Here is a 55,551-nt window from a genome sequence, read left to right on the forward strand (position 1 = left end):
GTGCCTTCCTCGGCGCGGTTCGGGGTGTCGGCACCCGCGTCTAGGCTTGGAGGGTGACGGACTCCGCAAAGCCTACCCTCCTGGTCGTCGACGGACATTCGCTCGCGTATCGCGCGTTCTACGCCCTCCCGGTCGACAATTTCTCCACCCGCGACGGGCAGCACACCAACGGCGTGTACGGATTCCTGGCGATGCTGGTCAACCTGATCAAGGCGGAGAAGCCCTCGCACATCGCGGTCGCCTTCGACACGTCGCGCCAGTCTTTCCGGACACGCGAGTACACCGAGTACAAGGCCAACCGCTCCGAGACCCCTCCGGAGTTCAAGGGCCAGATCCCGCTGTTGAAAGAATGCCTCGCCGCCATGAGCATCACGGTGCTCGAGAAGGAGGACATCGAGGCCGACGACATTCTCGCGACCCTCGCGACAGCAGGCGCAGCGGAGGGATACGACGTCCTCGTCTGCTCGGGAGACCGTGACACGATCCAGCTCGTCGACGACGACGTGACCCTCCTCTACCCGAACGTGCAGGGCGTTTCGCAGCTCAAGCGCTACGACCGCGAAGCCGTCATCGAGCGGTACAAGGTCCCGCCCGAGCAGTACCCCGACGTCGCCGCGCTGGTGGGAGAGACCAGCGACAACCTGCCCGGCGTTCCGAAGGTGGGGGAGAAGACCGCCGTCAAGTGGCTCACCCAGTTCGGCACCCTCGACGACCTGCTCGCCCAGGCCGACACGATCAAGGGCGTCGTGGGCAACAACCTACGCGAGCACATCGAGGACGTCCGGCGCAACCGGTCCCTGAACCGCCTCCTCCGGGACGTGGAGCTTCCGGTGGTGCCCGCAGATCTGGCCGTGCGGCCGATCGACGCCCAAGCGGTGCGAGACATCTTCGCGCGTCTGGAATTCCGGACCCTTCTGCCGCGGGTCTTCGACGCCGTCGGCGCGGACGCGGATGACGCGGCAAGCGCACCCGTCGCCGAGGCGCCCTCGCCCCTGGAGCCGAACGCGTCGGCACTGTCGGCCTGGCTCGATGCCGCCGCAGGCGACATCGGCGTGACCGTCGTCGTGCAGGGCGGACTTCCCAGCCGCATCGGCCTCGCCACGGCGGACGAAGCCGTCGAGGTGACGTGGGACGAACAGATCGCCGAGGTGGTCGGGCCCTGGCTCGCCTCCTCCGCGCCGAAGATCTTCTGCGACGCCAAGGCGCAGGTGAAGGCACTGCGCCGGGCCGGTGCGGTCGTGGACGCACTGGTGTTCGACGTCCTCATCGCCGGCTGGCTCCTGCGTCCGAGCCTTCCGGACAAGACGCTGGGCGACCTCGTCGAAAGCTACCTCGATGAGAGACTTCCCGAATCGGACCCCCGCCAGCTGGTGCCCGAGGAGGAGGGCGCGACTCCCGGCCAGCTGTCCTGGTACGTTCTGCGCGTGGCCGACTCGCTTCGGGGGAAGCTCCCGCCCCGTGTCGATGCGGTGCTCACCGATATCGAACTGCCCACTCTGATCACCCTGGCCGATATGGAGCTCGCAGGTGTCGCGGTCTCGCACGCGAAGCTCTCCGCGTTCTCGACCGATCTGGCCGCCCGGGCGGAAGGGATCGCCGCCGAGGCGTACGCGACGATCGGGCACGAGGTCAACCTCGGCTCACCCAAGCAGCTCCAGCAGGTGCTGTTCGAGGAGCTGGAGCTTCCGAAGACGCGCAAGACCAAGACCGGCTACTCGACGGATGCGGCGGTGCTGGCCGATCTGCAGGAATCCCACCCCCATCCGTTCCTGAGCCTGCTGCTGCAGCACCGAGAAGTCACCAAGCTCCGGCAGATCGTCGAGTCGCTCGACGCGGCGATCGGGCACGACGAGCGCATCCACACGACCTACGTCCAGACCGGCAGCCAGACGGGGCGCCTGTCGAGCACCGACCCGAACCTGCAGAACATTCCGATTCGTACCGAGGAGAGCCGGCTGATCCGAGCCGCTTTCGAGGTCGGGCAGGGGTATGAAACCCTGCTGACCGCCGACTACTCGCAGATCGAGATGCGGATCATGGCGCATCTGTCGGGAGACGAAGGACTCATCGAGGCCTTCAACACCGGCGAGGATCTCCACCGGTTCGTCGGAGCTCGGGTGTTCGGCGTCCAGCCCGAAGAGGTCACGCCGGCCATGCGCACGAAGGTCAAAGCGATGTCCTACGGTCTCGTCTACGGGCTCTCGGCGTTCGGGCTGTCCAAGCAGCTGCGCATCGAGCAGTCCGAAGCGAAGGCGTTGATGCTCGAGTACTTCGCGCGTTTCGGTGCGGTTCGCGACTACCTGCGTTCTTCGGTCGAGCAGGCCCGCATCGACGGCTACACCGAGACCATCTTCGGCCGCCGTCGGCCCTTCCCCGATCTCTCGAGCCCGAACCGCGTCCTGCGGGAGAACGCGGAGCGGGCTGCCCTCAATGCCCCGATCCAAGGCAGCGCCGCCGACATCATGAAGATCGCGTTGCTGAACATCCACGCCGAGCTGGGCGATGCGGGGTTGGCCTCGCGCGTGCTGCTGCAGATCCACGACGAGTTGGTCGTCGAAGTGGCGCCGGGGGAGTGGGATGCCGTCGAGCGGATCGTGACCGCTCGCATGGGCGACGCAGCCGTGCTCACTGTTCCGCTGGATGTCCAGATCGGGCGCGGAACGGACTGGAACCAGGCCGGTCACTGACCCGCGCGATCTTCTAGGCTCGGAACATGACAACCCCTGAACGCACCCCTACGCCGATCGACACGATCGCCGAGGCGTGGGTCGACACCGTCGCCGAGATCGACCCGATGGTCGCGACGTACATCGGTCGATTCGAGCACAACGACCGCTACGCGGATTACTCTCCCGAGGGACTCGCCGCGGGAGCCGAAGCCGCGCGCGGAACGCTTGCGCGGCTTCGCGCGACAGAGCCCGTCGACGCCATCGACGCTGTGACCAAGGAGGACCTCGAGCGCACCCTGGAGCTCGAGATCGATCTGCATGAGGCCGAGTGGCCGCTGCGCGATCTCAACGTGATCGCCTCGCCCGCGCAGGACATCCGATCGGTCTTCGACCTGATGCCCACCGACTCGGTCGAGGACTGGGCGGTCGTGTCGAAACGGATGGCCGCGCTCCCGGACGCGATCGAGGGGTACACCCGCACACTCCGCGAGGGTATCGATCGCGGTGTCGTGCCCGCCCGCCGTCAGGTGAATGAAGTCGCCGGTCAGATCGCGCGCTACACCGCCGACAACGGTTTCTTCGCGTCCTTCGTCGCCGACGCCGCACCGTCCGAGGGCCACCTCCCGGCGACCCTCACCCGCGAACTGACGGACCGTGCCAACGCGGCCCGTGTCGCCTACGACCGGCTGGCGACCTTCCTCACGCGAGAAATCGCACCGGTGGCGGGCGAGAAAGACGCCGTCGGGCGGGATCTGTACGCGTTGCACTCGCGTCGCTTCCTCGGCGCCACGATCGACCTGGACGAAACCTACGAGTGGGGCGTGGAAGAACTCGCTCGCATGGTCGCTGAGCAGGAGGAGATCGCCCGGGAGATCCTGCCCGGAGCCTCCGTCGAGGAGGCGGTCGCCTTTCTCGAGCAGGACGAGTCGCGCAAACTCCACGGCACCGATGCGTTGCAGCGCTGGATGCAGGAAACCAGCGATCGCGCCGTCGAAGAGCTCGGGCGGACCCATTTCGACATCGCCGACCCGATCCGCCGGCTGCAGTGCATGATCGCGCCGACCAAGGAAGGCGGCATCTACTACACCGGGCCCACCGACGACTTCTCGCGCCCCGGGCGCATGTGGTGGTCCGTGCCCGAGGGGGTGGAGTCCTTCGACACCTGGCGCGAGCTGACCACGGTCTACCACGAGGGCATTCCCGGCCATCACCTGCAGATCGCGCAGGCGGTGTACAACCGGGGCTCGCTCAACTCCTGGCGGCGGCTCTTGGCCGGCACGTCCGGACACGCTGAAGGATGGGCGCTATATGCCGAGCGCCTCATGGAGCAACTGGGATATCTCGACGACCCCGCCGACCGCCTCGGCATGCTGGACGGTCAGCGCATGCGCGCCGCCCGCGTCGTCCTCGACATCGGCGTGCACCTGGACAAGCCGCGGCCCGACGGACAGGGCAGGTGGGACGCGGACTACGCGCTCGAGTTCATGATGCGCAATGTGAATATGCCGGCGGAGTTCGTTCGCTTCGAGGTGAACCGCTACCTCGGATGGCCCGGCCAGGCGCCGTCCTACAAGGTCGGCCAGCGCATCTGGGAGAACCTGCGGGACGACTACGCGGCAGCCCGAGGCGCGGAATTCTCGATCAAGGACTTCCATCGGCGCGCGCTCGACATCGGCGGGGTCGGTCTCGACACGCTCCGCTCCGCACTGGCCTGACGAACGGGCGGGGTCATCGTCGTCGCGGCGTCGGCCCCGCCCCACCGGGAATACCCGGAACACGGCGGAGGTTCTCATGCAGGTGAATGAAATGCACCCCTCCGGTCTGCAGCTCGGTCTCGATACGTTCGGCGATATCACCGTCGACGCCGCGGGCGCCCCTCTGACCCCGGCGCAGACCATCCGCAACGTCGTCGAGCAAGCCGTCCTCGCCGATGAGGTGGGGTTGTCCTTCTTCGGGGTGGGAGAGCACCATCGTCCCGAGTTCGCCGTGTCGAGCCCCGAGATCGTCCTCGCGGCCGCAGCGGCCCGCACGCGCGACATCCACCTCGGCACCGCGGTCACCGTGCTGTCCTCGGACGACCCCGTGCGGGTCTTCGAGCGGTTCGCGACATTGGACGCGGTGTCCGGCGGGCGAGCGGAGGTCATCCTGGGACGCGGTTCCTTCATCGAGTCCTTCCCGTTGTTCGGGTACGAGCTGAGCGACTACGAGGTGCTCTTCGAGGAGAAGCTCGATCTGTTCTCGCGGCTTCGGCAAGAGCGTCCGGTCACGTGGCAGGGAACGACCCGGGCACCGCTGGTCGACGCGGATGTGCACCCGAAGACCGAGTCCGGCCGGCTGGCGGCATGGGTGGGAGTCGGAGGGTCGCCCGAGTCCGTCGTCCGGGCCGCGCGGTACGGATACGGGCTGATGCTCGCGATCATCGGCGGTCCCGCCGGGCGGTTCCGCCCATTCGCCGACCTGTATCGGCGGTCGCTGGATCAGCTCGGCGCACCACAGCTGCCCATCGGCGTCCACTCGCCGGGCCACATCGCCGACACCGACGAGCAAGCATGGGACGAGGCGTACGCCGGCTTCCAGGCGATGCACGACACCATCGGACGCGAACGGGGGTGGCCGCCGTACAGCCGCCTGGCGTTCCAGCGGGATATCGGCCCGGACGGGTCGACCTACGCCGGCTCGCCGGAGACGGTCGCGCGCAAGATCGCTGAGACGGTGCGCACGCTCGGAGTGGACCGCTTCGACATGAAGTTCTCCACGGGCACCCTTTCCCACGACAACCTCATGCGCAGCATCGAACTGTACGGAACCCGCGTCGCGCCCCGCGTGCGAGAGTTGCTGGCCTCGTGACCGCCGTAGCATGGGGCGCATGACAGACGCCGCCCGCCCGCGCGCGTCGGACGCGGGCCGTCGCCTCGACCGCTTGCCCTTCACGCGGGCGCATGCTCGGGTCCTCACCGGTTCGGGGATCGGGTGGGCGCTCGATGCCATGGACGTCGGGCTGATCTCCTTCATCATCGCCGCACTCGCCCTGCAATGGGATCTCGCGCCCGGGGAGACGGCGTGGATCGCGTCGATCGGGTTCATCGGCATGGCCATCGGCGCGAGCCTCGGCGGCCTCCTCGCCGACCGCATCGGCCGTCGGCAGGTGTTCGCCCTCACTCTGCTGATCTATGGGCTGGCCACCGGCGCCAGCGCCCTGGTCGGCGGCGTCGTCGCGCTGTTGATCCTGCGCTTCCTGGTCGGTCTGGGGCTGGGAGCGGAGCTGCCCGTCGCCTCGACCTACGTCAGCGAGTTCGCGCCGGCGCGGATCCGGGGTCGCCTGATCGTCATCCTCGAGGCGTTCTGGGCCCTCGGCTGGACTGCCGCGGCGTTGATCGGCTACCTCGTCATCCCGTCCTCGGACGACGGATGGCGATGGGCGTTCCTTCTCGGAGCGGTCCCAGCCGCGTACGCGCTCGTGGTTCGGTGGGGACTACCCGAGTCCGCCCGATGGCTCGAGCGTCGAGGACGTCATGCGGACGCCGACCTCGTGGTCAGCGAGTTCGAGGCGGCCGCCGGACGCAGACCGAGCACCGCTCCCGAACCGACGCCTCCGATCGCTCCTCCCGCCGCACCCACCAAAGCGCGCGTCCGCGCGCTGTGGTCGGGGGAGTTCCGAGGACGCACGACGGCGTTGTGGCTGGTGTGGTTCTGTGTGAACTTCTCCTACTACGGGGCCTTCATCTGGATCCCCACGCTTCTGGTCGCTCAGGGATTCGACCTGGTCCGCTCCTTCGAATACACCCTGTGGATCACCCTCGCGCAGCTTCCCGGATATGCCGTCGCGGCCTGGCTCATCGAGGTCTGGGGCAGGCGTGCCACCCTGTCGGTCTTCCTCGTCGGCAGCGCTGTCTCCGCGCTGCTGTTCGGCACCGCGACCTCGGAGGGGACGATCCTCGCAACGGGGATGGCGCTGTCCTTCTTCAACCTCGGCGCCTGGGGCGCCCTGTACGCCGTCACGCCCGAGATGTACCCGACGTCCCTCCGCGCCACCGGCGCGGGGTGGGCGGCCGGAGCGGGCCGCATCGCGTCGATCGTGGCACCGTTGTCCGTGCCGGTGCTGCTGGGCCTCGGCGGCGCCGCCACCCTCTTCGCCGTCTTCGGCGGGTTCTTCGCCGTGGCGGCCGTCGCGACATGGGGACTCGTCGATCGGCGTGGAGCAGCTCTGGATGAAAGGTGAAGCGATGACCGTCATCCGCTACGTCGCCATCGGCGATTCGTTCAGCGAAGGCGTCGGAGACGAGTTGCCCGACGGTTCGGTGCGCGGCTGGGCTGACCTCGTCGCGCAAGGCTGGGCCGATGGGACCCGACGACCGGTCGAGTACGCCAATCTCGCCATTCGCGGCAAGCTCGTCTGGCCGATCGTCGAGGAGCAACTCGAACAGGCCCTGGCGCTGCGTCCGACCCATCTGTCGTTCAACGGCGGCGGCAACGACATGCTGCGACCGCGCATCCCCCTGTCTCGTGTCGTCGATGCATTCCGCCGCGTCCTGCGCCGCTGCGACGAGCAGGGAGTCACCCTGATCCTGCTCTCCGGCGCTAATCCGTCGTCGCAGCTTCCGCTGTCTCGTCTGATCCAGTCCCGCGGGGACGCGCTTTCGCGGCAGGTGGTCGAGCTGGTCGACGATCGGAGCGACGTCGTGCGGGCTTTGAACTGGCCCGACCGGGAGCTGTCCACGCCGGGGTACTGGTCCCAGGACCGACTGCACATGAACTCCCGCGGACACCATCGCGTCGCCGCCCGCGTCCTCGCCGCGCTCGGGGTCGAGGCGCCGGGGGAGTGGTGGTCGATGCCACCCCTGGACCTGCCGCGGCTGGGCGCGGGGACATACGCGCGCGATCATCTCGGACCATGGGTGCGGCGAAGACTGACGGGGACCTCGTCCGGCGACGGGCGCGCAGCGAAGCACCCGGCGTTCATCACGGTGGCACCCGGGACGGACGGGGCTGCGGCGGCCTGAGCTTCGGGCGCCGGCGTTGTCAACCCCGCGCGCGGTCGGCCGTCGCTTCGGCAGGATCGGATCCGGAGAAAAGCCGGAAGCGAAAGAGTGTCGCTTTCCGGCGGAAAGGACTCGGCACATGAGTATCGGAGGCGGAATCGCCCTGTTCGTGATCGGCGCGATCCTCGCGTTCGCGGTGAACGTGGATGTGCAGTGGGTGAACCTGGATCTGATCGGCTACATCCTCATGGGTGCCGGCGTGCTGGTCTTCCTGATCGGCATCGTGCTCGTCGCGCGTCGACGTCGCAGCGACACCGTCACTCGGACCACGACCGACGGCGGGGAGCGCGTGACTCGCCGCTCGACGAGCACTCGGGACGACGTGGAGGGCGTCTGACATCGTCCTTGTGACCGCGTGTGTCGCGGCATGACGACACACGCGGTCACGCCGCGTCACTGTGATTGACGGCGGTCGCCACCTATCGGATCGTGGCTCCCATGACCGATCTCCGCACCGCATCCACCGCGCATGAGCCGTTGCGCTTCGCCTATTGGGTTCCGAACGTCAGCGGGGGTCTGGTCGTGTCGAACATCGAGCAGCGCACCTCCTGGCGCTACGAGGACAACGTCCGCCTGGCCCGCACGGCGGAGAGTGTCGGATTCGAGTACGCCCTCAGCCAGGTTCGATACCTGTCCAGCTACGGCGCCGCCCAACAGCACGAGTCCACCTCGATCAGCCTCGCTCTGCTCCTGGCGACCGAGAAGTTGAGAGTCATCGCCGCGGTGCATCCGGGGCTGTGGGAGCCGGCGGTGCTGGCGAAGTACATCCTCAGCGCCGACCAGTTCTCGCAGGGGCGGGCGGCGGTGAACGTGGTCAGCGGGTGGTTCAAGGATGAGTACACGAAGCTGGGGCTGCCGTGGCTGGAGCACGACGAGCGCTACCGACGGTCGGCGGAGTTCATCGAGGTTCTCCGCAGTCTGTGGACGCAGGAGCACGTCGACTTCGCCGGTGACTTCTACCGGGTCAATGACTTCACCCTCCGACCGGGGCCCCACCCGGTGCCTGGTCGGGCGCACCCGGAGATCTTCCAGGGCGGGAACTCGACGGCCGCGCGGTTCAACGGGGGAGCGCACGCGGACTGGTACTTCTCCAACGGCAAGGACTTCGACGGCTTCACCGAGCAGTACGACGACGTCACACGTATCGCGGCCGAGCACGGTCGCACCGTGCGATTCGGCCTCAACGCCTTCACGATCATCCGCGACACCGAAGCTGAGGCGCGCGCGCAGCTTCGGGAGATCATCGCGCAGGCGGATCACGCCGCCGTGGAGGGCTTCCGACGCTCCGTCCAGCAGGCCGGCGCGGCGACCCCCGATGGGAAGGGGATGTGGGCCGATTCTTCGTTCGACGACCTCGTGCAGTACAACGACGGATTCCGGACGCAGCTGTTCGGGCCGCCGGAGCAGGTGGCCGAGCGGATCATCGCGTACAAGAAGCGTGGCGTGAACCTGTTCCTCCTCGGTTTCCTGCACTTCGAAGACGAGCTGGAGGACTTCGGTCGACGTGTGATCCCTCTGGTCCGCGAGATGGAGGCGGATCTGCTCCGCACCGGTGACCCGATCGCCGTCGCCCGCTGAGCGCGGTCAGGAAGAGACGGCGTACACGAGGTCGACGAACGCCCCCGCGCGCTCGACGCTCCGCAGAGTCAGCCGGTCGGATTCGATCCGCCGGGGGAGGAGGGGTGCGCCGCCGCCGAGTGTGACCGGGGCGATCGACAGCCGCACCTCATCGAGCAGACCGGCGTCGGCGAATTGACCGGCGAGGTCGCCCCCGCCGGTGATCCACACGTCACGGCCGGCCGCCGACGCGATGATCGCATCGATGTGGTCGGCGACCGAACCGGCGACGAAGCGGAGATCCGCTCCGTCGACCCCGGCACGCTCCCGGCCCGTGAACACCCACGTCGCGCGGTCGCCGAACGCGTCGCGCCACGCCTCGGGTCGTTCGCGCAGCCGTTCCTGGGCGCAGACCCACTCGAACGTCGAGGAGCCCATGACCTGGGCGCCCACCGTCTCCAGGAACCGACCGAACCCTGCCAGGGTCTCTTCGGCGGGGACGGCGAAGAGCCAGTCGAGGGAGTGGTGGTCGTCGGCGAGGAAGCCGTCGAGGGTGGTGGCGGTGGCGTAGACGACCCGGCTGCTCATGGGCGCAGGCTACAGCCGACCTTCGACATCGCGCCGGCGTCGGAGGCGCCACTCGCGCCAGGCCGCGGTCGACCAGAGCGCCCAGAGCACCAGCAGCGGTTGGAAGAGGAGTCGGATGCCGCGGGCGAGGTCGGAGTCGAGTCCGAAGGCATCGACGCCATCGACGAACTGCGCCACGTTGCCGGGGAAGACCGCGATGAAGAACGCGGCCGCCATCCACCCGACCGCGGTACGTCTCCGAGTCCACAGCGCCAGCGCGGCCCCCAGCGCGATCTCAACGATTCCGGACGCCACGACCACGACGTCGGTGGGCAAGGGAACCCAGCCGGGCACCTGGGCGGAGAACTCGGCGCGGGCGAAGGTCAGGTGCGCGGCGCCGGCGAACACCAGCAAGATCGCGAGTGCGATGCGGGCGACGGTGCGAGCGATCTCCATGCATCCTCCGATTCCCGGGCCGACCCGATCTTCTGCGCCGGCCCGGCCAGCCTACGGCTGGGCGGGCTGACAGGCGGTCCCACCCGTGGAGGAGGGAGCCGCCGATGCACAAGTTGACATAATGTGCATTATCGGTTAATAAACTGCCTGAACAGCGCCGAGATGACTAGAACAGCTCTCACGAGCGACTCCTGACCACAGGCCCGAACCGCCCAACGCGACTGGCGCAGTCCCGATATTCGTTCACGTAAGCCTCGATCTTCGAAGATATTTCGTTGTCAGCACAAGTGACACGGCCGTAACCGCCAGTCCAGCGGACATGGCGACGATGATGGCGAGAAAGACCCCGCTGCTCATCTCGATGATGGCTCCCGTGGCGACGGCGATCATCAGCACTAGTACCGCGATCGAGAAGGCGAAGCTCGCCGCCCACAGAACCATGCTCCACCTACGAAGCTGCGTGATCGACATAGTGGCGCTCCTCCAACAGTTCTATAGCGTCATAACGACGCGGGCGTGAAGGTCGAATCGGTGACAACTCGACCTGATCTGTCACCCATTCGTTCTCCACGGCCCGTCGTCGTACGTGTAGGTGACAGTGCCGGCGCTGTCGGTGAAGGTGAGCATGTTGCCCAATCAAGTTGTCACGGATCAGTTCCTCACGCCCCTTCTCCCTTGCGAGGTGGTTCGACTTCTGGAGGGGTTGGTTCTTCGCGTTCGTGTTCGGCTGACTGCCGGTGAGGCATCCATGCCAGTACAAGCGCAAGGAGCAGTGCAGCGAAGCCTGCCGTCCTCAGGCACCAGATGAATAGCGGTGCCACCTCGGAGTTAAGGGCAAGCAACACCGAGGTGAGTATCGCGAGAATACCCGTGATCAGCGTTCCGAATCGCCACTTGCGAGATGTCATCAAAGGCCCCACATGCTGCCGGCGCTGTACTCGCGTCCCCAAAGGATGGATGCAGAAGCGTCCCCGAGCATTCCGCCGCCTACAGCTGCGAGCAGTTCGACACCGATGCAGGCCACGACAGTCACGCACAGCGGCGCGGCGGCAACACCAAGAAGGCCCGAGAATACAAGTCCGAAGGCCACCGCAGTCGTCTGATACCCCACCTCCTGCCAATCAATAGCTAAGCCGGTGGGATCACTCCAGTTTGTCGGATTGCCTTCAGCGTAGAGGAAGGGGTTGGCTTCCTGGCCGCTCGGGTCCATCTGTGTGAATCGACCGATGGTCGGATCGTAGTAGCGCTCCCCGAACTTGTAGAGCCCCGTGGGGTCCTGGTGCTGTCCGATGTAACGGAGCGTATTGGATTCAAGCTGTGTGCTGGCGCCCGTGTGGCGTTCTTCGCCGTATGGGCTATACGAATATCCGCCGATGGTGTTGCCGGTCTCGTCGAACAGACCAACGTGTCGTTTCGTCATGATCCATTCCGGTCGCCCAACTTTACGTTACAGGTGTAACGTTATTGGGCATCGGAGCGGAAACGACCAGTGCTCATGGAACTCTCATCCATGCCGGCCGCACGACCGTTGAGCGCGAAGAAGGGAGGCGGCATGAACGCTTGGTGGGGTGTCCTCGTCTTCATCGGCATAGCGAGCGTCCTGCTCGCGATCGTGGGGTCCTCTCTTCCTGAGAGTCTCGACCACCTGATTCCCGTTGCGGCCGTCACGATCGTCGTGGTCTCCGGCTTGTGGGCAATGGCGCTCAACCGTCGCCGACGGGGCCGCTGAGACGCCTACTCCCCCGCCTCTAGCGTGTTCGCGAAAGCGGTGGACACCGCTTCGTCAAAGGCACGGTTCTCGCGCTCGCTGCAGCGGTCATCCGTCGAGATCGAGCTGGACGGCGAGTGACAGGAAGCGTCGGCGCTCCGGGCATCCTGCGGATCGGCACCAGCAACGATCTCCGCGTCACTCCCCATTGCGGTGTTTCCGGTCGCGAGAAGTTCTGTGGCGACACGACTGATGCCCGGAGTCAGGCGAACCGATACCCGGGAGAAATCGCGCGGTGCACCGCGGGCCTAGGGTGGGACGGTGCTCGATTCACTCACCGGCTTCGTCGTCGTGGGTGTCGCGATCACCGTGGGGTACCTCATCGCGCGCATCGATCTGCTGGGCGAACACGCACGGCCCGTCCTGGCGCGCTTGACGTTCTTCGTTCTCTCGCCTTTCCTCCTGTTCGTCGTCTTGGCCGAGGCCGATGTGCGCACGTTGTTCTCTGCGCTGCTCCCGGTCTCGGCCATCGCCGCCGCCGTCGTGATCGCCATCCATGCACTCGCGGCACGACTTCTCTGGCGCCGCGGTGTCGGTGAGACCACGATCGGCGCCCTCAGCGCCGGGCAGGTCAACTCCAACAACATCGGCATCCCGCTGTCCGTGTACCTGTTGGGCAGCGCCGCCTACCCCGCCCCGGTGATTCTTCTTCAGTTGCTGATCCTCACGCCGATCACGATGGCCATCTTCGAGTCGGTCACCTCGCATCGTCGCTCGGTCGGCCGCATCATGGCGCGGACGGTGACCAACCCTCTGGTGATCGGGTCGATGCTCGGCACGCTGGTCGCCGTGAGTGGGATCGACATGCCGGCCATCGCGATGGAGCCGCTCCGCCTGATTGCCGACGCCTGCGTACCGGTGCTGCTCATCAGCTACGGCATGTCATTGTTCGGCCAACGCGTCCTCAGCGCCTCGGGGCGCCGGCGCGACGTGGTGCTGGCCACCACCCTCAAACTCGTGGTCATGCCCGTGACGGCATGGATTTTCGCCCGGTTCGTGTTCGGGATGTCCTCCGAGGAAGTCCTCGTCGTGGTTGTACTGGCAGCGCTTCCGACCGCGCAGAACGTGTTCAACTACTCCCAGCGGTTCGGCATCGGTGAGACGATCTCGCGCGACACGGTCTTCCTGACGACGGTTGGATGCGTACCGGTTCTCTTCGCCGCAACCTGGCTCCTGGGATAGCCGCTCCCCCTGGCGCCGCGTGTGCGCGTACAGTGGGAACGAGCCATTCCCAGGGAACATTCAGAAAGGCCGCTCATGTCTCTCGAATCCGCGGAGAAGTCCGCCGTCAACGGCATCCGCACCGCACTCGGTATCGGCGGCGTGCTCGCCGTCATCGTCGGCATCCTGATCCTCGTGTGGCCCGGCCGCACCGCCGCGGTGGTGACGGCGATCATCGCGATCTACGCCATCGCCGCCGGCCTCGTCTACGCGGGTCTCGGTATCTTCTCCAAGTCCAAGGGCGGGTGGTCGCGCGTCGGACACATCGTCCTCGGCATGCTGTTCGTCATCGCGGGCATCGTCGCGTTCTTCAACCTCGCGCAGACCACCGAATTCCTCGCGCTCTTCCTCGGCATCCTCGTCGGCGTGATGTGGATCATCGAGGGTGTCGTCTCCCTGTCGACCCTCAGTGAGTCGCGCTCGAAGGGATGGACCATCTTCTTCGCCATCCTGAGCATCATCGCCGGTGTCGTGCTGCTGTTCAGCCCGCTGTGGGGCGCGCTGGTGCTGTGGTGGGTCCTCGGGATCTCGCTGGTGATCCTCGGGATCGTTCAGATCGTCCGGGCCTTCACGTTCAGCCCGCTGGACGCCTGAGGCTCATCGATCTGCCGAGGGCATCGCACGCAACGGCGTGCGGTGCCCTCGTACCGTCTCAGGACGGGGTCACTCCCCCGCGAACGATCCGGTGTCGCCGACCAGACGGGTGTTGTCCGCCGGGATCGGATCGACGGCGGCCGCGGCGACCTCGGCTGCGAACTCGGAGACGTTGTACAAGCGACCGGCGGATTCGCGCCGCGAGGAGATCGCGCCGGGATTGGCCCGCTCCAACAGGGTCGCGGTGATGGTGCCCTCGATCATGTCCCCCGACACGACCACGAACCCCACACCGCGCTCATTGAGCGCAGGGATCCGCTCTCGCAACGCGTCTTCCCCCGCCCGCTTGGACAATGCGACAGGCTCGTACTCGGGCATCGTCGGGGTCGTGCGGATGAAGTGAGCCTGGTGACTGGTGACGAACACGACCCGTCCCCCCGTGGCCAGCAACGGCAGCGCGGTCTCGAGCGCACCCACCTGCGCGTCCCGGTTGAGCGAGAGCGCGTAGTCGGCCGCCATCCCGGACTCCATGCCGCCGGATGCGTTCAAGACGAGGATGTCCAGGCGACCGAACTCGCGCTCGACCTCGGCGAACATCTCGGCGACCGAAGCATGGTCCGTCAGGTCCGCTCCGACCACCAGCACCCGCACGCCGAACTCGCGCAGTTCGGTGGCGAGCTTCTCGGCTCGTGGGGCCTTATTGCGGAAGTTGATCACGACGTCGGCCCCGGCCTGCGCGAGATAGCGCGCGGTGTCGGCACCGATGCCTCGCGAGGAGCCGGTGACGAGGGCGGTCTTGCCGGACAGCGAACCGGCGGGGAGGGGCTGGGACATGGGCTTCGCTCCTGGGTCGTGACGGTGCGCGTGGGCACGCGAACCGTCACGACCCTATCAATCACCCACTTCTCGCCTGGAGCCCGTGTCGCGGTGCGAACGGCCCCGCCGCCCGTAGCCGTTGGTAGTGTTCGATCAAGCGAAGGAGGGACCGATGATGCCCGATCTGACGGAATATCTCTGGATCGTCTGGCTCGTTCTCGCCCTGCTGTTCGTCATCGTCGAACTCCTCACCCTGGAGTTCACCTTCCTGATGCTCGCCGCCGGAACCCTCGTCGGCGGGCTGGGCGTGAATCTGCTCGGCGGCCCCTGGTGGCTGCAAGTGGGTGCCGCAGCGGCGATCTCCGCATTGCTGCTGTTCACGATCCGGCCCCTGCTTCTGCGCGCCCTGCGCAGATCCACGGGGAACGCCAAGACGAATGTCGACGCACTCTTCGGCATCGGCGGCCGTGTGCTCGCGCCCTTCGTCGACGGCGCAGGTTCGGTCAAGCTCGACAACGGGGAGACGTGGACGGCCCGCCCGGCCGCGGGGGTCGCCGACGCATCACTGGGCCCGGGTGACCGGGTGACCGTCGCGGCGGTACGGGGAGCGACCGTGGAGGTCGCCCCCGCGACGGCGCAACACGAGGAGGAAGCTGAACATGGTTGACGTCGGTTCGTTCATCGGACAGATTTTCGTGATCGTCCTGCTCCTGGTCATCGCGATCTTCGTCGTTGTGGTGATCTTCCGCTCCATCCGGATCATCCCTCAGGCGTACGCCGGGATCGTGGAAAGGCTCGGGCGATATCAGCGCACCTTGAGCCCCGGCCTGAACCTCCTGGTTCCCTTCATCGACCGGCTACGGCCGCTGGTGGACATGCGCGAGCAGGTCGTCTCCTTCCCGCCCCAGCCGGTCATCACCGAAGACAACCTCGTCGTGTCGATCGACACGGTCGTGTACTTCCAGGTCACCGACGCGCGCGCGGCGACCTACGAGATCGCGAACTACCTCAGCGCCGTCGAGCAGCTGACCACCACCACCCTTCGCAATGTCGTGGGCGGACTGAACCTCGAGGAGGCGCTCACCAGCCGCGACAACATCAACGGTCAGTTGCGCGTCGTGCTCGACGAGGCCACCGGCAAGTGGGGGCTGCGCGTGTCCCGCGTCGAGCTCAAAGCCATCGACCCGCCGGTGTCGATCCAGGATTCGATGGAGAAGCAGATGCGCGCCGAACGCGATCGCCGCGCTGCGATCCTGACCGCCGAGGGGTCCAAACAGTCTCAGATCCTCGAGGCCGAAGGGCGTCGGCAGTCCGAGATTCTGCGCGCCGAGGGCGACAAGCAGGCCGCGGTGCTGCGTGCGCAGGGTGAGGCGGAGGCGATCGAGATGGTGTTCGATGCGATCCACGCCGGCGAACCCGACGACAAGCTGCTGGCATATCAGTACTTGCAGACGCTCCCCAAGATCGCCGACAGCGCCTCGAGCAAACTGTGGGTGATCCCGAGTGAGATGACAGAAGCGCTCAAGGGCATCGGTGCGGCCTTCGGCGGGCGGGCGGAGGAGACCGCGCGCAAGGAGACCACCCCGCGTCAGAAGCCCACCGGCCCGAAGAACGCCGCGGCCGATGCGGCCCTCGCCGCCGCGCGCGAGGCGGCATCGGCCGCGGATGACATCGCCACGGAGGCACGCAAGACCACGCCCGGTGCCGCCGGGGGCGCCGGTGAGGCACGCTAGAGCTCGTGCACCCTTGGTTCGACGGTTCCCCCCTGCCCCGCGTCCTCGCCCACCGCGGTCTGGTGACCGCCTCCGATGAGGCGGAGGGAATCGTCGAGAACTCCTTCGCAGCGGTGACCGCCGCGCACGCGGCCGGCGTCGTCTACATCGAGTCGGACTGCCATCTCACGGCAGACGGTGAGGTCGTGCTCTTCCACGATGCGGACCTGCGAAGAGTGACCGGCGACCCTCGCACCGTCGCCCAGGTGCGTCTGCGGGAACTGGATGGTCTGATGTCCTCGCGCGGTGGATTGATCACCCTCCGCCAAGCGCTCGAGACCTTCCCCGACGTACGCTTCAACATCGATGTGAAATCCGCGGAGGCCGCTGTGCCGGCGGGCCGGATCGTCGCAGCGCACGCCGAGCGTGTGTTGCTCACGAGCTTCGACGACGAGCGTCGCCGTGCCGCCCTCGCCGCCGCGACGGTCGGGTCCTCACGACCGGCGACTTCCGCGGGGTCCGGGACGGTCGCACGGTTCGCGGCAGCGGCAGCGGTGCGGTCCCGAGCGTGGGCGGCGCGGGCGTTGGCCGGCATCGACGCCCTGCAGATTCCCGAGCGCCAGGGACCGCTGCGCCTCGTCTCCCCTCGCAGTGTCGCCCTCGCCCACGAGGTCGGCGTCGAGGTCCATGTCTGGACGGTGAACGAGCCTGAGACGATGCATCAGCTCCTCTCCTGGGGTGTCGACGGCATCGTCACCGATGTCGCGGACATCGCGCTGGAGGTCGTCGCCGGTCGATGACCGCCACCCGCCACGCGCGGAGGTCGAGCGGCGCTGTGCATCGACTGTGAATGGGTCGCCTCAGGTGCCCGTTCGGATGATTCGCACAGCTGTCAGCGTTATACCTGAGGACCGACGAGAGGACCACCCCCTATGGCAGACCGCAGTCTGCGCGGCATCCGACTCGGCGCCCAGAGCCTACAAAGCGAAGAGGGCGTCGTTTTCCACGACCGCGCGCAGCACACGTACTCGTGTTCGTCCTGTGGACGAGACACGGTGATCACCTTCGCCGCCGATGCGGAGGTCCCCGAGGCCTGGGAGTGCCGCACCTGCGGCGCCGAGGCCCTTCTGCGCATCGGCGAGGGCACGGCGACGGTGGACCACAGCGGTGACAAGGCGGCACGTACCCATTGGGACATGCTGCTCGAGCGTCGTACCATCCCCGAACTCGAAGAGCTCCTCGAGGAGCGGCTCGCCTACATCCGCGAACGGCGCGGTGCGGCGGCGGCCACCGACAAGCTCAGCGCCTGACGCGCCCTCACCGACCGGCGTCGGCTCCCTCGGGAGCCGGCGCCGTTGTCGTGTCCGCTCGCCGACGTGAGCGGACACGGACGAACGCACCCAGACCGACCAGGACCGCGAGACTCCCCCAGCCCAGGATCGCCTGCACCGCGGGACCGATCAGCACGGCCGGCGTGAGTCCGCTGCGCAGCGGCACGTCGGCCACCATCGCCCCGGCCACGTCGGTGGGCAGCGACTCGATGGTCGCTCCGGTCGGATCGATGATCTGGCTGGTGCCGACGGTCGACAGGTTCACGACCGAGCGCCCCGTCTCGATCGCCCGCATCCGAGCGAAGGCGAGCTGCTGGAAGTTCTCGTCGGTGTCGCGGAAGTCGGCGTTGTTCGTCTGGAACACGTACAGCTCCGCACCGTCTCGCGCGCCGTCCCAGATCACCTCGTCGTAGATGACGTCGAAGCAGATCGCGAGGCCCACCCCCACGCCGTCGACGTCGAAGAACGGCGCGTTCGTCCCGGGTGTGTACTCGCGTTGGATGAGCCCGATCAGATCCGGCACGATCGCTTCGAAGAACCAGCGGTCGGGGACGTACTCCCCCATCGGAACCGGGTTGGCCTTGTCGTGCAGCTGCTCTGCGCCGTTCTCCGCCGTCCACAGCAGCGACGTGTTGAAGATGTCGTCGCCGCGTTCGGTGGCCGCGTTGACGATGAGGGGCGCATCTGCACGGACGCTCAGACCGTCCAGCGCGGCGGCGGTCGCCGGATCCTGCAACGGGTCGTAGCCGATGCCGCCTTCCGGCCACACGAGCACGTCGACGTCGTCGTCGAGGATGGGCTCCGACGCGTCCAGCTGCGCGTTCAGCACCTCGTACGGTTCGCGCTGATCGAAGTAGGCGGACGGGCCGTTGCCCTGGACCGCGCCGACACGCCACGTCCCCGCGTCGGAGGTCGGGAAGGCCGGAACCGCGACCAGCAGCACGGCCGCCGCGGCCGCCGGCGCGGCCGTCCGCGCGTCGCGCAGCCGTCCCGCTCGCAGCCACTCGATGACGGCCGCCGTGAAGAGCACCATCACGAAGGTCAGCCCGCTCACCCCGAGCCAAGACGCCACGTGCGCCAGCGGGCTCTCCGACTGGCTCATCCCGAGCCTGCCCCACGGGAACCCCGTGTACGGCCACGACCCCATGAACTGCTCTCGGAGCGTCCAGACGCCGCCGACCAGCGCGGGAAGCCCGATCAGGCGTGCCCATCGTCCCGGCCAGACCCGGGGGAACCAGCGATAGGCCAGCGCCAACAGGATCGATCCCAGCCCCATGAAGAGCGTCTCGATGCCGGCCAGGGCGAACCACGGAATGACGCCCAGGTATCGGGTGATCCAGAGGATGTGGATGAGGTAGAAGGACGCGCCGAAGACGACCCCCACCAGCAGTGCTCCGCCGACGCTGCGCCCGATGAGGGAGACCAGCGCGAACGCCACCCCCACGAACGCCAGCGGCCACCATCCGATGTCGGGGTAGGCCGCATCGAGCACCGCTCCCCCCACGGCGGAGGCGAGGACCGCGGCCCACAGCGGCAGGAGGGGCCGTGGGGCCGGGGCGAGAGTCACCGCTCCAGCCTAATCCGCGTCGTCCGGGCGGGAACCGAGAGGCATCAGACCGAGCTGTACGCGACGATCCCGCGGCGCACCGACTCCAGGGCGCGACGCGCCGTGCGCGCCAGGTCGGGCGGGGCCACCAGGGACAGCTGATCGAGCAGGTCGATGGTCTGCTTGGTCCAGCGGACGAAGTCGCCGGCGGCCATGTCGGCCTCGGCCAGCACCGCGTCGAGGGGAAGACCCCTCGCCCATCCGTGCATCGCGGCGGAGAGGTTCGCCGAGGGCGGCTCGGATCCGGGAAGCCGATGATCGGTCTCGAGGTCGTCGAGTCGCTGCCACAGATCGGTGGTCTTCTCCAGCGCGATTCGGAAGGCGCCGCGAGGGAGGCGCCGATCACCGTATCCGCCGTCGTCGCGTCGAGGCTCGTAGACCAGGGCGCACGCGATCGCCGCGAGCGAGGGCGCGTCCAACGCGCTCCACAGCCGCAGCCGGAGGCTCTCCGCCACGAGGAGGTCGCGTTCGCCGTAGATGCGCTTCATCGTGAGGCCATCGGCGGTCAGCACCGTCGATCCGTCCTCCTCGACACGGACGTAACCCACCTCGTCGAGCACGTCGACCACCCGGTCGAAGACCCGCGCGACGGTGCCGGTGCGCGACTCGATCTGGCCCCGGAGCTTCCGGACGGTGCGGTCGAGCTTGTTGTACCGCTCAGCCCACCGGGCGTGATGCTCCCGGTCCGGGCATTCGTGACTCGGGTGCCGGCGCATCCGGGTCCGGAGGGACTGGATCTCGCGTTGGCGGGCGTCGCGGGTGGCCCGCCCCGCCGTGACGTCCTTGCGATTGATCTTCTCGATGTCGCTGAGCTCTCGGCGAATGCCGGCGTACTCCGCGAAGTCCCCTCGATCGCACGCCATGGCATCGGCGTACCCGGCCAGCGACTCTTCGGCGTCCTTCACCTGTCGGGCGAGTCCCACCACGGCCCTATCGGCCTGGAACTGGGCGAACGAGGACTGCAGGATCTCGCGGGCCCGATCGCGCCCGAACCGGTCGATGAGGTTCACGGCCATGTTGTACGTCGGGCGGAAGCTCGAGTTGAGCGGGTACGTGCGCCGCGATGCGAGGGCGGCGACCGCCTGCGGGTCGACGCCCTCGGTCCACTGGACGACCGCATGCCCCTCGACGTCGATGCCGCGGCGACCGGCACGACCGGTCAGCTGCGTGTACTCCCCCGATGTGATCGCGACGCGCGCCTCGCCGTTGAACTTCTGGAGCTTCTCCAGCACGACCGTGCGCGCGGGCATGTTGATGCCGAGGGCGAGTGTCTCGGTGGCGAAGACGGCCTTGACCAGCTTCCGCTGGAACAGCTCCTCGACGATCTCTTTGAAAGCCGGCAGCAGACCCGCGTGATGGGCGGCGACGCCCCGCTCGAGGTTGTCCTTCCACTCCCAGTAGCCGAGCACGCCGAGGTCCTCCTCGACGAGGTTGCGAGTGCGTTCCTCGACGATCTCCCGGATGAGACTCCGCTCCTCGGGAGAGGTGAGCCGGACGCCGGAGCGGCGCACCTGGATGACGGCCTGGTCGCAGCCGGCGCGACTGAAGATGAAGAAGATCGCGGGGAGGAGGTTCGCGCGACGCAGCAGCTCCACGACCTCCGGGCGGTCGATCCGCTCCACCCGCTGCGGGTTCCCGGCGCGCTGCGGCCGTCTGCCGCCGCGGTGGGGCCGTCGGCCTCCCCCGCCGTGCCGACCGCTCTCGTACCCGCTGCCGCGGGCGGATCTGATGCGCAGCAGCTCCTGGTTGACCTGGGCCGTCGCGACGCCCGCGCGGTCGTCGAACAACGGGAGGAGGTCGCCCCGCACGAGGACGTGCTGCTCCAGCGGCACCGGGCGGGTCTCGGAGACGATGATCTCCGTGTCGCCGCGCACCGCGTCGAGCCATTCCCCGAACTCCTCCGCGTTCGACACCGTCGCCGACAGGGCGATCAACCGCACCGAGGCGGGGAGGTGGATGATGACCTCCTCCCACACCGCGCCCCGGAAGCGGTCGGCGAGGTAGTGCACCTCGTCCATCACGACGAAGCGCAGTCCCTGGAGGGCCGGCGAGTCGGCGTACAGCATGTTCCGGAGCACCTCGGTGGTCATCACGACGATGCGCGCGGAGGCGTTGATGTTCGTGTCGCCGGTGAGAAGGCCGACGTCGTCGGGTCCGTAGACGTCGACCAGCTCGCGGAACTTCTGGTTCGACAACGCCTTCATGGGTGTCGTGTAGAACGCTTTGTCGCCCGGAGCCGACATCGCCAGGTGGATGCCGAATTCGCCCACGATGGTCTTCCCCGCGCCGGTGGGTGCCGCCACGAGAACACTTCGGCCGGCCTCCAAGGCGTGGCACCCGGCGACCTGGAACGGATCCAGGTCGAAGCGCTGCGCATCCGCGAACTCCCGCGTCCGGGGGTGCTCCCGCTCCTCGTTGGCGCGAGCGAAGCGCTCGGCCGGCGACAGGGTCACGGAGCGGTCCCGTCGGCGAGAAGCTTCTCCTCGCGTTTGCGGCGTCGACGGTCGAAGAACAGCGACACCAGCGCCGCGGCGAAGAACAACAACGAGAGGATGCCGGCGAGCAGGATCATCGAGACCACGTCGGCACCCGGGGTGGCGACCGCGGCGAAGATCGTCGCCACGAGCACCGCGACCCGCCAGCCCTTCAGGATGTCGCGACCGGTCATGACCCCCGCAAGGTTCAGCGCCACCAGGAAGACCGGGAGCACGAAGGCGACACCGACGACGATGACGAGCTTGAAGACGAAGTCGTAGTAGAACTTCGCATCGTAGAAGGATGCACCACCTTCGGGGACGAAGGTGGCCATGATCTCGACGATGTGGGGCATCACCGCGAGACCCGTCCAGCAGCCGGCGAAGAACAGCGGGATCGCCGCGGCCACGAAGCCGATCGTGTACTGCACCTCTTTGCGGGTCAGGCCCGGCATCACGAACGCCCAGATCTGCCACAGCCACACCGGCGCGGACAGAAGGAGGCCGATGGCGAAGGCCATCCGAATACGAAGGTCGAAAGCGGAGGTCACGGTGCTGAACATCAGCTCGACTTCGATCTCGTCACCGCGCTGCTCCGCGATGACGCGGATGGGCTCCGTGATGAGATGGATGACGCCGTCGGTGATGAAGAACGACACGACCATGCCGATCAGCAGGGCCGCCGCAGCGATCATCAGTCGTTTGCGCAGCTCGACCAGATGCTGGCCGAGAGACATCCGGCGCTCACCGCGCGAAGGCTTCGTGCCCTTCGCCGCGGGCGTGTCGGTCACCACCGATCAGGGCTTCGGGTCGGATGCCCCGCCCGCATTCGGCGACGACGAAGACTCCGTGGTCGACGAGGTCGTGTCAGCACGATCGGCCGCCTGCGGCGCATCCTCGTCCTTCATCGCCTTCATCTCGCCTCGGAAGACCCGGGCCGACTGGCCCACGCTCTTGGCGAGTGCGGGCAGCTTCGCGGCACCGAACAGCAGCAGGATGACCGCGAGGATCAGCAGCAGGTGCCAGGGGCTGAATGCGTTAGCCATGAGGAAGACTCCAGATCGTTGACCTCGTGACAGTCTAACTGCGCGGACGCGTGCTGGAGCGGTCGGGGCCCGGCGAATCTCCGTCGCCGTACAGCTCCAGACCGGCCTGCGCCCAGGCTGCGGCCGCGTGCCGCGCGCCCGCAGGCTCCAGGATCTCCAGATCGCCACCGAGCCGTGCCGCCAGACGGCGGAGGCTGTTCTCGTCGGCGACTCGCATCGTCGCCGTGGTGATGCCTCTCTCGGTCTCCGTGTCGGCACGTCGCAGGTAATCGCCGAGCAGTGGCGCCGAGGCGGCCGGGAAGCGGAGGCGAACGGTCAACTCGTCCGCCCCCTCGGCGAACCAGTCGGGAACCGGCTCCGCCGCGTGCGACACCGGCAGGTCCGTCACGCGCAGGTCGCTGACGCGGTCCAGGTGGAAGGTGCGCATCGCCTCGCGGAGGTGACACCATCCCTGCAGGTACCACTGCCCGTCGGCGATGCTGACTTTCACCGGGTCGACCGTGCGGGTCGTCGCCGCGGCGTCGGGAGCCTTGTAGGTGAACGCGACCGCGTGACCCGTGCGGAGTGCTTCCGCGACGCGCTCACGGACATCGTCGACGGGAGCCGACGCGACGATGAGGCCGTCCGGGACACCGGAGGCCCCGTGGGCGAGCTTGGCGAGGAGCCCGGAGAACACGTCGCTGTCCCCGACGCCCGGGATGCTGCGCACCAATTGGAGGCCGGCGAGGAGGGCGGCAGCTTCGCGTGCCGTCAGACGGGGTGTGCGCTCGAGCGCGACGGAATGGGTGATCACGATGCGATCGTCGCGGTCGAGGAGGTCCCAGTCGATGTCGAAGAGGTCATTGGCCATCTGCCAGAATCCGCCGTCGCCCGGCAGACCGATCACAGTCAGCTTCTCGACCATCGAGCGCATCTGATCGGGGGTGACGTCGAACTCCTCGGCCGCTTCGGCGACCGACACCTCGCCCTTGCCGATCAGATACGGCACGAGCTGCAGGAGCAATGCGGCGCGGTCGGTCGCGACCAGGGCTCGACGCGGCGTGCTCACGATGCACCCCCGTGGCGGTCCCGGGCACCGCGGAGCCGCGCGATCACCGCATCCCGCAACGACGACGGCTCGACCACGCGCACCTCCGGTCCGTACGAGGCCAGTTCATCGGCGAAGATGTGCACGTCGACGTAGGGAACACGAAGCCCCTGCCCGGCGGGACTCGCGCGGCGCGACAGCCGCAATGCCGCCTCGGTGCCCGGTTCGACTTCGAGCAGGGCCACGGTCCGGGCGGCGACGTCCTGCAGGCCCGACAACGCCCGCTCCCCCGCGCCGCGCCGCAACGCCGGATCGAAGTGCTCGCGCGTCGCGGTCACCGCGCCGACGATCCGGGACAGCAGGAACGTCCGCTCTTGGTCGACACCGAGATCGTGCGCCAAGACATGCCAGCGCCCTTCGTACTCCGCCAGTGCCAGCGGACGCACCCGTCGCGTACGCGCAGCCGACTCGCCCGGTTTCAGGTACGGGAAGGTGACGACGCGGCTGTGCTCGATGGCCTGTTGCAACGGCGCGAAGGCGGCGTCGCCGGTGCGCAGCCGTGGCGCGAAGCCCTGGATATGCGCATCCATAGGGATGCCGAGCGCGCGGATCTTGCGGAGACCCGCCCGCGCCTCCACCGACATCGAGCTCTCACTCCATGCGCTCCCCGCGAGAGTCAGCAGAGCCAGCTCGGCGGGCGAGAACTCCAGGTCGTGCGGAAGGGTGTACTCCGCCGCCGGGACCCGATACCGCGCCTCCCGCAGGTCGTCCGGATCGGCCCAGTCGCCGATGGTCTCGATGGGGACGCCCAGGGCGCGAAGGTTCTCTTTGTCGCGCTCGAACATCTTCTCGAGCGCGTCCTTCGAAGCGCCCGCTTCGCGCTGCTCGCGGTAGCCGGTGACCCCGGCGAGGATGGTGTCCTTGGTCAGGCCCTGATCGGTCGCCGTGAGGGCGACCACGAGATTGACCAGCCGCTCTTCGGGCGGGGTCTTCACAGATGCGGTGGCCACGTCGCCAAGTCTAGGCAGACGCGGAGCGCAGAGGCGTTCAGGACGTCTCGTCGACGCCGAGGATGTCGATGACGAAGACGAGCGTGGAGCCGGCCGGAATCGCACCGCTGGCCTGATCACCGTAGCCCTGATCGGGCGGGATGACGGCGAGCACCTGGGAACCGACCGTCTGCCCCTCGAGGGCTGCGGCGAAGCCGGGCACGACCTGATCGGGTGACAGCGCAGCAGGTGCCCTGACTTCTCCGTCCTCAACGTCCCAGGTCGAGTCGAAGACCTCCCGCTCAGCCCACGTCAGACCGGTGTAGTGCACACGCACCGTGTCACCCGGCTCGACGACGTCACCATCCCCTTCGATGAGGGTCTGGACGACGAGCTCCTCCGGAGCGGTCGCATCGGGGATGATCACGCCGGGCCGGCCGTCGGGCGCCCGGACGACGGTCGGCATGCCCAGACTCGAGTTGTACCGCAGCTCGCCTTCCGCCTGCGGCAGATACACCTTGCGCACATCGACGACAGCGAGCATCGACTCGTCTTCCGCGAGGCCTGCCTGTGCGGCGTAGTCGGGATTGATCCCGTCCGCCGGAAGGCCGACGACGACACGCGAACCCGCTTGCGCGCACCGCAGCGCTTCAGACAGTCCCGGGAGCGCACTGACGACGTTCTCCATGGAGAAGACGTTCGACAGGTCTCCGTCGTACGCCGTGGTCGCGAAGAGCTCACCGCTGTCGCCCGCGTAGAAGGAGTAGTCCATGACCAGCAGCTGGGAGTCGGTGGCGAGCTCCGGCCCGTCACCGTCCGCGAGGCGCTCGACCAGCACGTCATCGACATGGAACGGCGAGTACATCTCCACGCGCGGCTCGGAGTCCGGCGATCCCTCGACGGTGACCAGCGACGCCATCGCGTCGGAGTCGCCCTCCACGCAGGTGGGAGCGGCGGCTTCCACCGAGCAGCCGACGAGGCCGACGGAGGTCAGTCCGACAAGGGCGAGGGCAGCGGAGATCTTGCGCACCGGTTCATCCTAGGTGGTCGAGGCGTGCGGGTCCTCGCCCGCCGAGGCGAGTCGGGCCGCGGCGGCGGCCTTCTCGGCCTCCCGCACGCGCTTGCGGAGGTTCTTGTCGGTGATCTCACGGTCACCGACCGCGCCAGGCGTCCACGTCTCCACGTCCTCGTCGGTGTAGCTCGACTTCGACGCCCGGCGCTTCTGCTCGGGGGCGATCGTGCCCGGAGCCAAGCGTCGCGCCCAGAGGAGGAAACCGGTGTGCGCCACCATCCGGTGGTCGGGGCGAACCGCGAGACCCTCGACGTGCCAACCGCGCACCATCGTCTCGTTCGCGTCGGGTTCGGTGAACAGTCCCGTCCCCCGGATGTACTCCGCGACACGGCTGAGCTGAGTCGCCGTCGCGACGTAGCAGACGACGACACCGCCCGGGGTGAGGGCGTCGGCGACGGCATCGAGGCATTCCCACGGGGCGAGCATGTCGAGGACGACACGGTCGATCGATCCGGGTTCCACGGCCGAAGGCAGCACCTCAGCCAGGTCACCCAGCTCGATACGCCAGTTCGCCGGCACCTCGCCGAGGAACGTCTCCACATTCGCACGGGCGACATCGGCGAACTCCTCGCGCCGCTCGAAGGACACCAGCGAGCCGCGCTCTCCGATCGCCCGCAGCAGCCACAGCGAGAGCGCACCCGAGCCGACGCCGGCCTCGACGACCCGTGCCCCCGGGAACACGTCGGCCTCGGCGAGGATCTGCGCGGCGTCCTTCGGATAGACGATCGCCGCCCCGCGGGGCATGGACATGACGAAGTCGCGCAGCAGCGGACGCAGCGCGAGGTACTCGTGGCCGCCGCTGCCGGCGACCACCGACCCATCGGGCTGACCGATCAGCGACGTGTGCCGCAGCACCCCGTGGTGCGTGTGCAACTCGCCGTCCTGGCGAAGGGTGATGGTGTGCAGGCGCCCCTTGGGGCCGGTCAGCTGAACGCGGTCACCGACCCGGAACGGGCCGCTCGGTCGTGCGGTGGTCATCGGTTCTCCGAAGTGGTGCGATATGCGGCATGGAGGGCTTCGAGGTCGCCGGAGGTCCGCCCGTCCAGGCTCGGCCAGAGCGCGTGCGCACCGACGCCTTCCAGCGAGACCATGAGCGGCACCCCCAGGGTCACCGCTCCGGAAGCGGCCGCGGCGCGGACGCCGGTCGGCGAGTCCTCGATCGCGACGGCCTGGTCCGGTTCGACGCCGAGTGCCTCGCAGGCCTGCAGGTACGGATCGGGGTAGGGCTTGGGGCGTGCGACCTCGTCGCCGCCGACGATCACGTCGAAGGCGTCGAACCCGATGAGCGACGCCACGTGGTCTGCCATGCGGCGCATCGACATCGTCACCAACGCGGTCTTCACGCCGGCGTCCCGGAGCCCCTTGAGCAGTTCCCGCGCACCCGGGCGGAACGGCACGCCCTTCGTCGACAGCTGTGTCATGACGTCCGCGGTGAGGTGATCGATGATCTCGGCGCGGCTCAGGCGCACGCCGGCGGACTGCAGGATGCCTGCGGAGTCCTCCAGCGCCAGGCCGACCAGCTGGAGGGCCTGCTCATGGGACCATGTGCCGCCGTAGCTCTCGATGAGCGGTGTCTCGGCAGCCATCCAGTACGGCTCGGTGTCGACGAGGGTGCCGTCCATGTCCCACAGGACGGCGGAGAAAAGCGGGGAACTCACCCGCCCATGCTACGCACCGGCGGAGCGGGCGCCTGTCCACTTCCCGCCGCGCCCGAGGACCACCGTGCCCGCCCGGTCGGGTCGTGCCTATCCTGGAAGGACGGATCGGGGAGGTTGTGTGGACGCACTGGGTCGCCGCGTGCTGGTCGCCGCGTTCGACGGATGGAACGACGCCGGCGAGGCCGCCTCGGCAGCCCTGGCGCACCTGAAGGAGTCCGGAACGTACGAGCCGGTCTTCGCCGTCGATCCCGAGCTCTACTTCGACTACCAGTACACCCGGCCTCATCTGGTCGCCGACGCGGAGGGTCGCCGTCGCCTGACATGGCCGGAGGCGACCATCCTGCGCCCGACCGACCCGCAGGGGGACACCGAGATGTGGTTGCTCACCGGCGTCGAGCCGGCGCGCGCGTGGCAGGCCTTCAGCGCGGAATTCGTCGACGTCGCGCTCCGCGAAGACATCACGGGCTTCGTCTCTCTCGGGTCGATGATGTCGGATGTTCCCCACACGCGCCCGATCTCCGTCTTCGCCGGCAGCGAGAACGACCAGCTCCGCGACACGCTGGGGCTGGAGCGCGGCACCTACGAAGGGCCTGTCGGGATCCTCTCGGTGCTCGCGCACGCAGCCGACGCGGCGGGGATCCCCACCGCGAGCCTGTGGGCGAGCGTTCCGCACTACGTCGCGGGGCACACGCCGTCGCCGAAGGCGACACTCGCTCTGCTCGACCGTCTGGAATCCCTCACCGGCATCCCCGTCGACCGTGGGCGGCTGGTCACCGAGGCGATCGCGTGGGAGACCACGATCGACGCGGCCGCCGCCGACGACGAAGAGATGACCGACTACATCCGTCAGCTTGAGGAGAACCGCGACACCGTCGACTCCCCCGAAGCGTCCGGCGATGCGATCGCGCAGGAGTTCGAGCAGTACCTGCGCCGTCGCGGGGACGGGCCATCCAAGCCCGGGCGCGACGACCGCCGCTGACCCCGGTCAGTAGGCGTCGATCACGCCGAGACTCAACAGCACGATCACGACGGTGCCGAGGGCGACACGGTAGACCACGAACGGCAGGAAGCTGTGCTGGGAGATCCAGCGCATGAAGAACGCGATGACGGCCAGTGCGACGACGAAGGCCACAATCGTCGCGACCGCGGTCTCGCCGAGGGTGAACACCCCCGGTTCGTTCCAGCTCTTGAACAACTGGTAGAAACCGCTGCCGAAGACCGCGGGGATGGCCAGCAGGAAGGCGTAGCGCGCGGCGGCCGCCCGCTCATAGCCCATGAACAGACCCGCCGTGATGGTGCCGCCCGACCGCGACACCCCGGGGATGAGTGCGAGGCTCTGCGCGAACCCGTAGACGACACCGTGACCTACGGTGAGGTCGTTGAGCTTGCGGCGCTTCGCGCCGACATGGTCGGCGATACCGAGCAGCACGCCGAAGAAGATCAGCATCGCCGCGATGATCCACAGCGACCGGAACGTCGTCTCGATCTGGTCTTGGAATAGCAGGCCCAGAACGACGATCGGGATGCTTCCGACGATGATGAGCCACCCCATCCGCGCGTCCGGGTCCTGGCGGGGGATCTTACCCACGAGCGCCAGCGACCAGTTCTTGATGATCCGCACGATGTCGCGCCAGAAGAAGACCACCACGGCCGCCTCCGTGCCGATCTGGGTGATCGCGGTAAAGGCCGCTCCGGGGTCTTGAGCGGTGGGAAGGACCTCGCCGAGGATGCGCAGGTGCGCGCTGGATGACACGGGCAGGAACTCGGTGAGTCCCTGCACGAGGCCGAGCACGATCGCCTCGAGCAGTTGCATGGATGGCCTTTCGGTCAGGTCAGCAGGTGCGCAGCAGGTCGCCGAGTACGCGCTGGCCGAACACCAGGGAATCGACAGGCACCCGCTCGTCGACACCGTGGAACATTCCGGTGAAGTCGAGATCGGCGGGCAGTCGCAACGGCGCGAACCCGTATCCGGCGATCCCGAGGGCCGCCAGCGCTTTGTTGTCAGTGCCGCCGCCCATGAGGTACGGGATCACCGGGATGCCCGGATCGTGGCGGCCGAGAGCGGCGACCATGGCATCGACGAGGTCTCCCGAGAAAGGCACCTCGAGGCCGATGTCGGTGTGGACGACCTCGATGGCGATGTCCTCTCCCACGATCCGCTGGATATCGGCCAGGGCGGCCTGCTCCGTGCCCGGCAGAACCCGGACGTCGATGAGCGCCTCGGCGCGGTCCGGGATCACGTTGTGCTTGTAGCCCGCCGCCAGACCCGTCGGGTTCGTGGTGGTGCGCAGGGTCGAGCGCAGGAACCCCGCTGCGGGCCCGGTACGGCGCGCCAACGCATCGGGATCCTCACCGACGGCGCCGGTGAGGTCTTCCAGCATGCGGGTGAACGCCCGCGTGGTGGGTGTCAGGTCAACCGGCCATTGCGTCCGCCCCAGAGCGACCACGGCCTCGCCCAGGCGGGTGACGGCGTTGTCGGCGTGGACGCTCGAGCCGTGGGCCGCGCGACCGGTGGCGACCAGACGGATCCAGACCAGCGCCTTCTCCCCCACCTGCAGCAGATAGGCGCGGCGGTCGTCGACGTGGATGGAGTATCCGCCGACCTCGCTGATGGCCTCGGTGGCCCCGGCGAACCACTCCGGACGGTCCCTCACGACGAGCGAGGATCCCTCGATACCGCCGTTCTCCTCGTCGGCGAAGAAGGCCAGCACGATGTCGCGGTCGGGCTGCTCGCCGCCGCGGAGCATGTCCGCCACCGAGGTCAGGATCATGGCGTCCATGTCCTTCATGTCCACGGCGCCGCGCCCCCACAGCATCCCGTCCCGGATCTCGCCGGCGAACGGGTCGACCGTCCAATCCTCCGCGATCGCCGGGACGACGTCGAGGTGTCCGTGCAGCACCAGCGCGGGACGGTCCGGGTTCCTGCCCGGGATGCGGGCGTGAACGTTGGTGCGACGCGGGACCGGCTCGTAGTAGTCGACCTCGAGTCCGAGGGCCTCGAGGTAGGCGCCCACGTACTCGGCGGCCTCCCGCTCCCCCGCCGCGCGCCCGCCGCCGTGGTTCGTGGTGTCGAAGCGAATGAGATCGCGGGCCACGCGAGCGACCTCGGGAAGGTCATGGGGGGTCGCAGGCATGCGCACCAGGCTACCGGGCGAGCCGGGCGTGAACGGACACGCGCGGGATGCGGCGCCGTGTACGGAACCCTCCCGAACCGTGCTAGGCTCGACCCTCGGTTGCGAAAGCTGCCGACCACCTGCGCGGGTGGCGGAATAGGTAGACGCGCTAGCTTGAGGTGCTAGTGCCCGTATTAGGGCGTGGGGGTTCAAGTCCCCCCTCGCGCACAGTTCAGAAGGGCCCCGGAAGGGGCCCTTCTGCTGTTTCCGGCCTGCGTCGCGGCGGGCCCTCAGCCGAGGGACACGCCGAAAACCAGCCCGAGGACGTACGTCACGGCGGCGGCGCCCCACCCGATCGCGAGCTGTCGTGCCGCGCGCGCCAACGGCGGGGCACCGGAGAGGATGCCCACCAGCGCCCCCGTTGCCAGCAGCGCCAGTCCCACCAGCACGAGGGCGAGCACGACCGCCGGCAAGCCCGAGAGGCCGAACAGCCACGGCAGCACGGGGATCACCGCACCCGAGGCGAAGAAGAGAAAGCTCGACCCGGCCGCCCGCCATGCGCCGCCGACCACCTCGTCGTCGTCTTCGGAGACATGGCCCGAAAGGGTTCCGGTCCCGCCGGCGTGCACCGCCGCGACGACTTCCCGCGCGCGCACATCGGCGGCGTCGGGTGCCATCCCCCGCGTCCGATACACCAGCGCCAGCTCGTTCGCGTCCAGGTCGAGATCGGCCAGCGCCGCGTCGGCGTAGTCGCTCGGGCGGGCGGCCTCGAGAAGTTCACGCTGGGACCGCACCGAGACGTACTCCCCCGCCCCCATCGACAAGGCGCCGGCGAGCAGTCCGGCGATCCCGCTGAACAAGACGAGCTGCGGTGCGACCCCGGTCGCCCCGATCCCCAGCACGAGAGCGAGATTCGACACCAGACCGTCGTTCGCGCCGAACACCGCGGCGCGGAAGACCCCTGACAATCGTCGCCGCCCACGGGCTGCCAAGCCCCGGACGACCTCGTGGTGCACGCGCTCGTCCGCTGCCATCGTCGCGGTGGCCGCTGGATCGTCCTCATAGGGCGACCGGGCCTCGGCGTTCTGGGCGAGCGCGAGCGCGAAGACCGACCCGAACCGCGCCGCCATGAAACCCAGGACGACACTCGACGCGCTCCGTCGTGGCAGTCGCGCCGGTTCTCCGCCGAGCAGTGCGAGCCAATGCGCTTCGTGGCGCCCCTCCGCGTCGGCGAGGGCGAGCAGGATCGCTCGCTCCTCCCCTGTCCGCCGTGACGCCAGACGTCGGTAGACATCCGCTTCGGCACGTTCGTCCACCAGGTACCGCGCCCAGCGTCGTCGATCACTGGCGGTATCGGGGCGGACGGTCTCAGGCACACTCCACGGTAGCCGGAGGGAGGTCTCCGAGACGTCGTGCACGACGCGATTGCCAGCGTTTCGGGCAGCCGAAGACCTCGGTGCGACGATGCGGAGTCATCACGAACGCACGCGCGCGCGCAGGATCTCGATGCGGGACTGCAACTGTGCGACGGTCGCCTGAGCCACCGCGGGACCGCCGCACACCCGGCGCAGTTCGGCGTGCACCGCGCCGTGCGGCTCACCGGACTGGCGGGCGTAGAGGCCTACCAGGCTGTTGAGCAGTTGTCGCTGCTCTTTCAGCGTGCGATGCAGCGCCTGCGGCGGAACCTCTTCGGGCGGGGCCTGTCCGTCCGCCGCTTCACGCGACTCCCGCTCCTTGCGGTGGCGGCCCTGCCGGGCCTGCCGCTGCATGAGGAGGTCGTGGACGTGTTCGGGCTCGAGAAGGCCGGGCAGGCCCAGGAACTCCTCCTCTTCCGGAGTGCCGGGCACCGCGAGCTGACCGAACTCGCGACCGTCATAAAGGACGCGGTCGAAGTGCGCGAGGGAGCCGAGCGCCTGGTAGGAGAATTCCTCGGTCAGCGCATCGGAGGCCTTCTCGTCGCGCTCCGCGGCATCCATCAGATCTTCTTCGGCGTTCCACTCGTCATCGCCGTCCGAATCCCGATCGAGCGCGTGATCGCGCTGACGCTCCAGTTCGTTCGCCAGCGACAGCAGCTGCGGGACGTTGGGAAGGAACACACTGGCTGTCTCACCACGACGCCGTGCACGCACGAATCGTCCGATCGCCTGCGCGAAGAACAGCGGGGTCGACGCCGACGTCGCGTACACCCCGACGGCCAGCCTCGGCACGTCGACGCCCTCCGAGACCATCCGCACGGCGACCATCCAGCGCCGTTCGCTCCGGGAGAAGTCCTCGATGCGGCCGGACGCTTCAGCTTCGTCTGAGAGCACCACCGTGGGTGCCTCGCCGCTGATCTGCTCGAGGATCGCGGCGTATGCGCGCGCGGCGGTCTGATCGGTGGCGATGACCAGTCCCCCGGCGTCCGGCACGTGCTCGCGCACTTCCGTCAGGCGCCGATCGGCGGAGCGGAGGACCGCGGGGATCCATTCGCCCTCCGGGTTCAACGCCGTACGCCACGCCTGCGAGGTGATGTCCTTGGTGTTGTCCTGCCCGAGCTGGGCCTCCATCTCCTCACCGGTCTTGGTGCGCCACCGCATCTGCCCGGCGTAGACCATGAAGATGACGGGGCGCACGACCCCGTCTTCGAGCGCGCGGCGATACCCGTAGCTGTAGTCCGTCCGTGAGAGCCGGATCCCCTTCGAATCGGGGTGGTACTCCACGAAGGGGATCGGTGCGGTATCGCTGCGGAACGGGGTGCCCGACAGCAGCAGCCGTCGCGTCGCCCGGGCATAGGCCTCGCGCAGCGCATCGCCCCAGCTCAGCGCGTCGCCGCCGTGATGCACCTCGTCGAGGATGACGAGGGTGCGACGATCGAGCACCAGCTGTTGATGGACCGACGCCTTCACCGCCACCTGCGCATAGGTCACGGCGACACCGTGGTAATGCCGGGCGGGAGCGACGTGGCGGTTGCTGAAGGCCGGGTCGAGCCGGAGCGAGACGCGCGCGGCGGCATCGGCCCACTGGGTCTTGAGGTGTTCGGTGGGGGCGACGACGACGATGCGATCGACGACCCCGCGACGCAGCAGCTCGGTCGCGAGGCGCAAGGCGAAGGTCGTCTTACCGGCGCCCGGGGTGGCGGCGGCCAGGAAGTCCCGGGGCCCGGATCCCGGCCCGTCGGGTCCGTCCATCGAGAAGTACTGGTCCAGCGCCTCGGCTTGCCACGCGCGCAGCCGCTGCGCCGTCCCCCAGGGGGCGCGCTGCGGGTACGTGGGTGAGAGATGTTCGGCCGCGAAACTCCCGAGATGACTGTCGGTGGGGGGTCCATCGCTGAGAGGAGCGTCGTCGAGCACCGGATGCCCTCCCTGTCGTCGTGTCCGTCCGCAGATGCGACTGACCACCTTAGACGAGCGCGCCGACATCGACTCCCATCCCTGCCCGGGCGACGATAGCCTCGTATCGGTCACGAACCGGAGGAGATCCATGTCTGTTGCGAGCGAGAACCGCGCCCCGTTCATCGACAACAGCGGGCCGCATCCGTGGCGGCGCTACGTCGCCATCGGCGACTCTTTCACCGAGGGGATCGGCGACCCCGAGCCGGCCTCGCCAGGTGGACACCGCGGGTGGGCCGACCGCGTGGCCGAGGTGCTGGCCGAGCAGGTCGATGACTTCGCCTACGCGAACCTCGCCGTCCGGGGTCGCCTTATCGGTCAGATCGTCGCCGAGCAGATCGAGCCCGCCCTGACCCTCAAGCCCGACCTCATCACCTTCTCCGCCGGCGGGAACGACGTGATCCGGCCCGGCAGCGATCCGGATGCCGTCGCGGAGTTGTTCGAGGATGCCGTCGCGCGCCTCTCCCGTGACGGTGCGACGGTGGTCGTCTTCACGGGGATCGACACGAACTTCACCCCGGTCTTCCGCGGCATCCGCGGCAAAGTCGCCATCTACAACGAGAACATCCGCGCCATCGCCGACCGCTACGACGCGATCGTCGCCGATCAGTGGGCCTTGAAAGAGGTGCAGGACATGCGGTTCTTCGACGACGACCGGCTGCATATGAACTCCCTGGGCCACCACGAGGTCGCGCGCATGGTTCTTCGCGCCCTGAACGTGCCGAACGACCTGCATGCCATGCAACCGGATCCCCTCCCCCGCCGCACGTGGCGTCAGGCGCGCAGCAGTGACCTCGTGTGGGCCAGGGAGTATCTGGTGCCGTGGGTGCTCCGTCGCGTCCGCCACCAATCCTCCGGAGACCACGTCACCGCCAAACGTCCGGACGCGCTGCCCCTCGGTGCATCCGCCGGTACCGTCATCGATGACGAGCGGGGCTGAGCGCCCACACCGCGACCGCACCGGCGGCGGCCACGTTCAGCGAGTCGACGCCCCCGGCCATCGGAATCGTCACGATGCTGTCGGCGGCCGCGACCGCCCGCCGGCTGAGGCCGTCACCTTCCGCTCCCAGCATCAGCGCCACGCGCTCGTGCCCCGCCGCGATGAAATCATCCAGCTCCACGGCGCCGTCCGACAGCGCCAGCGCCGACAGATGGAATCCGGCATCGTGCAGCAGCGTCCGCGCGGCCGGCCACTCCGGCAACCGTGTCCACGGCACCTGGAAGACCGTTCCCATGCTCACCCGCACGCTGCGTCGGTAGAGCGGATCGGCGCAGCGTGCGGTGATGAGCACGGCATCGGCGCCGAGGGCGGCGGCGCTGCGGAAGACGGCGCCGACATTGGTGTGGTCCACGATGTCTTCGAGCACGACCACCAGGCGCGCGCCGGCGACCACGTCCGTGACCTCGGGCAGCGCGGGGCGCTCCATCGAGGCCAGCGCGCCACGATGGACCGCATACCCGGTGAGCTGCTCGGCGATCACCGCCGACACGACGAACACGGGGGTATCCGGGTGTGCCGACACGAGCGCCTCGGCGTCGGCAAGCCATTTCTCCTGCACCAGGATCGACCGCGGCCGGTGCCCCGCGGCCACGGCACGGCCGATCACTTTTGCGGATTCCGCGATGTACAACCCGCTCGCCGGTTCGGTCACCCGCCGCAGCGCGATGTCGGTCAGGTCACGGTAGTCCGCCAGGCGGGGGTCCTCCGCGTCGTCCACACGTTCGATCAGCACGTCCAGCTCCTTCCGACGGCGCCTGCCGTAACATCTTGGCAACCACGGGCGCATACACTCGCATCGGGAGGTGATCCGGTGACACTGACGACTGCGGAAGACGCTGCGCTCTCGCCCTCCGTCGCGGAGGCGATCGAAGCCCTCGCCGGACGCCGTGTGGCCGTCCTCACCGGCGCGGGAGTCTCCACCGATTCCGGGATCCCCGACTACCGCGGCGAGGGCGCCCCGGTGCGGACGCCGATGACCGTCGAGCAGTTCCTCGCGAGCGACGAGGCACGACGGCGCTACTGGATCGGAAGCCACCTCGGGTGGCGCGCCTTCGCGGGCGCCGAGCCCAACCCGGGGCACGCCGCGCTGGCCCGGCTCGAACAGCTCGGGGTCAGCACCGGCGTCATCACCCAGAACGTGGACGGTCTTCACGTGCGTGCCGGCAGCCGTCGCGTCGTCGAGTTGCACGGCACGATGCGCCGCGTGTTCTGCACCCAGTGCGGGCAGGTCTTCGATCGTCGCGATCTCGCCGAGCGGGTCGAATCCGAGAACCCGTGGATCACCGTTCCCGACCGTGTCGAGCTCGGACCGGACGGCGATGTCCTGCCCGGCAGCAGCGAGGGATTCGTCATTCCCGTGTGCACCGTGTGCGAGGGCATGCTCAAGCCCGACGTGGTCTTCTTCGGCGAGTTCATCCCCGCCGAGAAGTTCCGCGAGGCCGAGCAGCTGGTGCGCACCAGCGATGCGCTCGTCGTGGCGGGATCCTCCCTCGTGGTCAATTCCGGTATCCGGCTCCTGGAACGGGCGCGGCGTCGCCGCCTGCCGATCGTGATCGTCAACCGCGGCCAGACGCGCGGCGACCGTCGCGCCACGGTCAAGATCGATGCCGGAACGACCGAGGTCCTCCGGGCTTTCGCAGACGCGTTGCCGGCCCGGGTGGGCGGCGCGTCTAGTCTCGAAGGGTGACTTCCCTCTTCCTCGTGCGCCACGGTGAGACCGATTGGAACCGTCAGCGACGCATCCAGGGCTCGACCGATATCCCGTTGAACGACGCCGGGCGGGCGCAGGCGGCCGAAGCCGCCGAACGGCTCGGGGAACTGATCGCCCCGGGCTCGACCGTCGCGGTGGCCGCGAGCGACCTCGGGCGAGCCCGCGAGACCGCACAGATCATCGCCGACACGCTCGCCGCCGGACCGGTGGGGGTCTATCCCGCGCTGCGGGAGCGTGCATACGGTGAGGCGGAGGGACTGCGCCCGGAGGAGTTCTCCGACCGGTGGGGCTCCTGGGACCGGGCTGAGGTGCCCGGAGCGGAGTCGTGGCCGGACGTGCGCGCACGAGCGCTGCGCGGCTTGCGGAGCGCGGTGGCCGATGCGCGTCGGCGGACCAGCCCGGCATCCGGTGCGCTCGTGGTCGTGAGCCACGGAGCCCTCATCCGGGAACTGCTGCGCCATGCCAGCGCCGGCGAGCTCCCGCGCGAGGGAGAGCGCCTGCCGAACGGGTCGATCCACCGGGTCCACTTCGAGCGGGACCACCTGCGCCTTCTCTCCTACGAGTCGGCCGCGGATGCGCTGCGGATGACGGCGACCGCACAGAGGGTCGCCGCGCCCGCCTCCGGTTCCTGATTCACACCTCCGGCGCCACCTCCGCGCGTCGAAGGAGCGTCCTGGCGTGCCGGAGCACCGGCTCATCGACCATGCGCCCCTCGAACGAGAACACGCCGCGCTCGCGGTCCGCGGCGTCGAGGACGGCGCGCGCCCACCCCACCTCCTCAATACCCGGCGCGTATGCGCGCCGGATGACCTCCACCTGCGCGGGGTGGATGCACGCGGTCGCGGAGAACCCGGAGGCCGCCGCATCCGTCGCCTCCCGGGCCAGGCCTTTGAGGTCCCCGATGTCGAGATGAACCGCATCGATCGCGGAGATGCCTCGTGCGCCGGCGGCGAGCAGGACACGTGCCCGCGCCGCGCGCGCGACGTCGCGGTACCGGCCGTTCCGTTTGCGGCTCGAGGTGCCGCCGAGGCTCGCGACGAGGTCTTCGGCTCCCCACATGAGCGCACGCACGTTCGACAACGCGGCAAGCTCGTCCGCGGCGACGACACCCGCGGCCGTCTCGCAGAGAGCGACGACGGCGAAGCGCGAATCGATCCGGGCGACCGCCCGGGGATCCTCCGCCTTCGCGACCATGATCGTGCGGAAGTCGGTCTGCGAGAGCGTCGCGATATCGGAGACGAAATCGGCCGACCCGGTGGGGTTCACGCGCACGATGACGCGATCGGGATCGAGGTCCGCCTCGATGAGGGCGCCTCGGGCGCGCGTCTTGGCGTCGGGTGCGACGGCGTCCTCGAGGTCCACGATCACCGCGTCCGCGCGCGCCACCGCCTTGGCGAAACGCTCCGGCCTGTCAGCCGGGCAGAACAGCAGCGCCGGTCCCGCCTCGATCATCGATGGACCTCCCCCGGCGGGGTCGACCACATCAGCACCGTTCGGGTGGCGACCGCCACGACGGTGTCCTCCTGATTGCGACCGGTGTGGCCCATCGTCACCACCGACTGACCGGGGCGTGATGCCGATGACCGGACGGACCGGATCTCCGTCTCGGTGTACAGCGTGTCGCCGTGATGAAGCGGTGCGGGGAAGGCGACGTCGGTGAGTCCGAGCTGCGCGACCAGGGTTCCCTGGGTGATCTGCGCCACCGAGGCGCCCACCATCGTGGCGAGAGTCCACATGGAGTTCATGAGGCGCTCACCGAAGGGATGCGCCGCGGAGTACGCGGCGTCGAGGTGGAGCGCCTGGGTGTTCATGGTGAGCGAGGAGAACAGCGTGTTGTCAGCCTCCGTGGCGGTGCGGCCCGGTCGATGACGGTACCGGGCGCCGATGACGAGCTCGTCGGCGTAGAGGCCGCGCTGATCGAAGACGGGGGCCGAATCGGGGGTGGTGTCCATCGCGGCCACGCTACCGCTCCAGACCGAGCGCCCGTGCGATCACGAGCAGCTGCACTTCGCTGGTCCCCTCGCCGATCTCGAGGATCTTCGCATCCCGGTAGTGACGGGCCACGGCGAACTCGTTCATGAAGCCGTTGCCGCCGAAGATCTGCGTGGCGTCGCGCGCGTTGTCCATTGCGGCGTCACTCGCGGTCAACTTCGCAATCGCCGCTTCGGTCTTGAACGGCTTCCCCGCATCTCGAAGGCGTGCGGCATGATGCCACGCGAGCCGGGCGTTGTGCACGCGCGCCTGCATCCGAGCGAGGGTGAATTGGATGCTCTGCCGCGAGCCCAACCGCTCACCGAAGACGACCCGTCGACGCGCGTACTCCACGGCATCCTCGAGGCACCCCTCTGCCGCGCCGGTGGCCAGCGCCGCGATCGCGATGCGCCCCTCGTCCAGGATGTGCAGGAAGGATGCGAAGCCGCGCCCTCGTTCCCCGAGGAGGTGCTCGGCCGGGACCCGCGCGCCATCGAACGTGAGCGGGTGCGTGTCGGACGCGCGCCACCCGACCTTGTCGTAGGCGGGCCCCACGCTGAAACCCGGTGTGCCGACGGGAACGATGATCGTCGAGATCTCCCTGCGCCCTGAGTGCTCGCCCGTGACCGCCGTGACCGTCACGAACGTCGTGATGGGCGTGCCTGAGTTGGTGATGAACTGCTTGGAGCCGTCGATGACCCACTCGTCGTCTTCGAGCCGAGCGGTCGTGCGGGTGGCCCCCGCATCCGACCCTGCTTCGGGTTCGGTGAGCCCGAACCCCGCGAGAGCCCGCCCGGCCACGAGGTCCGGCAGCAGACGCTCCCGCTGCGCGGGGCTTCCGAATCGGTGCACCGGCATCGCGCCGAGACTCACGGCCGCCTCGAGCGTGATGGCGACCGACTGGTCGACACGGGCAAGCGCTTCGATCGCGATCCCCAGCGAGAAGTAGTCGCCGCCTTGACCTCCCACGTCCTCGGGGAAGGGAAGGCCGAACAATCCCAGATCTCCCATTTGCGCGACGACGTCCATCGACAGGGTGTGGCTGCGGTCGGCCTCGTAGGCCTGAGGGGCCACCACCTCGTCGGCGAACTCGCGCACCAGGCGTGCGAGTTCGCGCTCCTCCTCAGCCATGTCCACGGTCATCTTCCCGTTCCTCCCGAGACCCCGCAGGTCTCATCGTCGTCCCTCGTCGGTCTCGATCTCCGCCAGGACGTCGCCACGTCGGACCTGGTCGCCCACGACCGCTCGCAGACGCACGCGCCCCGCACGCGGTGCGGTCACCGGGTGCTCCATCTTCATCGCCTCGATCGTCAGGAGCGTCGCCCCCGCCTCGACCTCGTCGCCGTCAGCGACGCCGATCGCGACGATCGACCCGGGCATGGGCGCCCGCGCATCCGGCGCGACCTCCCCCGCGAGGGAGTCCGGCCGCGCACGCCGGGCCTGCCCGGCACGGCGCCGGGACAGCGCTCGCACGCTGAAGGACCTCCCGTCACGATGAGCCCACCACAGTCCGTCGGCGTCCTGCGCCACGATTGCGTCGGACGCCGCGGCCGCGTCGGCCCGGGCGCTGACCATCGCATCGCCCGCGACGAGGAAGTCCACCTGGGGTGGGTCGGCGGCGCCGAGGCGCCAACCATCTGCACGCGCCCACAGTGATCCGGCGGGAACCTCGTCGCCGCCTGCGATGTGCGCCGCCGCGAGGCGCGCCAGGGTCGCCTCATCCGGACGGTCTGGTTCCGGAACGCCGAGACGCTCGATCAGACCGGTGTCCATGACGCCGGCGAGCACATCCTCATCGGCGACCAGACGACGCAGGAAGCCGAGGTTAGACTCCACGCCGAGCACGACCGTCTCGGCCAGCGCTCGGTCCAGTGCGCGCCATGCCTGATCCCGGGTGGGCGCGTGAGTGATGATCTTGGCGATCATCGGGTCGTAGTGATCGCTCACCCGCGCACCGGTGTCCACGGCCGCGTCGACGCGCGCACCGCTCGGCGGTCGCCACGCCAGCACCTCCCCGCTCGAGGGGAGGAAGCCCTGCCACGGACTCTCCGCGTAGACACGCGCCTCGACGGCGTGTCCGTTCCATCGGACCTCGCCCTGGCTCAGCGGCAAGGTCTCGCCTTCCGCGATGCGGATCTGACGTTCCACCAGGTCGAGCCCGGTGATGGCCTCGGTGACGGGATGCTCCACCTGCAGCCGGGTGTTCATCTCGATGAAGAAGAACTCATCCGGGCGATCCGCGGAAACGAGGAACTCCACCGTCCCCGCCCCGACGTAGTCCACCGAGCGCGCCGCTCGACAGGCGCTGCGGCCGAGACGTTCCCGTGTCTCGGCATCGACGATCGGCGAGGGGGCCTCTTCGATCACCTTCTGATGGCGTCGCTGCAGCGTGCACTCGCGCTCGCCCAGGTGGATCACATGACCGTGGACGTCGGCCATGACCTGCACCTCGATGTGCCGCGGCCGCTCGATGAGGCGCTCGACCAGCAGTGTGTCGTCACCGAAGGCGGCCCGCGCCACGCGTTGCGCCGACACGATCGCCGAGCGGAGCGCGTCATCGTCACGGGCGATCTGCATCCCCTTGCCCCCGCCGCCCGCCGACGGTTTCACCAGCACCGGGTACCCGACCCCGCGCGCCCGTTCCACCGCCTCGCGCTCGGACAAACCCGTCAGCGGGAACCCGGGCACGACGGGCACGCCGCTGGTGGCGACGTGCTGCTTCGCGCGGATCTTGTCTCCCATCACCTCCAGCGCCCGCTCCCCGGGTCCGATGAACACGACCCCGGCGGCTCGGCAGGCGCGGGCGAACTCGACGTTCTCGGACAAGAACCCGTAGCCGGGATGGATCGCGTCCGCGCCCGTCCGCCGTGCCGCATCGACCACCGCCGGGATGTTCAGGTAGCTGCCGCAGGCCTCGGCCGGACCGATCCGAACCGCGACATCCGCCTCGCGCACATGTCGCGCGTCGACGTCGGCGTCGCTGTAGACGGCGACGCTGCGCAGTCCCAGGCGCCTCACCGTGCGGATGACACGGCGGGCGATCTCGCCGCGGTTCGCGACGAGGACGGTGGTGAAGGCGGTGCCGGTCATGTCACATCCGGAACAGACCGAGGCGCGGCTCGGGCAGGGTCGTTCGCGTGACGACATCGAGCGCGAGCCCGAGGACGTCTCGCGTGTCGGCGGGGTCGATCACGCCGTCGTCCCAGAGGCGCGCGGTGGCATAGAACGGGTCGCCCTGCTCCTCGTACCGCGCGAGGACGGGTGCTTCGAACGCGGCCTGTTCCGAGGCGGACCACTTCTCCCCGCGCGCATGCATCGCCTCGCGACGCACCGTCGACAGCACCGAGGCGGCTTGCCGCCCGCCCATGACCGAGATGCGACTGGCGGGCCACGACCAGAGAAAGCGCGGGGAATACGCGCGCCCGCACATCGAATAGTTCCCGGCACCGAACGAGCCGCCGATGATGACCGTCAGTTTGGGGACCCGCGTGGTGGCGACGGCGGTGACCATCTTCGCGCCGTCCTTGGCGATTCCTCCGGCCTCGGCATCGCTTCCGACCATGAAGCCGGAGACGTTCTGGAGAAAGAGCAACGGCACCCCGCGCTGATCGCAGAGCTCGATGAAGTGGGCGCCCTTCTGCGAGGACTCGCTGAAGAGCACACCGTTGTTGGCCACGATGCCGACGAGGTGACCGTGTACGCGTGCGAACCCGGTCACCAGAGTCGTGCCGTACCGGCTCTTGAACTCGTGGAACTCCCCCGCGTCGACCAGACAGGAGATCACGCCGTGTACGTCATAGGGCTGGTTCACATCGACCGGGACCAGGTCGTAGAGGTCGGCCTGTGGTCGAACGGCGTCGCGCGGCGCCACGGACGCCGCGGCGGCCGCGGGCGGCGGGGCAAGGGTCGAGACGATGTCGCGGACGATCTGGAGCGCGTGGTCATCGTCATCGGCCAGGTGATCCACGACACCCGACCGGGTCGCGTGCATCTGACCACCGCCGAGCTCCTCCGCCGTCACGACCTCTCCGATCGCCGCCTTCACCAGCGGCGGCCCGCCGAGGAAGATGCTTCCCTGCTCTCGGACGATGACCGTTTCGTCGCTCATCGCGGGGACGTAGGCGCCACCGGCCGTGCAGGACCCGAGAACCGCGGAGATCTGCGGGATGCCCGCCGCGGACAGGCGCGCCTGGGAGTAGAAGATCCGGCCGAAGTGGTCCCGGTCGGGGAACACCTCGTCCTGCATCGGCAGATACGCGCCGCCGGAGTCGACGAGGTAGATGCACGGGAGTGCGTTCTCGCCCGCGATCTCCTGCGCGCGAAGGTGCTTCTTCACGGTCATCGGGAAGTAGGCGCCCCCTTTGACCGTGGGGTCGTTGCAGACGACCATGACGTGGCGCCCGTGAACGAGCCCGATGCCGGCGATCACGCCTGCGGCGGGCGCCTCACCTCCGTACAGGCCGTCCGCGGCGAGCGGGGCGATCTCCAGGAAGGGCGAACCGACGTCCAGGAGTCGACGAATGCGCTGCCGTGGCAACAGCTTCCCGCGCGCGAGGTGCCGCTCCCTCGCCCGCACGGGTCCGCCGCCTGCGACCTCGTCCAGCCGATCTCGCAGGCGTCGCGCGAGGCCGGCTTGATCGACCGGCTGCGGCGAGGCATCGGGGGCGAGGATGCTGTCTGACATGCCGTCTCCTTCGACGTCACGATCTCGTCACGCTCGTTGGCGGCGCGGTGATGTGTTGGCTAGTGTTCACATCACAGTTAGTGTCGACTAACTGTGATCCAGGTTAGCGAGGATTAACTGACATGACAAGGGGTGTCACGGACCGCGACCGGGCGAAGGCCGATCGGCACGACGCTCTGTTGCGAGAGGCCGCCCGACTGTTCGCCGCCCGTGGTTTCAGCGGTGTGAGCCTGGAAGACCTCGGTTCGGCGGTGGGCGTCTCCGGGCCGGCGGTCTACCGACACTTCGCCGGCAAGCAGGCCCTGCTCGCAGCCATCCTCGTCGGGGTGAGTGAGAGACTCCGCGACGGCGGCGTGGCCGTCGCCCGGCGCGTGACCGACCCGCGTGCCCGGCTGGCCGCGCTCGTCGCGTTCCACGTGTCGTTCGCCCTCACCGAAGCCGACGTCATCCGCGTCCAGGATCGAGACCTCGCCAGCCTGCCGGACGAGGACGCGCGCCGGGTCCGTCGCCTGCAACGGGAGTACGTCGGGGTATGGACCGACGCACTGAGGGAGATCCTGACCGACGCGGAACCGGCCGAATTGCGCGTGCGCACCTACGCATGCTTCGGCCTGATCAACTCCACACCGCACAGCGTGCGCGGCGTGGCATGGAGCGTACCCGACGGGCCCGCGGCACCGGTGCTGGAGGCGATGGCGCTGGCCGCTCTCACCGCCCGCGCCCTCGCCTGAGCACGCACCGGTCACATCAGCAGCATGGCCCGCGCGGGGTCCCGCAACACATCACCGACGTCCCGGAGGAACCGAGCACCCTGCTCGCCGTCGACCACGCGGTGATCGAAGGACAGACTCAGTGTCATCACCTCTCGCAGCGCGATCTCGCCGCGGTGCTCCCAGGGCACCCGACGCACGGCTCCGACGGCCAGGATCCCGGCCTCCCCGGGGTTGAGGATGGGGGTGCCCGCATCGACGCCGAACACCCCGACGTTGGTGATCGAGAAGGTGCTGCCCACCAGTTCGGCAGGGGTCGACTCACCGGCTCGCGCCCGCGCCGTCAGACCCGACAGGGCTTCGGCCAGCTCTCCCAGAGCCAGCCCGTCCGCATCGGGGATGTGCGGCACGAGAAGCCCTCTCGGCGTCGCCGCGGCGATGCCCAGGTTCACGTACCCGAACTCGATGATCTCTTCCGCCTCCTCGTCCCAGCGCGAATTCAACGCCGGGTGCCTCGGCAGTGCGAGGCAGACGGCTTTCGCAATCACGGCGAGCAACCCGACGCGCACACTCGGAGACGCCGCCTCCTCACGCAGGCGCGCGATGAGAGCCTGCGTCTCGCCGACATCCACCGTGAGGAATGTCGTGGCGTGCGGGGCGGTGAACGCGCTCGCCACCATGGCCTGCGCGGTGCGGCGACGGACACCGCGGATCGGAGTGCGGCTCTCGCGAGCCGTCCGGCCGGGGGGCCGATGTGGCGTCCGGCCCTGCGAAGGCGCTTCCCCCGGGTCGGAGGCCGCAGCCACCACGTCCTCGCGCGTGATCAGGCCCGACGGCCCCGAGGGCCGGATCCGCACGATGTCGACGGAGAGGTCCTTCGCGAGCTTCCGCACGGGCGGAGTCGAGCGGGGGCGCTCCCCCGGCACATCGTCGCCCCCCGGCGTCCGAAAGCCGTCGTGGGGGGCGTCTTCCAGGAGGGACGGAGCAGTGGCGCTCGGCTCCGCGGCCGGGAAGGCACGGCGCCGCCGACGCGGAGGACCACCCGCTCGGGGTGCTGCTCCGTACCCGACGAGGTTCGCCGGGACCGGCTCCTCGTCGGCCACGGTTGCAGACCCGTCCATGGTCGCGCGGCTGCCTGCTCCCCCGCCGTCACCCGTGTCACCGCTCGACTCGGAGGGGGTGTCGACGGTGACCAGGACGGCGCCGACCTCGACGACCTCACCCGCACCGTGATGGAGCTCCCGCACCACACCGGCGAACGGCGACGGGATCTCCACCACGGCCTTGGCCGTCTCGACCTCGGCAAGAGTCTGATTGAGGGCGATCGTGTCCCCCTCCGCGACGTGCCACTGCACGATCTCGGCCTCGGGGAGACCTTCACCGAGGTCGGGCAGACGGAACTCCCGCGTCATCGGACCGCCTCCCCCGCGTGGCTCACCGGTGTCGTCGCCTCGGCTTCGAAGCCCGGATCGCTCGCCGGTCTCCCGAGCACCCGGTCCACCGCGTCGAGGATGCGGTCCAGGTCGGGCAGATGGTGTCGCTCGAGCTTTGCAGGTGGGTAGGGGATGTCGTGTCCCGTCACACGCTCGGGAGCCGCTTCGAGGTAGTGGAAGCAGCGTTCGACGATGCTCGTGATCACCTCGCTCGCCACTCCCGCCTCCCCTCCGGCCTCATGCGTGACCACGACCCGGCCGGTGCGTCGGACGGAGGCGACGACCGTTCGATAGTCCACCGGCGACAGGGAACGCAGATCGATCACCTCGATCGAGACTCCCTCCGCCTCGGCCGCCTCGGCCGCGTCCACCGCCGTCTGCACCTGCGCTCCGTAGGCGAGGACGGTGACATCGTCACCGCGGCGCGCCACACGCGCCAGACCCATCGGCGGCGCATCTGCGAGGTCACCGTCGAGGTCGACCTCACCTTTGCGGTGGTACAGCCGCTTGGGCTCGAAGAAGACGACCGGGTCGTCGCACGCGATCGCCTGTCGGAGCATGACGTACGCATCCTGCGGCTGAGACACGGCGATCACGCGAAGACCGGCGGTGTGCACGAAATACGCCTCGGGCGACTCGGAGTGATGCTCGGCCGCGCCGACGCCCCCCGCCCAGGGGATGCGGATGGTCAGCGGCATCCGAACGCGCCCCCGCGTCCGGTAATGCAGCTTGGCGACCTGGCACACGATCTGGTCGAACGCCGGATACACGAAACCGTCGAACTGAATCTCCACCACGGGTCGGAAGCCGCGGTATGCCAGCCCCACGGCCGTTCCGACGATCCCCGCCTCGGCCAGCGGGGTGTCGACGACCCGCTGTGCGCCGAACTCGTCGAGCAGTCCGTCGGTGATGCGGAACACCCCGCCCAATCGTCCGATGTCCTCGCCCATGACGAGGACCCGGTCATCGTCGACCATCGCGCGACGGAGGCCCTGGCCGAGCGCATTCGCCATCGTCAGCTGCGTCATCGCCCCGCCTCCTCGTCCGAGAATCCATCGAGGTACCTCGCGAATCGTCGTTGTTGGGCGGCGAGACCCGCGTGGGGCTCGGCGTACACGTCGTCGAAGACGGCGAGTGGTTCACGGGAGACCGCGTGGAGGGCGGCATCGCGCACACCGGCACCCCAGTGGTCGGCCGCCTGTGCGACGTCCGCCGCAAACGCGTCGTCCCACGCGCCGTCGGCGCGCAGCAGCGCCTCGAGCCGCAGCAACGGGTCGCGCCGGCGCCACTGCTCGACGTCCTCGGCATCGCGATACCGCGTCGGGTCATCGGAGGTGGTGTGCGGACCGATGCGATACGTGACCGCCTCGATGAACGCGGGCCCCTGCCCGGAGCGGGCATGCTCGGCGGCCCACCGCATGGCCGCAAGACAGGCGAGCACGTCATTGCCGTCGACCCGCATGCTCGGAATTCCGAACCCGGGTGCGCGACCGGCGATCGGGAACCGCGCCTGTACCGAAACGGGCTCGGAGATCGCCCACTGGTTGTTCGAGCAGACGAAGACCACCGGAGCGCTGAACGACGACGCGAAGACCATCGCCTCGTTCACATCACCCTGGCTCGTCGCACCGTCGCCGAAATACGCGGCAGCGATCTCCTCGCCACCGTCCCGTTGCACCCCCATGGCATATCCGACGGCGTGCAGCGTCTGCGCGCCGATGATGATCTGCGGCGGCGCGGTGCGCATGCGTCGGTGGTCGTAGGTCGCATGCACCTCCCCGCGCCAGGACAGGACCATGTCCGCCGGTTCGGCCCCGCGCACGAACCCGACGCCGAGCTCGCGGTAGCTCGGGAAGGCGAAGTCCGCCGGGCGCAGCGCCCGCGCCGTCCCGATCTGCACGGCCTCCTGACCGTGGCAGGGCGCCCAGAGTCCGAGCTGCCCTTGTCGTTGGAGGGCGACGCCCTCGGTGTCGATGCGCCGCACGACCGCCATGTCGCGGAACAGCGACCGCAACGTCTCGTGGTCGACATCCGTGACCCAACGATCGAGCTCCGGATCGCTGACCCTCGTACCGTCGGCCCGAATGAGTCGTGCGACATCCTCGATGTCGGTCGCGGGCTCCTCGGTCGGATTCAGGGTGTGCACCATCGTCATCCCTCCTCGCGCGACGCCCTCGTGAGGCGTCGCGCACCGGTTCGGCCGGCCTCGTCGCCGGTCATGCCGACCTTACGTCCACACATCACCTCGCTCAAGCAACCCGCTCGGCCATGAGCATCTTGCGTATGGCGACCGCCAGTTCGCGTGATAATGTTGGGCACTATGACCACCCTTGATCGCACCGATCTCGAGTTGCTGTCGGCACTGTCGACCGACCCTCGGGCCACCGTCGTCGCGCTCGCGGAGCGGCTCGGCCTGTCACGCAACACCGTTCAGGCACGAATGGCCCGTCTGGATCGATCCGGCGTGTTCCTCTCCTTCGAGCGTGCGATCTCGGCGTCCGCGCTGGGATTTCCGATCGAGGCCTTCATCAGCGTCATGGTCCGTCAGGCTGATCTCCCGCGCATCCGCGCGGAGCTCACGCGCGTGCCCGAAGTCGTCCAGGCCGACGGCCTGAGCGGACAGGTGGATCTCCTCGTCCGTGTCGCCTGCCGGGATACCCAGCACCTGTTCGACACGGACGGGCGGATCCTCTCGATCGACGGCGTCGAGCGTACCGAGACATCCCTCATCATGGGAGAGGTCATCGGCTATCGGGTCGCGCCTCTCATCGAGTTGGCGTCGCGCGACGCCTGACCCTCACGCACCGGAGGCCGGGTCCGAGAACGCGGCAACGGCTCGCGCGGCGGCACGCGGGGTCTCGTAGTGGATGAGGTGGCCGACATCGGGGATCTCCACGAGCGATGCATCGGGGAACAGCGTCGCGAGCGTGCGCTCCGCCTCGATGGGGGTGATGTCGTCGCGGTCCGCGGCGACCAGCAGCGTCGGAATGTGGATCTTCGGCGCGAACGCCCGCACATCGTGAGAGACCGACGCGACGAACGCGTCGTGGAGGACGTCACGGTCGGCGAATCCGGAGAAGTAGCGGTCGTGCTGGTCGTGCACGAATCGGCGGAGGTCGGGATCCTTCGTCTTGGCCATCGACGCGCTCATCGCACGGACGATGAGACGGTTGCGCAAGAGCGCCTCACCCCAGCGGGCCGGAAGGGCCGCGCCGGCGCGGTAGTAGAAGACGGCAAGCCTGGTCAGGACACCGCGAGGCCCCTCCAGCGCCGGCGCGCCGATGGGGTTGATGAGGATCAGGCGGGGCGCGGCAAGACCTGACGCGACCGCCGCCGACGCCACGATCGAGCCGAACGAATGGCCCAGGATGGTCGCGCCCGGCGCAACGGCTGCCGCGAACGCTCTCAGCCACCGCGCATACGCCTCGAGGTCGTGCACCGTTCCGGGCATCGGCGGCGTCGCACCGAACCCGGGCAGGTCGGGAACGACGAATCGGACACCCGGAACGAAGGCCACGATCGGTTCGAGCCCGTGATGGTCCCCGCGGAACCCGTGGACGGCCAGGATCGTCGTCGTCGAATCCGCGGAACCGTACTCCCACCATGCCGTGACGCTACCGAGCACCTCCGTTTCGTGACGACGGACCGGTAGCGCCGCCAGACGGGCGGCGTAGGGATGCGGGGCACTCACCCGATGAGTCTACGGAAAGACCGCTGTGGCAACGCCGAAGGCCCCGCCGTGGCGGGGCCTTCGAGACGGGTGATTACTTGGAGCCGAAGTTCTTGAAGCGCTGGTTGAACTTCTCCACGCGACCGGCCGAGTCCATGATGCGCTGCTTGCCGGTGTAGAACGGGTGCGAGGAGGAGGAGATCTCGACGTCGATGACCGGGTACTCGACACCATCGAGCTCCATGGTCTTCTCGCTCGTGACGGTCGAGCGGGTGAGGAAGGTCTCGCCCGAGCCGAGGTCGCGGAACACGACGGCCTGGTAGTCGGGGTGGATGTCAGTCTTCATGGCGTTCCTTGCGGGGTCGGGCCCCTTCGGTACTGAGGGACCGGTGAAAGTCGATGGCGCAACGGCACCAGCGGACGAGTCTACCAGGGATCGTGCGCGTGTCGGGAATCCTCGTCAGGATGTCGCGCGCGCCGCGTAGCGACCGTCGTGCTCGGTGAGCTCGATCGACACCCCGAAGGCCTCCGTGAGCGCCTCGGCGGTCAGAGTCTGGCCGATCGGACCCGAGGCGACCACTTTGCCGTCGCGCAGCAGGAGCACGTGGGTGAACCCCACCGGGATCTCCTCGACGTGGTGGGTGACCATGATCATCGCCGGAGTCGTCGGCGCCTGGGCGTAGCCGCCGAGCAACGCCAGGAGTTCTTCGCGTGCACCCAGGTCGAGGCTGGCGGTCGGCTCGTCCAGCAGCAGCAACTCGGGGTCGGTCATCACCGCACGTGCGATGGAGACGCGTTTGCGCTCGCCGTCGGAGAGGGTTCCGAAGGTGCGCTCGGCGAGCTCATCGAGCTTCCACTCGGCCAGAACGCGCAGAGCCCGCCGCTCGTCGATGTCCTCGTAGTCCTCGCGCCAGCGACCCAGGACGCTGAACGCCGCGGTCAGCACGACGTTCAAGACGGTCTCCTCCGGTGGCACGCGGCGGGCGAGTGCCGACGAGGCGAACCCGATTCGCGGGCGCAACTCGAACACGTCGCTGCGACCGAGCCGTTCGCCCAGGATCGTGACGCTCCCCGAGGTGGGGTGCATCATCGTGTCGGCCATCTGCAGCAGCGTCGTCTTTCCGGCGCCGTTGGGTCCGAGGATCACCCACCGTTCGTCATCATTCACCGACCAGTCGAGGTGATCGATGATGTCCCTGGCGTTGCGGCGGACGACGACGTCGGAGTATTCGAGCACCTGCGGCATGGGGCCAGCCTATCGGCCGAATCCGGTCACTTCGCGGTACAGCGCGGCCGTCTGTTGCGCGATCGCCTCCCAGCTGAACTCGGCCGCGGCGCGTCGGCGACCTGCCGCACCGAACGCGCGGGCCTTCTCGGGGTCGGTGACGACTTCGGTGAGAACACGCGCGAGGTCGGCCACGAAGGCGTCCGGATCAGTTGGGGTGCCGGTCCCGTCCTGCACCTGCTCGATCGGAACGAGGCGCCCCGTGACGCCGTCGACGACCACCTCGGGGATCCCGCCGGTCGCCGTCCCCACCACGGCGGCGCCGCAGGCCATCGCCTCGAGGTTGACGATGCCGAGGGGCTCGTACACCGACGGGCAGACGAAGGTCGTGGCGGCGGTGAGGATCGCGCACAGCTCGTCGCGAGGCAGCAGCCGGTCGATCCACACCACGCCGTCGCGTGAGGCCTGAAGGCCGCGGACGAGTTCTTCCACCTCCGCCATGATCTGCGGCGTGTCGGGCGCACCGGCGCAGAGGACGAGCTGAACCTCGGGGGGCAGTGATTCGGCGGCGCGGAGCAGGTAGGGCAAGCCCTTCTGACGAGTGATCCGCCCGACGAAGACGACCGACGGGCGATCCGGATCGATTCCGGCGGATCGCAGGAAGTCGTCGTCGTGCACGGGGCGCCACCGCTCGACGTCGATGCCGTTGTAGATGACCCGCACGCGATCCGGATCCAGCGACGGATAGCTGCGCAGGATGTCGGCGCGCATGCCCTCGCTCACCGCAACGATGGCGGCGGCCCCTTCGTAAGCGGTCTTCTCGATGAAGCTGCTGAGGGCGTAGCCCCCGCCGAGCTGCTCGGCTTTCCACGGGCGCAGCGGCTCGAGGCTGTGAGCCGTGACGATATGCGGGATGCCGTGAAGCAGGCTCGCCAGATGCCCCGCGAAATTCGCGTACCACGTGTGACTGTGCACGACATCTGCCCCGGCGACGTCGCCGACGATCGCGAGATCGGTGCCGAGCGTCTGGAGCGCTCCGTTGGCCGACGCCAACTCCGCCGGCACGCCGTACGACGTGGTGTCGTCCTCGTCCCGCGCACCCCCGAAAGCGCGCACCTGCACCTCCAGCGCGCCGCGGAGGGCCTTCACCAACTCCGTCACGTGCACGCCCGCTCCCCCGTAGATCTCGGGCGGATACTCCTTGGTGACGATGTCCACGCGCATGCCTCGAACGCTAGTGCATGCAGTCGGGTCGCTACACCCCCGGCCAATAGCGTGCCAGACCTGGTCCCGGTCCTGAGAGGACCCCTAGGGTGGAGCCATGCCACGGACGCCGAAGGTCTTCGGAATCATCCTCGCCGGAGGCGAGGGCAAACGACTCATGCCTCTCACCGCGGACCGGGCCAAACCCGCGGTCCCGTTCGGCGGTCAGTACCGACTGATCGACTTCGCGATCTCGAACCTGTTGAACTCGGACCTGCGGCAGATCGTCGTTCTGACCCAGTACAAGTCCCACAGCCTCGACCGTCACATCTCGCAGACCTGGCGGATGTCGGCCCTGCTGGGCTCGTACGTGGCGAGCGTCCCCGCGCAGCAGCGGCTGGGAAAGCGGTGGTTCTCGGGCTCGGCCGACGCCATCCTGCAGAGCCTCAACCTGATCAACGACGAGAAGCCCGACATCGTCGTCGTCATCGGCGCCGACCACGTGTACCGCATGGATTTCCAGCAGATGCTGGCCGCGCACGTCGAATCGGGGGCGCGCGCCACCGTCGCCGGCATCCGGCAGCCCATCGGACTGGCCGACCAGTTCGGCGTCATCGACGTCGAACCCGACGATCCCACGCGCATCCGCGAGTTCCTGGAGAAGCCGCACAATCCGGTCGGGCTGTCCGACTCGCCGGGTGAGGTTCTCGCCTCGATGGGCAACTACATCTTCGACACCGACGCCCTCATCGAAGCGGTGGAGGCCGACGGGGAGATCCCGACGTCCAACCACGACATGGGCGGCGACATCGTGCCCTACTTCGTCGGCCGCGGCGAAGCGGGGGTGTACGACATGAAGCGCAACGACGTTCCCGGCTCGACCGACCGCGACCGGTATTACTGGCGGGACGTCGGAACGATCGACTCCTTCTTCGACGCCCACCGGGATCTGATCTCGACGCTTCCGATCTTCAACCTCTACAACACCGAGTGGCCCATCCACTCGCAGACCGTCAACTCGCCGCCGGCGAAGTTCGTCCGCGACTCCGTGGGGCGCATCGGCAACGCCATCGATTCGATCGTCTCGCTGGGTTCGGTCCTGTCGGGCACCCACATCGAACGGAGTGTGGTCGGGCCGTGGACGCTGGCCGGCGGAGGCTCGACCATCACGGACGCCGTCCTGTTCGATCACGTGAAGGTGGGGCAGGGCGCGCGCATCCACCGCGCGATCTTGGACAAGAACGTCGTGCTCGCCGACGGAGCGACGATCGGCGTCGACCGGGAACGCGACCTGGCCCGCGGCTTCACCGTCACCGAATCCGGCATCACCATCGTCGGCAAGGGCGTGCACGTCGAGGTCTGAGCGCCGCTAGCGTGGAGGAGTGCACTCCTCCACCTTCCTCGTCGTGCTCGACGCCGATTCCACCCTGATCCGCAACGAGGTGATCGAACTCCTCGCCGAGGAAGCGGGGCGGCGGGCGGAGGTCGCCGACGCCACCGAGGCCGCCATGCGCGGCGAGGTCGATTTCGCCGAGTCGCTGCGTCGCCGTGTCGCGGCTCTCGCCGGGGTGCCGACAACGGCGTTCGAAAGAGTCGTGGACCGGATCGAACCGACGCCGGGGGTGCGCGAGTTCATCGACGAGATCCACGCGCGCGGCGGCATCGCCGCGGTCGTCTCGGGCGGATTCCACGAGGTCCTCGACATCGTCGCACCCGCGCTCGGCGTCGATCGGTGGCGCGCCAATCGCCTCGAGCAGCGCGACGGCGTCCTCACGGGCGAGGTGTCCGGCGAGATCGTCGACGCCGCGGCGAAGGCCGCGTCCCTCCGGTCATGGGCACACGACCTGGAGATCCCCCTCACCGCGACCCTGGCGATCGGCGACGGCGCGAACGACCTCGACATGATGGCGGCGGCCGGGCTCGGCGTCGCCTTCAACGCCAAACCGGCGGTGCGGATGAAGGCGGACGTCGTGATCGGACGAGTCGACCTTCGCGAGGCGATCGCACTTCTGCCCTGACATCCGCCGTGCCCTGTCGGATGTCACCGCCGAGCGCTAGCGTCGCATCCATGCACGTCCTTCTCGTCCCCGGGCTCTGGCTCGATGCCTCGTCATGGAATGACGCACGTGCGGCACTGGATGCCGCCGGACATCATGTGCGAGCGCTGACCATGCCCGGGACGGGCGGCTCGGAGACCGAAACCGCTCACATCGGGATGGACGAGTGGGTCGAGGCTGTCGTCGCCGAGATCGACGCTGCGTCGGCTCCCGTGGTCCTGGTCGGTCACAGTGCCGGCGGAAACGTCGTGTACGCCGCCGCCGATCGACGCCCGGCGCTCGTGGCCCACGTCATCCTGCTCGACACCTTCCCACCCGCGCCGGGCGCATCGATCGCGGAGTTCCCCGTCCTCGACGGCGTCGTTCCCTTCCCGGGATGGGACTTCTTCGATGACGAAGACGTCGCCGACATCTCCCCTGCGGTCCGCGACCGCGTGCAGGGCCGCACCGGCGCGGTCCCCGCTCGGGTGCCGACCGATCCACTTCACCTTCACGATGAACGCCGCCACGGGATTCCGCTCACGATCGTGAGCGGAACGGTACCGGCGGCGGTGATCCGCTCGTTCGCGTCGGACCCGGCGCCATGGGCGGCCGAGCTCGCCGCGGTCCAGGACCTTCGCGTGGTCGCTCTCCACGCCGAGGGTGAACCCGGCGGACACTGGCCGCAATTCTCCGCCCCGGCGGCGACGGGTCAGGCCTTGGCGGAGGCCGTCGCCGCCACGCCCGAGCTGCGGTGACGCGCGCCGGGGCTCAGTGCCCCATGCCCAGGCCGCCGTCGACCGGGATCACCGCACCGGAGATGTAGGCGGCCGCATCCGACGCGATCCACGAGACGACCCCGGCGACCTCATCCGGTGAGGCGAAGCGACCGGCCGGGATGCTCTTCTTGTAGTCGGCCTGCGTCTGCTCGGGAAGCTCCGCGGTCATATCCGTTTCGATGAAACCGGGCGCCACGACGTTCGCCGTGATGCCTCGGCCACCCAGCTCACGGGTGAGGGAACGGGCGAACCCGATGAGGCCGCTCTTGGACGCGCTGTAGTTGATCTGACCGGCCGACCCCAACAGCCCCACGACGCTGGAGATCAGGATGACGCGCCCCCAGCGCTTCTTCAGCATGCCCTTCGAGGCGCGCTTGACGACGCGGAAGGATCCGCCGAGGTTCGTCGACACCACGTCGTCGAAGTCATCCTCGCTCATGCGCATGAGCAGCGTGTCCCGCGTGATGCCCGCGTTCGCCACCACGATGTCCACGGGGCCGAGCGTGGCCTCGACCTCGGAGAAGGCGGCGTCCACGGCCGCCGCGTCGGTCACGTCCGCGCGGACGGTGAGCGCACCATCAGGCCCCTCGCCGCTTCGCGCGGTGACGGCGACACGATAGCCCTCGGCGACGAAGCGCTCCGCGATCGCTCGTCCGATGCCGCGGTTTCCGCCGGTGACGAGGACGACATGGTCAGAGGACATACGGGGCTCCTTCGGAACGCGGGACGGGCCGCACACAGCCTAGCGGGCGCGATTGACACCCCTTTCACGCACTGCCACGCTGGACAGGCAACGAGAGAGGCCAGCCGATGACACAGCCCGGTCCCACCGGGGAATCCGTTCCCCCCGGCGCATATCCCCCGCCCGCCGCGGGCGCATACCCCCCGCCGGCACCGGGCGCCCCGCCGAGCGGATACGCCCCGGCCTACCCCGCCGGCCCCCGCACGAACACTCTCGCGATCGTGTCGCTCATCGCCTCCATCAGCGCCTTCGTCGTCCTCCCGTTCCTCGGCTCCGTGGCCGGCGTCATCACCGGCCACCTGGC

General features: G+C 68.7%; 56 protein-coding genes and 1 tRNA gene (1 of these 57 running past the window's edge). 25 read left to right on the forward strand and 32 right to left on the reverse strand.

Features of this window, described 5'->3' with window-relative positions; all coding sequences use genetic code 11:
- Positions 1-53: 53 nt before the first annotated feature.
- The 7 genes from polA (at position 54) to sfnG (ending at position 9,286) form a co-directional block, all read left to right on the forward strand.
- Complete coding sequence (gene polA / locus RZO50_RS13145) at positions 54-2,687, forward strand: DNA polymerase I (protein ID WP_322600182.1); 2,634 nt, start codon at positions 54-56, stop codon at positions 2,685-2,687.
- 26 nt (positions 2,688-2,713) lie between these two features.
- The gene (locus tag RZO50_RS13150; RefSeq protein ID WP_322600183.1) at positions 2,714-4,384 is read left to right on the forward strand and encodes a DUF885 domain-containing protein; all 1,671 of its coding nucleotides are present in this window, start codon (positions 2,714-2,716) and stop codon (positions 4,382-4,384) included.
- A 91-nt stretch (positions 4,385-4,475) separates the two neighbouring features.
- Positions 4,476-5,516 carry an LLM class flavin-dependent oxidoreductase gene (locus tag RZO50_RS13155; protein ID WP_322600184.1) on the forward strand — a complete coding sequence of 347 codons (1,041 nt, stop codon included), beginning with the start codon at positions 4,476-4,478 and terminating at the stop codon, positions 5,514-5,516.
- 19 nt (positions 5,517-5,535) lie between these two features.
- Positions 5,536-6,888, forward strand: a complete 1,353-nt coding sequence (locus RZO50_RS13160) for an MFS transporter (protein ID WP_322600185.1) — start codon at positions 5,536-5,538, stop codon at positions 6,886-6,888.
- 4 nt (positions 6,889-6,892) lie between these two features.
- Positions 6,893-7,669: an SGNH/GDSL hydrolase family protein gene (locus RZO50_RS13165; protein ID WP_322600446.1), complete on the forward strand. Its 777-nt coding sequence runs from the start codon at positions 6,893-6,895 to the stop codon at positions 7,667-7,669.
- 118 nt (positions 7,670-7,787) lie between these two features.
- On the forward strand, positions 7,788-8,045 hold the full coding sequence (locus tag RZO50_RS13170; RefSeq protein ID WP_322600186.1) for a DUF6458 family protein: 258 nt from the start codon (positions 7,788-7,790) through the stop codon (positions 8,043-8,045).
- A gap of 101 nt (positions 8,046-8,146) precedes the next feature.
- On the forward strand, positions 8,147-9,286 hold the full coding sequence (gene sfnG, locus RZO50_RS13175) for a dimethylsulfone monooxygenase SfnG (protein WP_322600187.1): 1,140 nt from the start codon (positions 8,147-8,149) through the stop codon (positions 9,284-9,286).
- Positions 9,287-9,292: 6 nt separating this feature from the next.
- On the opposite strand, the gene RZO50_RS13180 is transcribed toward sfnG, so the two are convergent.
- The 4 genes from RZO50_RS13180 to RZO50_RS13195 form a co-directional block, all read right to left on the reverse strand.
- Positions 9,293-9,853: a dihydrofolate reductase family protein gene (locus RZO50_RS13180; RefSeq protein ID WP_322600188.1), complete on the reverse strand. Its 561-nt coding sequence runs from the start codon at positions 9,851-9,853 to the stop codon at positions 9,293-9,295.
- Positions 9,854-9,862: 9 nt separating this feature from the next.
- The gene (locus tag RZO50_RS13185) at positions 9,863-10,288 is read right to left on the reverse strand and encodes a DoxX family protein (RefSeq protein ID WP_322600189.1); all 426 of its coding nucleotides are present in this window, start codon (positions 10,286-10,288) and stop codon (positions 9,863-9,865) included.
- 243 nt (positions 10,289-10,531) lie between these two features.
- Positions 10,532-10,759 carry a hypothetical protein gene (locus RZO50_RS13190; RefSeq protein ID WP_322600190.1) on the reverse strand — a complete coding sequence of 76 codons (228 nt, stop codon included), beginning with the start codon at positions 10,757-10,759 and terminating at the stop codon, positions 10,532-10,534.
- 436 nt (positions 10,760-11,195) lie between these two features.
- Positions 11,196-11,708, reverse strand: a complete 513-nt coding sequence (locus RZO50_RS13195) for an RHS repeat-associated core domain-containing protein (protein ID WP_322600191.1) — start codon at positions 11,706-11,708, stop codon at positions 11,196-11,198.
- Positions 11,709-11,840: 132 nt separating this feature from the next.
- On the opposite strand from RZO50_RS13195, the gene RZO50_RS13200 reads away from it, so the two are divergent.
- From RZO50_RS13200 to RZO50_RS13210, 3 genes are all read left to right on the forward strand, one after another.
- Positions 11,841-12,017, forward strand: coding sequence for a hypothetical protein (locus RZO50_RS13200; RefSeq protein WP_322600192.1), 177 nt, complete (start codon positions 11,841-11,843; stop codon positions 12,015-12,017).
- Between the two features lie 300 nt (positions 12,018-12,317).
- Positions 12,318-13,238 (forward strand): AEC family transporter, encoded by a 921-nt coding sequence (locus RZO50_RS13205; protein WP_322600193.1) that lies wholly within the window; start codon positions 12,318-12,320, stop codon positions 13,236-13,238.
- Positions 13,239-13,313: 75 nt separating this feature from the next.
- Positions 13,314-13,871, forward strand: a complete 558-nt coding sequence (locus tag RZO50_RS13210; RefSeq protein ID WP_322600194.1) for an HdeD family acid-resistance protein — start codon at positions 13,314-13,316, stop codon at positions 13,869-13,871.
- 69 nt (positions 13,872-13,940) lie between these two features.
- Here RZO50_RS13210 and RZO50_RS13215 read toward each other — a convergent pair whose 3' ends face one another.
- On the reverse strand, positions 13,941-14,705 hold the full coding sequence (locus tag RZO50_RS13215; RefSeq protein ID WP_322600195.1) for an SDR family oxidoreductase: 765 nt from the start codon (positions 14,703-14,705) through the stop codon (positions 13,941-13,943).
- Between the two features lie 154 nt (positions 14,706-14,859).
- On the opposite strand from RZO50_RS13215, the gene RZO50_RS13220 reads away from it, so the two are divergent.
- The 4 genes from RZO50_RS13220 to RZO50_RS13235 all read left to right on the forward strand — a co-directional run bounded on the left by RZO50_RS13220 (position 14,860) and on the right by RZO50_RS13235 (position 17,709).
- Positions 14,860-15,354, forward strand: coding sequence for an NfeD family protein (locus RZO50_RS13220; protein WP_322600196.1), 495 nt, complete (start codon positions 14,860-14,862; stop codon positions 15,352-15,354).
- A complete protein-coding gene (locus RZO50_RS13225) occupies positions 15,347-16,420 on the forward strand; it encodes an SPFH domain-containing protein (RefSeq protein ID WP_322600197.1) in 1,074 nt (357 codons plus the stop codon). The genes RZO50_RS13220 and RZO50_RS13225 overlap by 8 nt, the downstream gene beginning before the upstream one ends.
- Positions 16,421-16,425: 5 nt before the next feature.
- Complete coding sequence (locus RZO50_RS13230) at positions 16,426-17,199, forward strand: glycerophosphodiester phosphodiesterase family protein (RefSeq protein ID WP_322600198.1); 774 nt, start codon at positions 16,426-16,428, stop codon at positions 17,197-17,199.
- Positions 17,200-17,331: 132 nt separating this feature from the next.
- On the forward strand, positions 17,332-17,709 hold the full coding sequence (locus RZO50_RS13235; RefSeq protein WP_322600199.1) for an RNA polymerase-binding protein RbpA: 378 nt from the start codon (positions 17,332-17,334) through the stop codon (positions 17,707-17,709).
- Between the two features lie 7 nt (positions 17,710-17,716).
- Here RZO50_RS13235 and lnt read toward each other — a convergent pair whose 3' ends face one another.
- The 9 genes from lnt to RZO50_RS13280 are packed head-to-tail and all read right to left on the reverse strand — an operon-like array spanning position 17,717 to position 27,602.
- Positions 17,717-19,297 (reverse strand): apolipoprotein N-acyltransferase, encoded by a 1,581-nt coding sequence (gene lnt, locus RZO50_RS13240; protein ID WP_322600200.1) that lies wholly within the window; start codon positions 19,295-19,297, stop codon positions 17,717-17,719.
- Between the two features lie 44 nt (positions 19,298-19,341).
- The gene (locus tag RZO50_RS13245; RefSeq protein ID WP_322600201.1) at positions 19,342-21,789 is read right to left on the reverse strand and encodes a DEAD/DEAH box helicase; all 2,448 of its coding nucleotides are present in this window, start codon (positions 21,787-21,789) and stop codon (positions 19,342-19,344) included.
- Entirely contained in the window at positions 21,786-22,547 is a 762-nt protein-coding gene (gene tatC, locus RZO50_RS13250) for a twin-arginine translocase subunit TatC (RefSeq protein ID WP_322600447.1), read from the reverse strand. Before tatC ends, RZO50_RS13245 begins: the two co-directional genes overlap by 4 nt.
- A gap of 60 nt (positions 22,548-22,607) precedes the next feature.
- On the reverse strand, positions 22,608-22,856 hold the full coding sequence (tatA, locus tag RZO50_RS13255) for a twin-arginine translocase TatA/TatE family subunit (RefSeq protein WP_322600202.1): 249 nt from the start codon (positions 22,854-22,856) through the stop codon (positions 22,608-22,610).
- Positions 22,857-22,890: 34 nt separating this feature from the next.
- Positions 22,891-23,904: a helix-turn-helix transcriptional regulator gene (locus tag RZO50_RS13260; RefSeq protein WP_322600203.1), complete on the reverse strand. Its 1,014-nt coding sequence runs from the start codon at positions 23,902-23,904 to the stop codon at positions 22,891-22,893.
- Positions 23,901-24,893, reverse strand: a complete 993-nt coding sequence (locus RZO50_RS13265) for a helix-turn-helix transcriptional regulator (protein ID WP_322600204.1) — start codon at positions 24,891-24,893, stop codon at positions 23,901-23,903. The genes RZO50_RS13260 and RZO50_RS13265 overlap by 4 nt, the downstream gene beginning before the upstream one ends.
- A 37-nt stretch (positions 24,894-24,930) precedes the next feature.
- Positions 24,931-25,902, reverse strand: coding sequence for an FKBP-type peptidyl-prolyl cis-trans isomerase (locus RZO50_RS13270; protein WP_322600205.1), 972 nt, complete (start codon positions 25,900-25,902; stop codon positions 24,931-24,933).
- A gap of 9 nt (positions 25,903-25,911) precedes the next feature.
- Positions 25,912-26,922: a tRNA (adenine-N1)-methyltransferase gene (locus tag RZO50_RS13275; RefSeq protein WP_322600206.1), complete on the reverse strand. Its 1,011-nt coding sequence runs from the start codon at positions 26,920-26,922 to the stop codon at positions 25,912-25,914.
- On the reverse strand, positions 26,919-27,602 hold the full coding sequence (locus RZO50_RS13280) for an HAD family hydrolase (protein ID WP_322600207.1): 684 nt from the start codon (positions 27,600-27,602) through the stop codon (positions 26,919-26,921). The genes RZO50_RS13275 and RZO50_RS13280 overlap by 4 nt, the downstream gene beginning before the upstream one ends.
- 118 nt (positions 27,603-27,720) lie before the next feature.
- Between RZO50_RS13280 and RZO50_RS13285 the strand changes: the two genes are divergently transcribed.
- Positions 27,721-28,581 carry a PAC2 family protein gene (locus RZO50_RS13285; RefSeq protein ID WP_322600208.1) on the forward strand — a complete coding sequence of 287 codons (861 nt, stop codon included), beginning with the start codon at positions 27,721-27,723 and terminating at the stop codon, positions 28,579-28,581.
- A 6-nt stretch (positions 28,582-28,587) separates the two neighbouring features.
- Here RZO50_RS13285 and RZO50_RS13290 read toward each other — a convergent pair whose 3' ends face one another.
- Positions 28,588-29,415 (reverse strand): undecaprenyl-diphosphate phosphatase, encoded by an 828-nt coding sequence (locus RZO50_RS13290; protein ID WP_322600209.1) that lies wholly within the window; start codon positions 29,413-29,415, stop codon positions 28,588-28,590.
- 19 nt (positions 29,416-29,434) lie between these two features.
- Positions 29,435-30,736 carry a M20/M25/M40 family metallo-hydrolase gene (locus tag RZO50_RS13295; protein WP_322600210.1) on the reverse strand — a complete coding sequence of 434 codons (1,302 nt, stop codon included), beginning with the start codon at positions 30,734-30,736 and terminating at the stop codon, positions 29,435-29,437.
- A 121-nt stretch (positions 30,737-30,857) separates the two neighbouring features.
- On the opposite strand from RZO50_RS13295, the gene RZO50_RS13300 reads away from it, so the two are divergent.
- Positions 30,858-30,943 (forward strand) — tRNA-Leu (locus RZO50_RS13300).
- A gap of 62 nt (positions 30,944-31,005) precedes the next feature.
- Here RZO50_RS13300 and RZO50_RS13305 read toward each other — a convergent pair.
- Positions 31,006-32,091: a VIT1/CCC1 transporter family protein gene (locus RZO50_RS13305; protein WP_322600211.1), complete on the reverse strand. Its 1,086-nt coding sequence runs from the start codon at positions 32,089-32,091 to the stop codon at positions 31,006-31,008.
- 99 nt (positions 32,092-32,190) lie between these two features.
- Positions 32,191-34,113 carry a DEAD/DEAH box helicase gene (locus RZO50_RS13310; RefSeq protein WP_416211606.1) on the reverse strand — a complete coding sequence of 641 codons (1,923 nt, stop codon included), beginning with the start codon at positions 34,111-34,113 and terminating at the stop codon, positions 32,191-32,193.
- A 61-nt stretch (positions 34,114-34,174) separates the two neighbouring features.
- Here RZO50_RS13310 and RZO50_RS13315 point away from each other — a divergent pair, with 61 nt between their 5' ends.
- Positions 34,175-35,023 (forward strand): SGNH/GDSL hydrolase family protein, encoded by an 849-nt coding sequence (locus tag RZO50_RS13315; RefSeq protein ID WP_322600213.1) that lies wholly within the window; start codon positions 34,175-34,177, stop codon positions 35,021-35,023.
- Here the strand turns inward: RZO50_RS13315 and RZO50_RS13320 are convergent.
- Positions 35,001-35,816, reverse strand: coding sequence for a TrmH family RNA methyltransferase (locus tag RZO50_RS13320; RefSeq protein ID WP_322600214.1), 816 nt, complete (start codon positions 35,814-35,816; stop codon positions 35,001-35,003). The genes RZO50_RS13315 and RZO50_RS13320 overlap by 23 nt on opposite strands.
- 84 nt (positions 35,817-35,900) lie before the next feature.
- Here RZO50_RS13320 and RZO50_RS13325 point away from each other — a divergent pair, with 84 nt between their 5' ends.
- Positions 35,901-36,770, forward strand: coding sequence for a Sir2 family NAD-dependent protein deacetylase (locus tag RZO50_RS13325; protein ID WP_322600448.1), 870 nt, complete (start codon positions 35,901-35,903; stop codon positions 36,768-36,770).
- Positions 36,767-37,426 carry a histidine phosphatase family protein gene (locus RZO50_RS13330; RefSeq protein WP_322600215.1) on the forward strand — a complete coding sequence of 220 codons (660 nt, stop codon included), beginning with the start codon at positions 36,767-36,769 and terminating at the stop codon, positions 37,424-37,426. Before RZO50_RS13325 ends, RZO50_RS13330 begins: the two co-directional genes overlap by 4 nt.
- A gap of 1 nt (position 37,427) precedes the next feature.
- Here the strand turns inward: RZO50_RS13330 and RZO50_RS13335 are convergent, their stop codons facing one another.
- The 5 genes from RZO50_RS13335 to RZO50_RS13355 are packed head-to-tail and all read right to left on the reverse strand — an operon-like array spanning position 37,428 to position 43,449.
- Positions 37,428-38,246 carry an HpcH/HpaI aldolase/citrate lyase family protein gene (locus tag RZO50_RS13335; protein WP_322600216.1) on the reverse strand — a complete coding sequence of 273 codons (819 nt, stop codon included), beginning with the start codon at positions 38,244-38,246 and terminating at the stop codon, positions 37,428-37,430.
- A complete protein-coding gene (locus RZO50_RS13340) occupies positions 38,243-38,746 on the reverse strand; it encodes a MaoC family dehydratase (protein WP_322600217.1) in 504 nt (167 codons plus the stop codon). Before RZO50_RS13340 ends, RZO50_RS13335 begins: the two co-directional genes overlap by 4 nt.
- 10 nt (positions 38,747-38,756) lie before the next feature.
- Positions 38,757-39,908, reverse strand: a complete 1,152-nt coding sequence (locus RZO50_RS13345; RefSeq protein ID WP_322600218.1) for an acyl-CoA dehydrogenase family protein — start codon at positions 39,906-39,908, stop codon at positions 38,757-38,759.
- 30 nt (positions 39,909-39,938) lie between these two features.
- Entirely contained in the window at positions 39,939-41,855 is a 1,917-nt protein-coding gene (locus RZO50_RS13350; protein ID WP_322600219.1) for an acetyl/propionyl/methylcrotonyl-CoA carboxylase subunit alpha, read from the reverse strand.
- A gap of 1 nt (position 41,856) precedes the next feature.
- Positions 41,857-43,449 carry a carboxyl transferase domain-containing protein gene (locus tag RZO50_RS13355; RefSeq protein WP_322600220.1) on the reverse strand — a complete coding sequence of 531 codons (1,593 nt, stop codon included), beginning with the start codon at positions 43,447-43,449 and terminating at the stop codon, positions 41,857-41,859.
- Positions 43,450-43,571: 122 nt separating this feature from the next.
- Here RZO50_RS13355 and RZO50_RS13360 point away from each other — a divergent pair, with 122 nt between their 5' ends.
- Positions 43,572-44,180 (forward strand): TetR/AcrR family transcriptional regulator, encoded by a 609-nt coding sequence (locus RZO50_RS13360; RefSeq protein ID WP_322600221.1) that lies wholly within the window; start codon positions 43,572-43,574, stop codon positions 44,178-44,180.
- 11 nt (positions 44,181-44,191) lie between these two features.
- Here the strand turns inward: RZO50_RS13360 and RZO50_RS13365 are convergent, their stop codons facing one another.
- From RZO50_RS13365 to pdhA, 3 genes are read right to left on the reverse strand one after another with little or no spacing between them, the layout of a single operon-like run.
- Positions 44,192-45,571, reverse strand: coding sequence for a dihydrolipoamide acetyltransferase family protein (locus RZO50_RS13365; protein WP_322600222.1), 1,380 nt, complete (start codon positions 45,569-45,571; stop codon positions 44,192-44,194).
- Positions 45,568-46,620: an alpha-ketoacid dehydrogenase subunit beta gene (locus RZO50_RS13370; protein ID WP_322600223.1), complete on the reverse strand. Its 1,053-nt coding sequence runs from the start codon at positions 46,618-46,620 to the stop codon at positions 45,568-45,570. Before RZO50_RS13370 ends, RZO50_RS13365 begins: the two co-directional genes overlap by 4 nt.
- Positions 46,617-47,747 (reverse strand): pyruvate dehydrogenase (acetyl-transferring) E1 component subunit alpha, encoded by a 1,131-nt coding sequence (pdhA, locus tag RZO50_RS13375; protein ID WP_322600224.1) that lies wholly within the window; start codon positions 47,745-47,747, stop codon positions 46,617-46,619. Before pdhA ends, RZO50_RS13370 begins: the two co-directional genes overlap by 4 nt.
- A gap of 165 nt (positions 47,748-47,912) precedes the next feature.
- On the opposite strand from pdhA, the gene RZO50_RS13380 reads away from it, so the two are divergent.
- A complete protein-coding gene (locus tag RZO50_RS13380) occupies positions 47,913-48,386 on the forward strand; it encodes an Lrp/AsnC family transcriptional regulator (protein WP_322600225.1) in 474 nt (157 codons plus the stop codon).
- Between the two features lie 3 nt (positions 48,387-48,389).
- Here the strand turns inward: RZO50_RS13380 and RZO50_RS13385 are convergent, their stop codons facing one another.
- From RZO50_RS13385 to glgA, 4 genes are all read right to left on the reverse strand, one after another.
- A complete protein-coding gene (locus tag RZO50_RS13385; RefSeq protein WP_322600226.1) occupies positions 48,390-49,283 on the reverse strand; it encodes an alpha/beta fold hydrolase in 894 nt (297 codons plus the stop codon).
- Between the two features lie 73 nt (positions 49,284-49,356).
- A complete protein-coding gene (locus tag RZO50_RS13390; RefSeq protein ID WP_322600227.1) occupies positions 49,357-49,608 on the reverse strand; it encodes a type B 50S ribosomal protein L31 in 252 nt (83 codons plus the stop codon).
- 114 nt (positions 49,609-49,722) lie between these two features.
- Positions 49,723-50,508 carry an ABC transporter ATP-binding protein gene (locus RZO50_RS13395; protein ID WP_322600228.1) on the reverse strand — a complete coding sequence of 262 codons (786 nt, stop codon included), beginning with the start codon at positions 50,506-50,508 and terminating at the stop codon, positions 49,723-49,725.
- Positions 50,509-50,517: 9 nt separating this feature from the next.
- Entirely contained in the window at positions 50,518-51,711 is a 1,194-nt protein-coding gene (glgA, locus tag RZO50_RS13400; protein ID WP_322600229.1) for a glycogen synthase, read from the reverse strand.
- Positions 51,712-51,808: 97 nt separating this feature from the next.
- On the opposite strand from glgA, the gene RZO50_RS13405 reads away from it, so the two are divergent.
- The 3 genes from RZO50_RS13405 to RZO50_RS13415 are packed head-to-tail and all read left to right on the forward strand — an operon-like array spanning position 51,809 to position 54,484.
- Positions 51,809-53,053, forward strand: a complete 1,245-nt coding sequence (locus RZO50_RS13405; RefSeq protein ID WP_322600230.1) for a glucose-1-phosphate adenylyltransferase — start codon at positions 51,809-51,811, stop codon at positions 53,051-53,053.
- A gap of 19 nt (positions 53,054-53,072) precedes the next feature.
- Positions 53,073-53,708, forward strand: a complete 636-nt coding sequence (gene serB / locus RZO50_RS13410) for a phosphoserine phosphatase SerB (RefSeq protein WP_322600231.1) — start codon at positions 53,073-53,075, stop codon at positions 53,706-53,708.
- Positions 53,709-53,758: 50 nt separating this feature from the next.
- The gene (locus tag RZO50_RS13415; protein WP_322600232.1) at positions 53,759-54,484 is read left to right on the forward strand and encodes an alpha/beta fold hydrolase; all 726 of its coding nucleotides are present in this window, start codon (positions 53,759-53,761) and stop codon (positions 54,482-54,484) included.
- A gap of 13 nt (positions 54,485-54,497) precedes the next feature.
- Here RZO50_RS13415 and fabG read toward each other — a convergent pair whose 3' ends face one another.
- Positions 54,498-55,208 (reverse strand): 3-oxoacyl-ACP reductase FabG, encoded by a 711-nt coding sequence (gene fabG / locus RZO50_RS13420; protein ID WP_322600233.1) that lies wholly within the window; start codon positions 55,206-55,208, stop codon positions 54,498-54,500.
- A 260-nt stretch (positions 55,209-55,468) separates the two neighbouring features.
- Between fabG and RZO50_RS13425 the strand changes: the two genes are divergently transcribed.
- Positions 55,469-55,551, forward strand: partial view of a DUF4190 domain-containing protein gene (locus RZO50_RS13425; RefSeq protein WP_322600234.1) — the 5' end (the start) only. 163 nt of this gene lie beyond the right edge of the window; the window shows 83 of its 246 coding nt (coding positions 1-83); the start codon lies at positions 55,469-55,471; its stop codon lies off the right edge, out of view.

The organism is Microbacterium xanthum (assembly GCF_034531355.1).
GTDB classification, from domain to species: domain Bacteria; phylum Actinomycetota; class Actinomycetes; order Actinomycetales; family Microbacteriaceae; genus Microbacterium; species Microbacterium xanthum.

Excerpts from the sequence above, each read along its gene's own strand:
- glgA (WP_322600229.1), bottom strand. The coding sequence starts at position 51,711 with ATGCGCGTGGACATCGTCACCAAGGAGTATCCGCCCGAGATCTACGGG.
- RZO50_RS13370 (WP_322600223.1), bottom strand. The coding sequence starts at position 46,620 with ATGACGCAGCTGACGATGGCGAATGCGCTCGGCCAGGGCCTCCGTCGC.
- RZO50_RS13160 (WP_322600185.1), top strand. The coding sequence starts at position 5,536 with ATGACAGACGCCGCCCGCCCGCGCGCGTCGGACGCGGGCCGTCGCCTC.
- RZO50_RS13390 (WP_322600227.1), bottom strand. The coding sequence starts at position 49,608 with ATGAAGACTGACATCCACCCCGACTACCAGGCCGTCGTGTTCCGCGAC.
- RZO50_RS13395 (WP_322600228.1), bottom strand. The coding sequence starts at position 50,508 with ATGCCGCAGGTGCTCGAATACTCCGACGTCGTCGTCCGCCGCAACGCC.
- RZO50_RS13235 (WP_322600199.1), top strand. The coding sequence starts at position 17,332 with ATGGCAGACCGCAGTCTGCGCGGCATCCGACTCGGCGCCCAGAGCCTA.
- RZO50_RS13345 (WP_322600218.1), bottom strand. The coding sequence starts at position 39,908 with ATGACCGTGGACATGGCTGAGGAGGAGCGCGAACTCGCACGCCTGGTG.
- RZO50_RS13360 (WP_322600221.1), top strand. The coding sequence starts at position 43,572 with ATGACAAGGGGTGTCACGGACCGCGACCGGGCGAAGGCCGATCGGCAC.
- RZO50_RS13415 (WP_322600232.1), top strand. The coding sequence starts at position 53,759 with ATGCACGTCCTTCTCGTCCCCGGGCTCTGGCTCGATGCCTCGTCATGG.
- RZO50_RS13380 (WP_322600225.1), top strand. The coding sequence starts at position 47,913 with ATGACCACCCTTGATCGCACCGATCTCGAGTTGCTGTCGGCACTGTCG.
- RZO50_RS13180 (WP_322600188.1), bottom strand. The coding sequence starts at position 9,853 with ATGAGCAGCCGGGTCGTCTACGCCACCGCCACCACCCTCGACGGCTTC.
- RZO50_RS13220 (WP_322600196.1), top strand. The coding sequence starts at position 14,860 with ATGATGCCCGATCTGACGGAATATCTCTGGATCGTCTGGCTCGTTCTC.
- fabG (WP_322600233.1), bottom strand. The coding sequence starts at position 55,208 with ATGTCCTCTGACCATGTCGTCCTCGTCACCGGCGGAAACCGCGGCATC.
- tatC (WP_322600447.1), bottom strand. The coding sequence starts at position 22,547 with ATGTCTCTCGGCCAGCATCTGGTCGAGCTGCGCAAACGACTGATGATC.
- RZO50_RS13335 (WP_322600216.1), bottom strand. The coding sequence starts at position 38,246 with ATGATCGAGGCGGGACCGGCGCTGCTGTTCTGCCCGGCTGACAGGCCG.
- RZO50_RS13365 (WP_322600222.1), bottom strand. The coding sequence starts at position 45,571 with ATGACGCGGGAGTTCCGTCTGCCCGACCTCGGTGAAGGTCTCCCCGAG.
- pdhA (WP_322600224.1), bottom strand. The coding sequence starts at position 47,747 with ATGACGATGGTGCACACCCTGAATCCGACCGAGGAGCCCGCGACCGAC.
- RZO50_RS13210 (WP_322600194.1), top strand. The coding sequence starts at position 13,314 with ATGTCTCTCGAATCCGCGGAGAAGTCCGCCGTCAACGGCATCCGCACC.
- RZO50_RS13405 (WP_322600230.1), top strand. The coding sequence starts at position 51,809 with ATGCCACGGACGCCGAAGGTCTTCGGAATCATCCTCGCCGGAGGCGAG.
- RZO50_RS13350 (WP_322600219.1), bottom strand. The coding sequence starts at position 41,855 with ATGACCGGCACCGCCTTCACCACCGTCCTCGTCGCGAACCGCGGCGAG.
- sfnG (WP_322600187.1), top strand. The coding sequence starts at position 8,147 with ATGACCGATCTCCGCACCGCATCCACCGCGCATGAGCCGTTGCGCTTC.
- RZO50_RS13275 (WP_322600206.1), bottom strand. The coding sequence starts at position 26,922 with ATGACCACCGCACGACCGAGCGGCCCGTTCCGGGTCGGTGACCGCGTT.
- RZO50_RS13200 (WP_322600192.1), top strand. The coding sequence starts at position 11,841 with ATGAACGCTTGGTGGGGTGTCCTCGTCTTCATCGGCATAGCGAGCGTC.
- RZO50_RS13155 (WP_322600184.1), top strand. The coding sequence starts at position 4,476 with ATGCACCCCTCCGGTCTGCAGCTCGGTCTCGATACGTTCGGCGATATC.
- tatA (WP_322600202.1), bottom strand. The coding sequence starts at position 22,856 with ATGGCTAACGCATTCAGCCCCTGGCACCTGCTGCTGATCCTCGCGGTC.
- RZO50_RS13150 (WP_322600183.1), top strand. The coding sequence starts at position 2,714 with ATGACAACCCCTGAACGCACCCCTACGCCGATCGACACGATCGCCGAG.
- RZO50_RS13355 (WP_322600220.1), bottom strand. The coding sequence starts at position 43,449 with ATGTCAGACAGCATCCTCGCCCCCGATGCCTCGCCGCAGCCGGTCGAT.
- RZO50_RS13170 (WP_322600186.1), top strand. The coding sequence starts at position 7,788 with ATGAGTATCGGAGGCGGAATCGCCCTGTTCGTGATCGGCGCGATCCTC.
- RZO50_RS13195 (WP_322600191.1), bottom strand. The coding sequence starts at position 11,708 with ATGACGAAACGACACGTTGGTCTGTTCGACGAGACCGGCAACACCATC.
- RZO50_RS13315 (WP_322600213.1), top strand. The coding sequence starts at position 34,175 with ATGTCTGTTGCGAGCGAGAACCGCGCCCCGTTCATCGACAACAGCGGG.
- RZO50_RS13225 (WP_322600197.1), top strand. The coding sequence starts at position 15,347 with ATGGTTGACGTCGGTTCGTTCATCGGACAGATTTTCGTGATCGTCCTG.
- RZO50_RS13295 (WP_322600210.1), bottom strand. The coding sequence starts at position 30,736 with ATGCCTGCGACCCCCCATGACCTTCCCGAGGTCGCTCGCGTGGCCCGC.
- RZO50_RS13190 (WP_322600190.1), bottom strand. The coding sequence starts at position 10,759 with ATGTCGATCACGCAGCTTCGTAGGTGGAGCATGGTTCTGTGGGCGGCG.
- RZO50_RS13310 (WP_416211606.1), bottom strand. The coding sequence starts at position 34,113 with ATGTCGGCGCGCTCGTCTAAGGTGGTCAGTCGCATCTGCGGACGGACA.
- RZO50_RS13215 (WP_322600195.1), bottom strand. The coding sequence starts at position 14,705 with ATGTCCCAGCCCCTCCCCGCCGGTTCGCTGTCCGGCAAGACCGCCCTC.
- RZO50_RS13185 (WP_322600189.1), bottom strand. The coding sequence starts at position 10,288 with ATGGAGATCGCTCGCACCGTCGCCCGCATCGCACTCGCGATCTTGCTG.
- RZO50_RS13290 (WP_322600209.1), bottom strand. The coding sequence starts at position 29,415 with ATGCAACTGCTCGAGGCGATCGTGCTCGGCCTCGTGCAGGGACTCACC.
- RZO50_RS13165 (WP_322600446.1), top strand. The coding sequence starts at position 6,893 with ATGACCGTCATCCGCTACGTCGCCATCGGCGATTCGTTCAGCGAAGGC.
- RZO50_RS13340 (WP_322600217.1), bottom strand. The coding sequence starts at position 38,746 with ATGGACACCACCCCCGATTCGGCCCCCGTCTTCGATCAGCGCGGCCTC.